Origin of the sequence: Ruania rhizosphaerae (genome assembly GCF_009805705.1) — a bacterium.
In the GTDB taxonomy this organism is placed as follows: Bacteria; Actinomycetota; Actinomycetes; order Actinomycetales; family Beutenbergiaceae; genus Ruania; species Ruania rhizosphaerae.
Genome location: NZ_VSMB01000011.1, coordinates 57,672 through 115,065, shown reverse-complemented (window position 1 = coordinate 115,065; position 57,394 = coordinate 57,672). Strand labels below are relative to the sequence as shown.

Here is a 57,394-nt window from a genome sequence, read left to right as displayed (position 1 = left end):
TCACTGAAGGTGTCCGGTCCGAACTGTCCGAACAGCTCGGCGGTGACCGCGCCGATGAGTGCGTGCCAAGCGAGGAAGGTGCGTCCGATGGTGGCATCGTCGCCGGTAAGGACCAGGTCGCGACGCATGGCGTCATAGTCTGAACTCGGACCCGGTGCTGTTGTGCCCGGCCATGGCGCCAGCCGACCGGCGCGATAGGCCTGCTCGACCAGATCTGCGAAGGTGAGGATGACGCGCGTCCCCGGGCCGGTGGTCTGCTCACCGGGGGCGTCGTAGCCCGGGACCGGGGTGCCGTAGAGCAGGGCGTACATCGCAGGTTCACTTTTCGCCCACTCCCGCATCGCGTTCCCGAGGGTGTAGAACCGGGTGCGGTCGTCCTGGTCCGCCACGTGCTCCAGGGCAGCATCGACGGTGTCCGCCAACTCCGTGTACCCCTCCACCAGGAGCAGGGTGAGCAACTCGTCCCGGCTGCGCACGTACCGGTACACGGCCGAGGAGACGACGCCGAGGTCGCGCGCGACCGCGCGTAGCGACAGGCTCGCGGCACCACCGGTAGCCAGGTGGGCGCGGGCGATCCGGATGATGTCGCGTTCGGTCTGGGCGCGGGCGCGCTCGCGGGGCGTGGGGCTCATCGGTCGATCGTGGCGCATCGAGAGAGCGCATGCAACCAAAGAGAGCGATGCTCTTGTTTTCGAGTTCCACGCCTGCCACCATTGAACGAGAGCGGTGCTCTCTCTTTGTCTCAGACCTCAGGAGTTGTCATGTCCACGATCCACATCGTCACCGGAGCCGGACCCGTCGGCTCCACCCTGGCTCTGCAACTCGCCGAGGCGGGCGAGCGGGTGCGGGTACTCACGCGTTCCGGCTCCGGGCCGGAGCACCCATTGGTGGAGCGTCGTCGCGTCGACGCGTCAGACCGCACCGCGCTCCGGGAGGCGTGCGAGGGGGCCGTGAGCATCTATCACTGCATTCATGGTTCCCGATATGAGGCGGCCACGTGGCGGGCTGAGCTGCCCGCCGCCGAGCAGGTGGTCATGGACGTCGCGGGCGAGGTCGGCGCCGTCGTGGTCTTCCCGGAGAGTCTGTACTCCTACGGCGTGGTCGAGGCTCCGATGACCGAGTCCGGATACGGGTGGGCGAGCGGAGGCAAGCTCGGCGTGCGCAGCGATCTGCTCGCTGCGCGCGGTGCTCACTCCACGCCCACCGTGAGTGTGGCGGCGTCGGACTTCTACGGCCCGCGGGTGCGTACCGCACATGCGGGGGAGCGCTTGGTGCCGACGGTGTTGGCCGGTAGGAGGCTCTGGCTCGTCGGGAGCCTCGACCAGCCGCACTCGTTCACCTACGTACCCGATCTGACGCGGGCCATGATCGCGGCGGCAGGCCGGGAAGAACTGTGGAACACCTTCCTGCTCGCCCCGACCGCGCCGCCGGTCACCCAGCGCGAGCTGGTGGCACAGGTGGCCCGGGCCGGTGAGGTTGCGGTGCCGCGCACGGGCGCGATCCCGGTCGGCCTGATGCGCGCACTCGGCATGGTCTCCTCCGAGATGCGTGAGTTGGCCGAAACCGGCTACATGTTCGACCGCCCGTTCGTTGTCGACTCATCCCGCAGTGAGGGGCTCCTTGGCCAGGAGCCGACACCGTTGGCCGAGGGGCTGAAGGAAACCGTGCGGTGGTGGAAGTGACGATCGCGTGGGCTTGCCGCCCGCGATAGGGCAGGCTAGGCGGTATGACCGATCGCCAGTCGCTGATGTTGCTCGACACCGCCTCGCTGTACTTCCGCGCCTTCTTCGGTGTCCCCGATTCGATCACCGCCCCGGACGGTACGCCGGTGAACGCGGTGCGCGGGCTGCTGGACTTCCTCACCCGGCTGATCGACCAGTATCAGCCCACACACGTCGCCTGCTGCTGGGACAACGACTGGCGCCCGCAGTGGCGGGTGGACCTGGTGCCCAGTTACAAGGAGCACCGGGTGGTCGAGGAGGTACGCGAGGGCAGCGACGTGGAGGAAGTTCCGGATCCGCTGGCGGTCCAGGTCCCGGTCATCGCCGAGACGCTCGCGGCGCTGGGCATCGCGGTGGTCGGAGCTGATGGCTACGAGGCGGACGACGTGATCGGCACGCTCGCCACCGACGCCGGAATGGCCGTGGACGTGGTGACCGGGGACCGGGACCTGTTCCAGTTGGTCAGCGACGGCAGTGATAGCGATCCTGGTGGTCCGAGCCACCCGGTGCGCGTCCTCTACACCGCCCGCGGGGTCGGGCGGCACGAGGTGCTCACCGATGCCGTCGTGCAGGAGAAGTACGGGGTCCCGGCCGCTCGCTATGCCGATTTCGCGACGCTGCGCGGGGACAGTTCTGACGGTCTGCCCGGCGTGAAGGGTGTCGGGGAGAAGACGGCTGCCTCCCTGTTGGCCAGCTACGGCGACATCGCCGGGGTGAGGGCCGCTGCGGCCGATCCCGGCACCCCGCTCGCTGCCGGGATGCGCGCGAAGATCAACGCCGCCGCGGACTACCTCGACGTCGCGCCACGGGTGGTGGCCGTCGCGCGTGACATCGAGGCCATCGACCGCAGTGGGCTCGACCTGCGCCGCCCGGGGAGCGTGCCCGAGCGTCCCGCGCCCGCCGATCCGGAGGCGTTGGCGGCCCTGGTCTCTCGCTGGGGTCTGGATTCATCGGTCGAGCGACTGCTCGCAGTACTGCGCGGCTGACCGGTTCGCCCGGCCGGGCGGGCCTGCTAGGTCGGTGGACGCCTGTTAGACGAGCGTGACGTCGATCCCAGCCCGCTGGAGTGAGGTCACCACGGACTGGTCGGCCCCGTCGTCGGTGATCACCGCATCGATCTGCGCTGCCGGGACGATGCGCGCGAACGCGCGGTGGCCCAGCTTGGAGGAGTCGGCAACCACCACCACCCGGGCCGAGCGCGCGGCGAGAGAGGCCGCGATCGAGGCTTCGCCGTCGTCATGAGCACACGCTCCCGCGTTGGCATCGAGACCGTTCACACCGAGGAACAGTGTGTCGATCTCGACCTGCCCGAGCAGGAGGTCAGCGAGCGGGCCGGTGAGCTCATAGCTTTGTGCCCGCACCACGCCTCCAGTCACCACGACGCGTAGGTGCGCGCGGACGGCGAGTTCGCCGGCGATGTTGACGGCGTTGGTCACCACGGTGACGGGCTGGCCACTGTCGCGCAGGCCGGTGTGCACCGCGAGTTCGCGGGCGACCTCGGTGGTGGTGGTGCCGCCATTGATCGCCACCACCTGACCAGGCTGGACGAGGTGTGCGGCGGCCGCGGCGATCCTCGCCTTCTGCGCACTGTGGCGCGCCGCCTTGTACCGCAACGGAAGATCCCCGGAGGAGGGTTGCATCCGCGCGCCGCCCCGGGTGCGCACCACGAGCTGCTGGGCGGCGAGGGAATCCAGGTAGCGCCGAGCCGTCGCGGGCGAGACACTGAGTTCGGAGACGACGTCTTCGACTTGCACGTGGTCGCGCGCCACCACCATGTCCAGCAGCGAGGCCAAACGGTCGTCGCGATTCATCGCCCCTCCTTGATGTTTTCTGATTGATGACAGGGTACTATGATCAGAAACTTTCAACCAGTGAAGGGGTTCTCCGTGTCAGACGCAGCACCGCAGTCGCAGACCAGCGTCGAGGTCGCCTCCCAGCCCGAGGTGTGGGAATGGGCGATCGCGCACACCCGTGACTCGGTCGGCCTGCCCGCCAAGGGCGAACGCGTCGCCGTGGTCGGATGCGGCACCTCCTGGTTCATGGCGCAGTCCTACGCCGCGTTGCGCGAGGCCGCCGGCCACGGGGTCACGGACGCCTTCACCGCATCGGAGTTTCCTGCCGGACGCTCCTATGACCGGCTCGTGACCATCTCCCGTTCGGGCACCACCACCGAGATCGTGCAGCTCCTGTCCGCCACGGCTACTCCCAGCGTGCTGCTCACGGCTGTGGGTGAGGGACCTGCCGCCGCCCATGCCGATCACGAGATCGTGCTCGACCGCGCGGATGAGTCCTCGGTCGTGCAGACCCGATTCGCGAGCACCGTGCTGCTGGTCCTGCGCGCCAGCCTGGGTGAGGACCTCGCGGCCGCAGTGGCTGACGCTCGCACGGCCCTGGCAGCCCCGATCGAAGCGGACTGGGTGGCGGCGGACCAGATCAGCTTCCTCGGCACCGGCTGGACCATTGGCCTGGCGCATGAGGCGGCGCTGAAACTGCGTGAATCCTCGCAGTCCTGGACAGAGTCCTATCCCGCGATGGAGTACCGGCACGGTCCGATCTCGATCGCCCAGCCCGGCCGGGTGGTGTGGGTGTTCGGTCAGCCACCCGCTGGGCTCACAGAGGACGTGCACGCCACGGGGGCCGACCTGGCCACCAGCGATCTCGACCCGCTTGCTCATCTCGTGCTGCTGCATCGTCTCGCCGTCGCCCGGGCCGAGGCGCGGAACCTGAACCCGGATACCCCACGGCACCTCTCGCGCGCCGTGATCCTCGACTGAGGCGATGAGTATGGCAGTGAGCCCCGCGACGGCGCTGGGCGTGGATATCGGCGGTACGACCATCAAACTGGGCCGGGTCGCCAGTGATGGAAGCCTGACTGATACTCGCACCGTACCGACGCCTCGCGATCCGCACGTGCTGGCCGAGGTGATCGCAACAGAGGTGGACCGCACCCCGGAGCCGGCGATCGGAGTCGTCAATCCGGGCATCATCGACGAGCGCACCGGTGTGGTCACCTTCGCGGCGAACCTGGGGTGGCGGGACCTGCCGCTCCAGGCGATCCTCGAGCACAGACTCGGGCGACGGGTGCTGCTCGGCCACGACGTCCGGGCCGGTGCCCTGGCCGAATCGCTGTGGGGCGCCGGCGCGGCCGGGGACATGCTGTTCATGCCGCTGGGCACCGGGATCGCCTCGGCACTCGTGCTCGACGGGGTCGTGCGGGGCACCGGCTGGGCCGGGGAGGTGGGGCAGGTGCTCATCCCCGACCCCGACCACCCAGGCGCCCGTGTCCCGTTCGAACAGATCGCCTCGGCCTCGGCGCTCGCCGCTCGCTACGCTGCCGCCACCGGATCGAGTGACGTCAGCGCGGGCGCCCGAGGCGTGCTGGAGCGGCTCGCCACCGGCGACCCTGTGGCCGCCGAGATCGTGCGTACCGCGATCGATGCCCTCGCCGACCTGCTTGCCGACACCGCCGGACTCCTCGGACCCGTCCCGATCGTCCTGGGAGGCGGACTGGCCGAGGCGGGGGACGCCGTCCTGGAACCTCTGCGTGCTGCGCTGGCGCAGCGCCTCCCCACCGAGCTGCGCGCACCGCTACGTGCTGCTGTGCTGGGGTCGTGGGCGGGATGCCTGGGCGCAGGTGCGTTGGCCCTTGAGCTGCGACAGGAGCGCCGATGATTCATACCGTCACCCCCAACCCAGCCTTGGACCTCACCTACCGGCTCACCCGCCTGCGAATCGGAGAGGTACACCGCACCGACGACGTCACTGAGACTCCCGGTGGCAAGGGGATCAATGTTGCCCGGGTGCTGGCCGCACTCGGCCACGACGTGGATTGCGGCGGCTTCCTCGGCGGCAGCACCGGTGAGCACCTGGAGCACCTGCTCAGCCACTCGCCCGTGCACCAGGACTGGACCCTGGTAGCGGGAGAGACGCGCCGCACCGTGACCATCGTGGACGAGGCCGGGGCGACCCTGATCAACGAACCAGGGCCCCCGGTAGCCCACCGGGACTGGGAACGGCTCTCACGCACCGTGCAGGCCCGCACCCGGGCGGGTGACGTCGTCGTGATCTCCGGCTCCACCCCGCCAGGCACCGGCGAGACGGACCTGCCCGACCTCGTACGGGCCCTCGTCGATGCGGGAACACGGGTGATCGCCGACACCTCCGGTCCGGCGCTGCTCGCCGTCGCGTCCGCTGGGCCGACAGTGCTCAAACCGAACCACCTCGAGTTGCAGGCCGCGACGGGTCTCGACGATCCTGTCGCCGGGGCGCGCGAGCTCTTGCGCCGCGGCGCCGGTGCCGTGCTCGTCTCCCGCGGCTCGGACGGTGTGCTGCTGGTGACCGCCGACGGTGCCTGGCAGGCGCGTCCCGAGCCGATCAATGGCGGTAACCCGACGGGTGCCGGTGATGCCGCCGTGGCTGCGCTTGCGGCGGCGGTCGCCTCCGGCGCCGAGGGGGCCGCACTGGCCGACCATCTGCCCGATGTTGTTGCCCTCTCGGCCGCCGCGGTGCTCATGCCGACGGCCGGTGCGGTCGACGCCGATGCCTACGCGCGCATGCGCACCTCGATCCGGACGGAGCCTCTCGATGCCGCTCGCTGACCTCACGACCGTTGCCGCCCCCCTCCGTGCAGCGCGCACCGGACTCGGTGCGTTCAACGTGGTCCACCTCGAACATGGCGCCGCCTTCGTGGCCGCTGCCGAACGCGCGGGCCACCCGGTGGTGCTGCAGGTCAGCCAGAATGCGGTGACGTTCCACGGGGCGCTGGCGCCGATCGGGATGGCGACCCTCGCGCTGGCCAGAGCAGCGTCGGTGGACGTGGTGGTGCACCTGGACCACGCTGACGATGTCGATCTGGTGCGTGAGGCGCTCGACCTGGGATTCACCTCGGTCATGTACGACGGGTCCAAGCTGCCGACCGAGCAGAACGTCGCCACGACGGCCGAGGTGGTGCGGCTTGCGCACGAGCGCGGGGTCAGCGTGGAGGCGGAACTGGGCGAGGTGGGCGGCAAGAACGGGGTGCACGACCCCTCCGCGCGCACCGATCCCGGCGAAGCCGCCTGGTTCGTGGCCGAAACCGGGGTGGACCTGCTGGCCGTGGCTGTCGGTTCCTCGCACGCGATGACCACGCGTGGCGCTGTGCTGGACACGGAGCTGATCGCGCGGATCGCGGCGGCGGTGGACGTGCCGCTGGTGCTGCACGGCTCGTCCGGGGTGAGTGACGAGGGGATGCGCGCGGCGATCGAGGCGGGCATGACCAAGATCAACGTCTCGACGCACCTGAACAAGATCTTCACCGGCGAGGTCCGCTCGGTGCTGGCGGAGAATCCCGACCTGGTCGACTCCCGGAAGTGGTTCCGCCCGGGGCTGGACGCGATCGGCGTCGAGGTGGAGCGACTGCTGCGGTGGTACGCGGACCAGTAGGCGCTGCACATCATTGCTTGCGATGCGATGGCGATGTGCCTCATACGTCGGAATCACACCGCAAGAGCCGATCAGTGCCAGTAAGTGCCGGGTGAGATCCCGCATCCCAGACTCGGTGCCGGGGCGGGGGTATCGATCCCTACACTTTTCCCATGCGCCCACCCCGTTCCGCCGCTCTGCTCGAGACCATGCGCTGCCGGGTGGTGGTCGCTGACGGCGCGATGGGCACGATGATCCAGGACGCGGGGCTCACCCTCGAGGACTTCCAGGGCCTGGAAGGCTGCAACGAGATCCTCAACGTCACCCGTCCCGAGGTGATCGAGTCCCTGCACGCGGAGTTCTTCGCCGTCGGGGTCGACTGCGTGGAGACCAACACCTTCGGCGCGAACGCCTCCAACCTGGGCGACTACGACATCATCGAGCGCATCGGCGAGCTCGCCGAGGCCGGGGCCGTGATCGCGCGGCGCAGCGCCGAGAAGCACTCCACGCCCGACCATCCGCGCTGGGTCCTCGGCTCCATGGGCCCGGGCACCAAGCTGCCCAGCCTCGGGCACGTCACCTATGCCTCCCTGAAGGCCTCCTTCGCGCAGCAAGCGGCGGGACTGATCCGTGGTGGTGCTGATGCGCTGCTGGTGGAGACCAGCCAGGACCTGCTGCAGACCAAGGCCGCGATCAACGCCTGCAAGCAGGCCCAGCGCGAGACCGGCCTCGAGGTGCCGATCTTCGCCCAGGTCACGGTCGAGACCACCGGCACGATGCTGATGGGATCCGAGATCGGAGCGGCCCTGACCACCCTGGCCGCCCTGGGCATCGACGCGATCGGCCTGAACTGCGCCACCGGTCCGGCGGAGATGAGCGAGCACCTGCGCCACCTGTCCAAGCACTCCCCGGTGCCGATCACCTGCATGCCCAACGCCGGATTGCCGGTGCTGGGCAAGCACGGCGCCGAGTACCCGCTCACCCCGGACGAGCTCGCCGCCGCCCACGAGCAGTTCGTCGGCGAGTTCGGGCTCAACCTCGTGGGTGGCTGCTGCGGGACGACACCTGAGCACCTGCGGGCGGTGGTGGAGAAGGTCCGGGGCAGGGCCGTCGTCACCCGGGAGCCCGAGCCCACCCACGGGGTGGCGAGCCTGTATGCCCACACCGACTTCGACCAGGACGCCGCCTTCCTGGCCATCGGCGAGCGTACCAACGCCAATGGCTCCAAGGCGTTCCGGGAGGCGATGCTCGCCGAGAACTGGGACGAGTGCGTCCAGATCGCCCGGGCGCAGACCCGCGACGGTGCGCACCTGCTGGATGTGTGCGTGGACTACGTGGGCCGTGACGGCGTGGCCGACATCCGCGACGTGGTCTCCCGGTTGGCGAGCGCCTCCACGCTGCCGCTGGTGATCGACTCCACCGAACCGGCCGTGATCGGTGCCGGGCTGGAACTGGTGGGCGGGCGGGCCGTGGTGAACTCGGTGAACTTCGAGGACGGTGACGGTCCGGACTCCCGGTACGCGAAGATCATGCCTCACGTGGTCGAGCACGGAGCCGCCGTCGTGGCCCTGACGATCGACGAGGAGGGGCAGGCGCGCACCGCCGCGAAGAAGGTGGAGATCGCCTCCCGCCTCATCGAGGACCTCACCGGCCGCTGGGGGATGGCGGTGGAGGACATCATCGTCGACACCCTGACCTTCCCGATCGCCACCGGGCAGGAGGAGACCCGGCGAGATGCGATCGAGACGATCGAGGCGATCAGGGAGCTCAAGCGCCGCTACCCGGCCGTGCACACCACCCTGGGAGTCTCGAACATCTCCTTCGGGCTCAACCCGGCCGCCCGGGTGGTGCTGAACTCGGTGTTCCTGCACGCCGCCGTCGAGGCCGGGCTGGACTCGGCGATCGTGCACGCCGCGAAGATCCTGCCGCTGGCGCAGATCCCCGACGAGCAGCGACAGGCCGCCGAGGATCTGGTGTGGGACCGGCGCACCTACGACGGTGACCAGCTCACCCATGACCCGCTCGCGCACCTGCTGGACGTCTTCTCCGGGGTGGACTCGGCAGCACTGAAGGACGCCCGCGCCGCCGAGCTGGCCGCGCTGCCCCTGGACGAACGCCTCGCCCGCCGCATCATCGACGGCGAGATGAAGGGCCTGCACGCGGATCTTGACGCCGCGCTGGAGCAGGGGTGGAAGGCGCTGGACATCGTCAACGACCAGCTGCTCGCCGGGATGAAGGTGGTCGGAGAGCGGTTCGGCGCGGGGGAGATGCAGCTGCCGTTCGTGCTGACCTCCGCCGAGACGATGAAGACCGCCGTGGCCCACCTCGAACCCCATATGGAGAAGGTCGAAGAGGGCGGGGGGAAGGGCACCATCGTGCTCGGTACCGTCCGTGGGGACGTGCACGATATCGGCAAGAACCTCGTGGACATCATCCTGACCAACAACGGCTTCACGGTGGTCAACATCGGCATCAAGCAGCCGGTGTCAGCATTCATCGAGGCCGCCGAGGAGCACCAGGCCGACGTGATCGGCATGAGCGGGCTACTGGTGAAGTCGACTGTGGTGATGAAGGAGAACCTGGAGGAGCTCAATACCCGGGGGCTCGCCGCAAAGTACCCGGTGCTGCTCGGGGGTGCGGCGCTGACGCGCGTCTACGTCGAGGACGATCTGGACGAGGTCTACGACGGGCAGGTGCGCTACGCCCGCGACGCCTTCGAAGGGCTGCGCCTGATGGAGCCCCTCGTGCGGGTCGCCCGGGGAGAGGCGGCGGACGCCGTCGGGCTCCCCGCTCTGAAGAAGCGCCGCCACGCGCAGGTGACCGTGGACGAAACCCCGGCCGAGGACCTGCCCGAGCGCTCGGACGTGGCGACCGACAACCGGGTGCCGGAGCCGCCGTTCTGGGGAACGCGCATCGTCAAGGGCATCGCGCTCGCCGAGTACTCTGCGTTCCTGGACGAACGGGCCACGTTCATGGGCCAGTGGGGCCTCAAGCCCGGCCGCGGGGAGGGCGGTTCCTCTTATGAGGAACTGGTCGAGACCGAGGGGCGTCCGCGGCTGCGGGAGTGGATGGCCAGGATTGCCACCGAGGACATGCTCACCCCATCGGTGGTGTACGGGTACTTTCCGGTGGTCGCCGAGGGGGACGATGTGGTGCTGCTGCACCACGAGGGTCCCGACGGCGGTAGTGGCGGCGAGCCGGGGACCGAACGGATGCGTTTCACCTTCCCCAGGCAGCGACGCGACCGGCACCTGTGCCTGGCCGACTTCGTGCGGCCGCGTGCGGCGGGTGAGACCGATGTGCTCGGGGTGCAGCTGGTCACCGTGGGTTCCGGCGTGGCCGAGCACACGGCGCAGCTGTTCGAGCAGAATGCCTACCGCGAGTACCTGGAGTTGCACGGACTTTCGGTCCAGTTGACCGAGGCGCTCGCGGAGTACTGGCACGCGCGGGTACGTGCCGAGCTCGGGTTCGCCGGGGAGGACCCGGCCGATCTGGAGGGCATGTTCAAGGTGGACTACCGGGGCGCGCGGTACTCCTTCGGCTACCCGGCCTGCCCGGACCTGGAGGACCGGGCGAAGATCATCGAGCTGCTCCGTCCGGAACGGATCGGGGTGACGCTGAGCGAAGAGCTGCAGTTGCACCCGGAGCAGTCCACCGATGCGGTGGTCTTCCACCATCCGGAGGCGAAGTACTTCTCAGTGTGAGCGTGAGAGGTTCCGCCAGGAGGGCGATGCTTGCTGTGCGGCGCCCGATACCGGTGGAACCTCTTACTCCTTCGCGAGCCCCGCCACGATCTCAGACCCCGGCAGTTCGGCGAGCACCTCACCGGGCAGCAAGATCTTCGAGCCGCGGATGCCGCTGCCGATGATCGCCGGGCTCGCCGTGGTGCGGGTGTCCAGCAGCACTCGGTACTGGCCGGGCAGTCCGATGGGCGTGATACCGCCGTACTCCATCCCGGCCTCGGCCACCGCCCGGTCGGTGGGCAGGAACGAGGCCTTGCGCACGTCCAGCAGCTTCTTGATGGTGGAGTTCACGTCCGCCCGGGTGGTGGCACGCACGATGGCCGCGGCGAGGCGCTCCTCGCCGTTGCGTTTACCGGCCACCAGCACGCAGTTGGCCGAGGCCTCCAGCGGCAGTTCGTAGGTGGCCGTCATGTCGGCGGTGTCTGCCCGGTCCGGATCGATCGGCGCCACCAGCACCTGCCCGACGGCGTCCGGCGAGTTCTGCGCCCAGGCCTCCAGTGCCTGGCGCACCGGCGCCGCCAGCAGGTGCGGGTGGTCCAGAGCAGGGGACCAGTCGAGGGTGCCGAACCGCATCAGCGCTGGTAGGTCGCGGTCAGCGTGCCACGGCCGAGGGTGTGGAACAGGGCCAGGAACGAGGCCTTGGTGGCGCTGTCCTCACTGGTGAGCTCGAGCGTGGGGACGTCGAGGGCGTGCACGGCGAAGACGTACCGGTGCGCGCGGTCGCCTGGGGGAGGCGCGGCTCCCTCGTAGGCGAAAGCTCCGCCGTCGGTGCGCAGGTGGAATGCGGCACCAGGCAGGCTGAGGTCACTCTCCCCGGCGCCCTGCTCCAGGGTGGAGACTGAGGAGTCCAGGTCGGTCACGGTCCAGTGCCAGTAACCGGCGGGTGTGGGGGCGTCGGGGTCGAAGCAGGTGACGAGCAGTCCCTCGGTGCCCTCGGGCAGGTCGCTCCAGATCAGGGTGGGGGACGTGTTCTGCCCGTCGGCTACGAACTGGGAGTCCATCGGTTCGCCCTCGCTGATGTCCGGGCTGGTCAGAGGGAACGAGGGGACGGTGGGCAGGATCTCGTAGGGGTGCGGGGCCACGGGGCGCTGCAGGTCCATGACACGTCCTTTCCGATCGACGGCGTCGGTCCCAACCTACGACGCTTCGCGCCTGCATGGGTTCTCTGCCGGGACATCGGCGGTGGTGTGTCGCGCACGATCTCTCCGGCCTGGGAGGTCTTGACAGGAACCGGCCGGCGACGTGTACTTGTTCGAACCGATGTTCGATGTCGGTGGTCGCTCCTACCGTGCAGCGCAGAAGAAGGGAGGGACTGATGAGCCTCACAGTGAGACCGGTGATGGAGCCCATGCCGTCCTCGCCTGCGCCGCCCGTGCAGTCGCGGCCACAGCTGGATCAGTCATCTGAAGTGGCGACACGACTGGAAGCAGCGCGGAGGGCGCTCGCCACCGCCGAGTCGGCGGTGGGGGTGCACGCCCGGCTGGGATCAGCCGAGAACGTCGTGCCGTTGACACCGCCGGCGGAAAGCGACCCGGGCGGTCGCGACAGCGACCAGCGAGTGGATCTGGAGCGAGCCGTCGACATCCCCGGTGGCCTTGCTCCACTTTTCCCGGTAGGCATGCGTCGGGGCAGTGCGGTGCAGGTTCTGGGCAGTACCTCGGTGCTGCTCTCCCTGGCGGCTGCGGCGGCCGGGGAGGGGGCATGGTGCGCGATGGTGGGGCTCCCAGACCTGGGCCTCGCGGCTGCGGCCGAGCTGGGGCTACCACTGGAGCGTACGGTCGTGGTCCCACGCCCGGGGCCGGATCTGGCTGCAGTGCTCGGTGCCCTGGTGGACGGGGTGGACGTGCTGGTGGTCGGTTCCACAACCGCATTGCTCGACCGGGAGCGTCGCACACTCGGCTCACGGGTCCGGGTACGGGAGGCGGTGCTGCTCACCGCTGGTCCCTGGTCGGGTGCCGACGTCGTACTCAAGGTGGATCCGGGTGGCTGGTACGGCATCGGACGCGGTAGCGGCATGCTGCACTCCGGTGAGGTGACCATCGCTGCACGGCACCGGCGGGGCGATGCGTCGCTGGTCGTTCGCGCGCGCCGCAGTGGGAACGGATGGGAGTCGGCGCAGGCCCCGGCACTGCGGGCGCTTGACATGCAACGACCGGGCGAACTGGTGCGAGCGGGGTGAGTGCAGTGAGTGCTGCAGTGTCAGAGCACGTCCCAGCTGGGCGGGAGGAGCCAGCGACCCGGCTGGCCGTCCTCTGGGTGCCGGACTGGCCGGTGGTCGCTGCCGTGGTGGAAGGGCTGGTGCAGGCCCACCAGCCCATCGCGGTGCACGATGCGCGGGGCGTTGTGGCGGCATCTGCTCGTGCCCGGGCGAGCGGGGTCCGCCGGGGGCAGCGCCGCAGGACTGCGCAGTCCTTGTGCCCCGATCTCGTGCTCGTCCCGATGGACGAAGGCCGGGACGTGTCTGCTTTCGAGGCGGTGGTTCAGGCAGTCGAAGGGGACGTGCCGCAGGTGCAGGTGATGCGTCCTGGGGTGGTGGTACTCGCAGCCCAGGGGCCTCGCCGTTATTTCGGTTCGGAGGAGGCGGTCGCGGACACTCTGATCGGGGCAGCAGCCAGCGCGGGGGTCGAGGCGCAGGTGGGGGTGGCGGACGGGCAACTCGCCGCGTTGATCGCCGCGCGTGAGTCAGTGCTGGTTCCTCCCGGTGCCTCGGCTGCCTTCCTCGCCGGTAGAGACGTGCGCGATCTCGTGCACGTGACCACCACCCGGCAGGCACGGGCGGAGATGACTGAGTTCACGGGTGTGCTGCGCCGACTGGGAATCACCACCCTGGGTGCGTTGGCGCAGATGCGCTCGGGGCAGGTCGCCGCCCGATTCGGTGCCTTGGGGTCTCAGGCTCGGCGACTGGCGGCCGGTCTGGACGGTCACCCCCCTTCTGGACGGCGGGGCGAGCCGGATCTGACCAGTGCGGCCGAACTCGACCCACCCGCGCAGCGGATGGACACGGCCGCCTTCGCGGCCAGGCGGCTCGCCGAAGATCTACATGCGCGGATGATGCGACGTGGGGTGCTCTGTGGTCGCCTACGGGTGCGGGCGCGAACGGAGGACGGGGCTGAGCTGGAACGCACCTGGCGGATCGAGGGGGTGCTGGCGGCCACCGAGCTGACCGACCGGGTGCGGTGGCAGCTTGACGGGTGGCTCAGCGGCCGCAGCGGTCGCCCGCCCAGTGCAGCACTGACTCGCCTGACCCTCACCGCGGAGGAAGTGTCTCCCGCAAACACGGTTGCCGAGGGCCTGTGGGGGAGAGTCGGTCGTGGGGAGCGGCAGGCAGGCCGGGCAGCACTACGGGTGCAGGGGATGCTCGGCGCCGATGGTGTGCTCGTTCCGGTTCCCGAAGGTGGTCGCTCTCCGCGGGACCGGGTGCGGCTGGTGGCCTGGGGTGACGACGTGACCCCGGTCCGGGACCCTGCCCAGCCGTGGCCGGGGCAGATCCCGCAGCCGCTGCCGGCCACGGTTCCCGCGGAGCCGGTACTGGTCAGGGTGCTGGACGAGGTGGGCGAGCCGGTGGGGGTCGATGATCGTGGTGCGCTCTCCGGGATGCCGGCCCGGGTGGAGATGGCACCTGTGCGCCAAGGGCGCCCTGCACGGCAGGCACCGTGTCCCAGCGAGAAGGCGATGCCGCGCCGTCTGGCGGTGTCCCGGTGGGCGGGTCCATGGCCGGTGCACGAGCGATGGTGGGCAGGCAGAGGTGCGCGGTACTACCTGCAGGTGGCGGGAGAGGAGGGGGTCGCGCTGCTGATCTCCGGGGACGGAGAGCAGTGGTGGGCTGAGGGGGTCTACGACTGATCGGTGCTGATGAGCCTGCCGTGGATCCAGAGACGTGCCGGGAGAGAGGTTCAGCGGTGTCGCTGGATCTGCTCACAGCAGATCTGCCCGCAGACGCATGGGCACCGCAGGGGCGGGTGAGGTGCGCATGGTGGTGCTCCACCACGAAACGGAGACTGCCATGACCGAGACACCACCGATGACCGAGCAGCTGGCCGAGGCGTTGATGCAGCAACGCGTGATTGTCATCTCCGAGGAGGTCGAGGATTCCCTCGCCGCCCGAGTGTGCAGCCAGCTCCTCCTGCTCTCCGCTCAGGATCCGACGGCGGACATCGCCCTGCTCATCCACTCACCCGGAGGGTCGGTGCCGGCCGGTCTGGCCATGTACGACACGATGCGGCTCATCCCCAACGATGTGATCACGCTCGGGATGGGGCTGGCCGCGAGTATGGGGCAGGTTCTTCTGTGCGCTGGCGCCCCGGGGAAGCGGTACGCCCTGCCGCATGCCCGCATCCTCATGCACCAGGGATCGGCCGGACTGCAGGGCACCGCTGTGGACATCGCCATCCAGGCCGAGAACCTTGAGCACACCAAGGCCACGATGCTGGCGCTCATCGCCGAGCACACGGGGCAACCGGTCGAACGGATCGAGGCCGACTCCGACCGGGACCGGTGGTTCACCGCCGAGCAGGCGCGCGAGTACGGCTTCGTGGATGAGATCGTCACGTCGATGGCTCAGGTGATTCCGGGGCGCCGGCGGGCGGGACTGGGGGCGCAGCGATGACCGGCCAGTACACGATCCCCAGCGTGATCGAACGCACCAGTAGCGGTGAACGCGCTGCCGATGTCTACTCCCGGCTGCTCGGAGACCGCATCGTCTTCCTCGGCACCGAGATCGACGACGGGGTGGCCAACACCGTGATCGCTCAGCTCATCCATCTCGAGTCGGCAGACCCGGGCGGTGAGATCAACCTCTACATCAACTCGCCGGGCGGCTCGGTGACGGCGATGCTCGCCATCTACGACACGATGCGGTTCGTCCGTGCCCCGATTGCGACGATCTGCGTGGGGCAGGCGGCCTCCAGTGCCGCCGTACTGCTCGCAGCAGGGGAACCCGGACGCCGGGGAGTGCTCCCGCACGCCCGGGTACTGCTGCACCCGCCGTCGATGGGTGGGCGCGGGGCACTCCCGGACCTGCAGATCCAGGCGGCCGAGATCGCCCGGCTACGTCACGCCGTCGACGAGGTGCTCTCGGCCCACACGGGCCAGCCGCTGGACGTGCTGCAGGCAGATACGTCCAGGGACAGGATCTTCACCAGCGATCAGGCGGTGGCCTACGGGTTGGCCGATGAGGTGGTGGCGAGCAGGAAGGAACTGTCAGCGGCGTGAGGAAGAAGCGACCAGGATGGCCTGGCGCGGGGCGGTCGTGGAGTCTCCTCAGACAACTGCAGCCAGCAGCTGAGGTGCCGCACCGCCGAGCGTGTGCGAAGCGCGTGTGGTGAGGGTGGCGAGATCGAGGCCGAGCGCTTCGGCGACGGCAGCGAGAATCTCCGAGGACGCTTCCTTGCGGCCGCGTTCCACCTCGGAGAGGTACTGCGGGGAGATCCCCGCCTGCCCGGCGATATCGGTGAGGTGTCGTTCCTGGTCGCGGCGCTCGCGGCGAAGCTCATGCCCCAGCGACTCCCGCCACAGCAGTGGACGTAGCGGCTTCGGCCGGGATCGACCGGGGGCCGGACGCTGGGCTCGTAGGTTGTCGGTGACCTGGGAGGTGCGCCGGGGGCCGGGGAACTGCAGGACTTCACCCATGACGTGATCGTAGGCTGCCGGTGCCTTGTGCGCTGCCGAGTTCGTCCGGGGCGAACGACCGGATGGATGGCGAACGACCGGGTAGATATGTCTGCCGGTCTACGCGTGCTGCGGTGTTCCCTCAGTGTGTGCGAGCCCAGCCTGGACGTCCGCGGTTGTCACCGAGTCCAGGGAGGGCAGGAGTCGGGCCGGTATTCCCGGGTCCGAGGTGTGGCCGGTGAGGAACCAGACGGCCAGGCCCGCGCGGTAGGCGCTGGTGGCACCGGCGGCGGAGTCCTCGAACGCGATGCTGCGGGCCGGGTCGATCCCCAAGCGAGTTGCTGCTGTGAGGTAAGGCTCCGGGTCGGGCTTGGGTGCGCTGACGTCGTCCGAGCTGACAGCCAGGCGGAGAGCACCGTGGGGAGCCGCCTCCAGCAGCAACTCGGCATTGGTGCTCGTGTTGTTGGTGACCAAGGCGCACGGCACTCCGGCCGCGGCCAGCTCCGTCAGCAGTTCCCGCGCCCCGGGCAGCCAGGGCATCTCCGCCCGCATCTGTGCCGAGACGTGGGTCACCGCCTGGTTGATGATCTCCTCGATGCTCCCGGAGACCCCGCGGTCGCGGAGAATCGTGGCCCAGCGCTCCATCGGGCGACCGATCGAAGCCTCGAAGTCCTCCTGGGACCAGACAGTGCCGGCGCTCGCTGCGAGGGACTCCTGAGCTGACTGCCAGTGCGGTTCGGTGTCGACGAGCGTGCCGTCCATGTCGAACAGGACGCCGGCGGGCAGGGGAGAGGTCACCTGCTCACGGTACTGGTGGCACGGCCGATGGACGAGCGACGTCGTGTCGATCCGGGTGGTGCAGTTGGTCACATTGCCGCTACCGGTGGCTGCAGCGCCCGATCCTGTGTCGCCGAGGTTGCGGTATGAGATTTCCATAGGAGGTCTGCCGTGCCGCGGTGACCTGCGGCAGTCTCGTGCGCATGATTTCTCGGGGGATGGTGCGGGTCGGGTGGTGTGCCGGGGTGTTGGCGGTGGCGGGGTTGGGGCCGGGCCCGCAGTCCGACCCAAGGCTGCACGTCACCTATACTGGAACGTATGTTCGAAGGGTATGCCGAGCTGCACGCCCACTCGGCGTTCAGCTTCCTCGACGGCGCCAGCCAGCCGGAGGAGCTGGTGATCGAGGCCGCCCGGCTCGGGCTGAGTGCGATCGCGCTCACCGATCACAACGGCTTGTACGGAGTGGTCCGTTTCTCCGAGGCCGCCCGCGCCGCGAAGCTGCCCGCGATGTACGGCGCGGAGCTGAGTCTGGACGCCCCGGTCCGCCCCACCGGGATGCCCGACCCGCCTGGAACCCACCTTCTCGTGCTCGCCCGCGGCGCCGAAGGGTACCGGCGGCTCTCGCGGTCCATCGCCACCGCTCACCTGGCCAGCGGCACGAAGGGGGAGGCGGTCTACCACCTGCCCGAGCTCGCCGACCTCGCCGCAGGCAACTGGCTGGTGCTCACCGGGTGCCGCAAGGGCGCCGTCCGCCGCGCCCTCGAACCCGAACCCGGCCGGTTCGACCTCGACGCCGCCCGCTCCGAGCTCGACCTCCTCACCGACTACTTCGGCGCCGAGAACGTGGCCATCGAGATCACCGACACCGGCGCCCCGCTCGACTCCGTCCGCAATGACGCACTCGCCGAACTCGCGGCTCGCACCCGGCTGCCGCTGGTGGCCACCGGCGGGGTGCACTGCGCCACCCCCGCGGACCAACGACTTGCCCACGTGCTGGCCGCCGTCCGTGCCCGGTCCAGCCTCGACGAACTCGACGGCTACCTCCCAGCCGCCGGCTCCCACCTGCGCAGCCCCGCCGAGATGTACGCCCGACACCACCGCCACCCCCAGGCCGTGGCCACGGCCGCCGCGCTGGCAGCCGAGTGCACCTTCGACCTTCGCCTGGTCGCCCCCCACCTGCCGCCATGCCCCGTGCCGGCTGGTCACACCGAAGCCACCTGGTTGCGTGAGCTCACCTACCGGGGCGCCCGGGAGCGCTACGGCCCACCCGAGACGGCCCGCGCGGCCTACGCCAAGCTCGCCTACGAGCTCGACATCATCACCACCCTGGACTTCCCCGGCTACTTCCTCATCATTCACGAGATCGTCGATTTCTGCCGCCGCGAGGGCACCCTCTGCCAGGGTCGCGGATCGGCCGCCAACTCCGCCGTCTGCTACGCCCTCGGCATCACCGCCGTGGACGCCGTGCAGCATCAGCTGCTGTTCGAACGCTTCCTCTCCCCGGGCCGCACCGGCCCGCCCGATATCGACCTCGACATCGAGTCAGGCCGCCGGGAGGAGGTCATCCAGCACGTCTACACCAGCTACGGGCGTACCCACGCCGCGCAGGTCGCGAACGTCATCTCCTACCGGCCCCGCTCCGCGGTCCGGGACGCCGCCCGCGCCTTCGGGTACGAGACCGGGCAGCAGGACGCCTGGTCGAAGTCCATCGAACACTGGGGCCCCCTGCGTGGCTCCCAGCGTGACAACGACCTCGAGACCATCCCAGCCCACGTCGTCGACACCGCCGAGCAGATGCTGCGTCTGCCCCGCCACCTCGGCATCCACTCCGGTGGCATGGTGCTGTGCGACCGGCCCGTGATCGACGTGTGCCCGGTCGAGTGGGCCACGATGCCCGGGCGCACCGTGCTGCAGTGGGACAAGGACGACTGCGCCGACGCCGGCCTGGTGAAGTTCGACCTGCTCGGCCTCGGCATGCTCACCGCGCTGCGGCTGGCGTTCACCACGATCCGCGAGATGGAAGGGATCGAGCTCGGCCTGCACTCGCTCCCGCAGGATGACACCGCGGTGTACGACCTGCTCTGCGCCGCCGACACCGTCGGCGTGTTCCAGGTGGAGTCCCGCGCCCAGATGGCCACCCTGCCGCGGCTGAAGCCCCGCACCTTCTACGACATCGTCGTCGAGGTGGCCCTCATCCGCCCTGGGCCCATCCAGGGCGATGCCGTGCATCCCTATATCGAACGCCGCAACGACCCTGGGCAGATCAGCTACCTGCACCCGCTGCTCAAACCAGCCTTGGAGAAGACCCTCGGCGTGCCGCTGTTCCAGGAACAGCTCATGCAGATTGCCGTCGACGTGGCCTCCTTCACCCCGGACGAAGCCGACCAGCTGCGCCGGGCGATGGGATCCAAACGCTCCGCGGAACGGATGGAAGCCCTGCACCAGCGGCTGCTGGGCGGCATGGCGGCCAACGGGGTGAGCCACGAGGTCGGTGAGCAGATCTTCGACAAGCTCAAGGCGTTCGCCGACTTCGGCTTCCCCGAGTCGCACGCGTTTTCCTTCGCCTACCTCGTCTACGCCAGTGCCTGGCTCAAGGTGCACCATCCGGAGGCCTTCTACGCCGGTCTGCTCGCCGCCCAGCCGATGGGGTTCTACTCCCCGCAGTCGCTGGTGGCCGATGCCCGCCGCCGCGGGGTGCGGGTGGAGCGGGCGAGCGTGGTCCGATCCCAGGCCCAGGCCAGTGTGGAGCGGGTCTCAACCCCTGACGGCGGAGCGTTAGCCCTGCGCCTCGGCCTCGCCCCGGTCCGGGGTGTGGGGGAGGAGACCGCCGAGCGGATCGTCACCGCCCGGGAGCGGGCACCGTTCGTCGATGTCGCCGATCTGGCCCGCCGGGTGCGGTTGAGTACCGCCCAGCTGGAAGCGCTCGCCACGTCCGGTGCCCTGGCAGACCTGGGGCACGAGCGTCGCCAGGGGTTGTGGGTGGCGGGGGCGCTCGCCGGGGAGAGCGGGAAGACCAGTCATGGGTGGATCGCCGAGCCCTTGCCGTTCACCTCGGTCGGGCTGGATGTGCCAGACCTGCCCGCGATGGACGAGGTGACCACAGCGGTGGCGGACGTGTGGGCCACGGGGGTCTCGCCGTCGTCGTTCCCCACGCAGTTCCGCCGCGACGACCTGGACGAGGCCGGGGTGCTGCGGGTCACTGACGTGCCCGGAGCCGGATCCGGTGTCCGGGTCCGGGCTGCCGGGGTGGTCACCCATCGGCAACGGCCAGGCACTGCCAAGGGGGTTACCTTCCTCTCCCTGGAGGACGAGACCGGACTGCTGAACGTGATCTGCTCGGCCGGGCTGTGGCAGCGCTACCGCAAGGTCGCCCTGGGCAGTGCCGCGCTGGTGGTGCGTGGGGTGGTCGAGCACGCCGACGGCGTCACGAACCTCATGGCCGACCGGATCGAGCCGCTCAGCCTGCGGGTGCCCAGCCGGTCACGGGACTTCCGGTAGCGGTGCCGAGTACAGCCAGTAACGCTCCTCGCGTCCCTGCAGCAGCACGGGCAGTGGTGTCTCCTGGGCCTGGCCGAAGACGCTCGTGAGAGCGTGGCGCAGTTCGATGGCACGGTTGGCAGCCCACACCACGACCACGCCACCCGGGCGCAGCACCCGGCGCACCTGGCCCAGGAAGCCCTCTCGGTACAGCGCGGCATTACGCTCGTACACGAGGTAGCCGGGACCGTTGTCGACATCGAGCAACGCCACATCCACCGTATGAGAAGGAATGTGCTCGACCACGTCCGCCAGGTCGGCCACAGCGACCTCGACCCGGTCGTCGGCCAGCAGCTGCGGGCCGTGCGGGACATACCCTTGCGCCATCCAGTCGACCACCGCCGGCTCCAGCTCCGCCACCTGTACGTGCTCGACCCGCGGATCCGTGAGCACCTCGGCCGTGGTGTATCCCAGGCCCAGCCCGCCCACCAACACCGAGGACGCCTGCGGAGCCTGGGCCAGTGCCGCATCGGCGAGCGCACGCTCGGTGGAGGTCTCGGCGGTGTCCATCACGAACACCCCGTTCACACGCAGCTCGAGCGTCCGCCCGCGGCGTAGCAGCGCGACCTCGCCTCGTGGGGAGTCCCGTGCGGCGACCAGCTCGCTGGCTGTCACGACCGGGGGAGGACGTCCGGTTCTTCGACGTCCTCCATCGGTGGGTCCACGGTACGCAGCCGGGCGTACACAGCCCAGATCACTGCGACGATCGGGATGACGATGATCGCTCCCAGGATCCCCGCCACCAGCGTGCCGGAGGTGACGGCCAGGGCCACCGCCACCGGGTGCAGGGAGACCTGCTTCCCCATCACCAGCGGCTGCAGCACGTGCCCTTCGAACTGCCCGATCAACGCGATCGCGATCCCGACGATCACCGCGTTCCAGAAGCCGTTCACGGCGAGCGCCACGATCATCGCCACGATCATCGCCGCCGGGGCACCGACCAGTGGAATGAACGCACCGATGAACACCAGCACAGCCAGCGGAGCGGCGAGCGGCACCCCGGCGATCAGCAGCACGATCAGGGCGAGTATCCCGTCGACCAGGGCGATGATGACGGTGCCGCGTGCGTAGCCGGAGAACGTGTACCAGCCGACTCCGCCGGCGATCAGCCACTTCTCGCGCAGCCGTGAGGGCAACTGGTTGATGAACCAGCGCCACATCTCGTTCCCGCGCGCCAGGAAGAACACGGTCGTGAAGGTGGCCAACGCCATGATGGCGAACGTCTCCACCACCGATCCCGCACCTTCAGCGGCCCGGTCGAGGAGCTCGGACTGATTCTCCTGGATCCACTGCAGCCCGGCGTCGGACCACTCCCGCAACTGCTCGGCGGTGATGGAGATCCCGAACGGCAGATTGGCGGCCAGGTTGAAGAGTTCGTCGATGCCGTCGGCGAACTGAGTGGACAGCCGCTCCCACTGCCCGGTCACCGACCGGACGACGTAGGTGACCATGCCACCGATCACCAGGACAGCCCCGAGCATCGACAGGGCGGTGGCGAGTCCGCGGGGCATCACCCTGTCCATGAGGTTCACGAACGGGCGCAGCACAGCCGAGAACACCAAGGCGATGAAGACGGCGATGAACACGAGCTGGATCTTCGCCGTCGCCCACACCAGCAGGGCCACCACGGCTACCACGACGAGCAGACGCCACGACCAGCCGCCGGCCTTGACCATCCAGCGCGGGACGCCGTCGCCGGTCGTCTCGGACCGCAGGTGCCGCTCGGGAAGCCGGTGCGGGTGCAGCCGGGCGCCCCGGGCGGGCGATCGGGTCAACTTCGGCAAGACCGGAGTCTTGACCGTTGCGACCCGGCGGGTGGTGATCTTCACCCTGTCAGTCTGCCTCAGCGTCGGCCGATCGTGCGATGGATCGGGTGCGAATCGCCGCGTGATGTCATGGGGCCAGGCGTCAGGGATGCAGGGGCCAGCCTGTGGCAAGTGCCGCCCAGAGGTGGACGTGTGCCAGCTCCTCCCGGGTGCGGGCCTGGCGCTGCGGCTCGCGCCAGGTGTCCCATTGCCACAGCACCGACTCCACGCTGCGGGCCAGGGCCCACTCGCAGATCCGCCGGGCAGGGATGCCCAGCGTGGCTTCAGCAAGCCGCACTCGTGCGGTGATCTCGCCGGCCGGGTCCCGATATTCGAAGGGCTGGTCGAGCTGGGTCAGCAGTGGCCACAGGTCGTAGGCGGGGTCGCCCACCATCGGCTTCGGGTCGATCGCCAGCCAGTAGCCGGTGCCGCCTCGTGGCGCATCCAGGAGCACATTGCCCGGATTGAGATCCCCGTGCAGCAGCACGCTCGGGCCAGGCATCGCGCCGCGGGTCCCGAACGCTTCTAGCAGTTCCAGACCGTGTTGCATCGGGTGGCGCGCATCGGGATAGAGGTGAGACCAGCGTGCCGCGCGCTCGGCGGCCACACGTGCCCACGCGGCGCTGACCTCCACCTGGTCCGGCACGGGGGTGTCGATCCGGGCGGTGTGCAGGTTCGCCAGCACGTCCAGCCCGGCGCGCAGCCGCACGGGGGCCGGACTCGGCTCGTTCAGCATCGGCGTGCCCGGGTGTGCCCGCCGCAGCAGCAGCGCCCAGTCGTCGGCGTCGTGATCGAGGAGTTCGACGGCGGCCAGGCCGTGCCACATCCGGAGCGCGGTCGCCTCATGACGGGCCTCGTCGTGCGGGAAAGTGATCTTCAGGACTACGGGGGTGCCGTCGCCCCGGGTGCCCGGAGCGGTCCAGGCTGCCGTCCCGAGTCCGAACGGCGCCCCGAGCTGCAGGCCCCATCGGCGCACCGCACGGTCCACGAGCGTGGGAAGCCGGTCCAACCAGGCCCGGCCAGCAGGAGTGGAGCCTGCCCCGGCGGTCAGGGAAGCGGGGAGGTGGATCGTCACCGGTCCACCGGGAGGGTGTTCACCTCGAGCAGTTCCCTCACGTGCGCTGCGTGCGCGACGGTCGCGGCGGCGTGGGAGAGGTCGTCGCCCGCGCCGTAACCCCAGCCGGCCACGATGCATGGCACGCCGTGCACGGCTGCACCCTCGACATCGTGTACACGATCACCGAGCAGAACGGCGCCGGAGGTGTCAGTGCCTGTCTCCCGCAACGTGGTGAGGGCCCGGTCGACCACCACGGCCTTGGTCGAGGAGGGTCCGTCGTCGAGGGCGCCACAGACGGCCGTGAAGTAGCCGGTCAGCTGGACGTGGTCGAGGATCTGGCGGGCATAGTGCTCGGGTTTCGACGTTGCCAACGCGATAGGGAGACCCGCACCGTGGAGTGAGACCACCAGGTCCCGCATCCCGTCGAAGACGGGAGCCGCGAGCATCGCACCGGCCGCGTAGCGGTGGCGGTAGAGCGTGACGGCCCGCTCGAGCTGTGTGGCAGGAACGCCGGCTACGTGCTGCAGGCCCCAGGGGAGCGGGGGACCGACCACGGACTGGAGCCTCGTGGGGGCAACGGCGGGTAGGCCGAGTTCGCTCAGCGTGTCCGCGACGGTCGCCACGATGCCTGGTGCAGAGTCGATGATCGTGCCGTCCAGGTCGAGCAGGACTGCGGTCACAGGAGAAGGCAACATCACGGCGCCAGCCTATCGAGGGCTAGGCTGACCCGATGGGGCCGGCAGTGGAACTCGTGGCGGACTGTTCAGCGTGCGTCGGACTGTGCTGTGTCGGGCTGGGGTTCCGCACCTCGGCGGAGTTCGCCTTCGACAAGGAGCCCGGGCAAGCATGCCAGCACCTGGCTGACGACTTCCGGTGCGGGATTCATGACCGGCTGCGCGGGCGGGGAATGGCGGGATGTACGACGTTCGACTGTTTCGGTGCGGGCCAGGCGACCACAGCACGTTTCGCTGAGGCGGCACGGGATGGCCGTCTCGACGGACCGGACTGGCGCACACCAGCCGTCGCGGGGGAGATGTTCACTGCCTTCGCCGTGCTGCGACGACTGCACGAGGCACTGTGGCACCTCGATCATGCTGCGGCCCGGGACGTCGACGATGAGATCAGGCAGGAGCTGGCGCGCGTCAGGGACAGCGTGGCTGCCGAGGCGGCGGGTGAGGCAGACGAACTGCTGCGGATCGACGTCGACGACTGCTGGCGGAACGTCGCCCCGGTGCTGGCGGCAGTGAGCGAGCAGGTCCGCACCGAGATCAGGGAGGACCCCGCAGATCTACGCGGGACCGACCACGCCGGTGCAGATCTGCGCCGGCGGGATCTGCGGGCCGCGAACCTGAGGGGTGCCGTCCTCGTCGGCAGCGATCTGCGTGGTGCCGATCTGCGTGCCGCTGACCTGGCCGGAGCCGACCTGAGGGGTGCCCGGCTCGACGAGGCCGACCTGCGCGGCGTGCTCTACTGCACCCAGGCCCAACTCGACGCCGCCCGCGGCAGCGCCCGCACACAGCTGCCGGAAGGTGTGCACACGCCCGGCCACTGGGCGTGAGGATGCCGGACCACCGTCGCTAGAGGGCCGGTCTGCGCGCAGTACGCCCAAGAACGCCGGGCGGAGGCGAACCTTGCCACCCGACTGCCTCAGACGCCGTCGGCGTACCCGTGCTGGCGCCACGCTTCATACGTGGCGATCGCCGCCGAGTTCGACAGGTTCAGAGAACGCACTCCCGGCCGCATCGGGATCCGCACCAGCGCCGTCATCCGGTCGTCGGTGAGCACATGGGCGGGCAGGCCGTCCGGCTCGGGGCCGAACAGCAGTGCGTCGCCGGGTTGGTAGGCGACGGCACCGAAGGAGGCCTCCGCGTGTCCGGTGAAGGCGTACACCCGGCCCGTGCCGTGGGTCTGCAGGTGCTCCAGCGCAGCATCCAGATCGGCGTGTACGTGCACCCGTGCCAGGTCGTGATAGTCGAGCCCGGCGCGGCGCAGCTTGGCATCCGAGAGGTCGAACCCGAGTGGCTCCACGAGGTGCAGCGTGGCGCCGGTGGCGGCGACCATCCGGATCGCGTTGCCCGTGTTCGGGGGGATCCGGGGTTCGTAGAAGACGATGTGGAACACAGCAGACACCGTAGCTGGGCGTGGTCCGCTCGGCTGAACCTGTGGATAACTGAAGCAGTGCCGGCGGTGTGTGACTACGTTCGGAGGGCATGACCAGCGCCGCACTGCTCACGCATCTGCAATCCCTCAGCGAGTACGATCTCGCCTACCTCCTGGTGAAGCGGAACATGCTGCTTCCAGGAACGATCGTCGTGGACTACGAACATCTGGCCGAGCGCCTGACCGACCCGGAGTGGATGTTCGACGTGCTGATCGACTCCACGCACTCCGAACTGGCAGTCCTCGAGTGCGTGGTCGCACTCGGCAGCGGGGCGACGATCGACCGCCTGCGATCGATGCTGGTCATGCCACCGGAGGAACCGCTCGAGCAGGTACTGGAAGAACTGGCCCTCGGTGCCTTCGTATGGGTCCGCGCCGATGGCACGATCGCCGCAGTCGACCACCTTGAACTGCTGGTGACGGATCCGCTGGGCCTGGGGGAACCCTGTACCCGGTTGAGTTCTCTGATGCCCTGGGATCAGTACCGCGACCTGGCGCACCGACTCGGCGTTCCTGATCCCGATCCGGCGCTGCTCGATGGCGCGGACACGCAGCCATTCATGGATGCGACGCGGGCGCAGAACCGGCAGGCGGGTGAGCGATTCGGCTCGCCGGCACGTCTCAAGGCGATGCTCGCCGCAGCACCCCCGGACGTCATCGCTGCACTACAGCGGCGTGCGAGAGCGGCGCTCGCCGGATGCCTGGGCCGGCCGGCAGCTGCGCGGCTGAGCCTGCCCGAGTGGTTCCGGACGCCCAAGCGAGCGCCGGACCCGTGGATCGTCCGCGATGCGGGATTCCACCGTGCTGCCCAATGGGCGGTCGAGCATGATCTTGGGATCCGCACCGAGGAGGGGGAAATGATCGTTCCTTCGGAGGTGCTGCTCGCCGTGGCCGACATGAGCGTCGAGGTGCCTCCAGCCCCACCCGAGCCAGACCTGATCGCGACGGACCGGGCGGTGGCCGAGCGTACTGGCCGGGTCCGGCGCGAGGCGATCGTGGCCGACGTGGACGCTGTTCTCTCCTGTGTGGTGTCCGCACCGCCGCGGCTGCTGCAGCAGGGCGGGATCGGGATCCGTGAGATGCGCAGAATCGGGAAGCAGACGGCTGTGCCGGTGCTGACGGTTCGTCTCGCGCTCGAGCTCGCGTTCGAGGCGGATCTGGTCGAGCTATCCGAACGCAGCTTGTGCCCGACCGAGGCACATCAGACGTGGTGGTGCGGCCTCTCGCCGCAGCGCAAGTCCGGCGTGCTCGCCGGAGCGTGGCTGAGGATGTTCGCTCTGCCGACCGTCGATCGGGACGAGTATGGACATGCTCCCGCGTTGTTCCCACACTGGCGAGAGCATGTGGCGGCGATCCGGTGGACCATGCTCGCGCATGTGCGCCACCTTCCCGATGGGATCGGGTTGGCCGATCCGGTCGGATTGCGCGACCACTTCATGTGGCGCTTTCCCTGGTATGCCGACGCGGTCGAGGACTGCCTGGTGCGAACCTGGCACGAGGCCGAGGCGCTCGGTGTCGTGGCCGACGGGAGGGTCAGCGAGTTCGGCGAGGGGCTGCTGGACGGTGCACATGCCGACGATGTCGATCGCGCGCAGGCGCGGCGGGCAGTGCAGCGGCTCGAACTCGCCCAGTTGGCTGTGCCACCGCAGGCATCAGATGTGATCGAGGGGGATGTGCTCGAGCCACGTCAGGCGGTCGAGCCCGAGGACCCGTTGGCGTGCGCGGGCAGACTCCGAGAGCGTGGGCTTCCTGCCGGGTACCCCGGCACGCGCCCGGGGGACGTCGTCCCGGACCGTCCCGTCGATCTCGACGCCGTGCGTGAGACGCTCCAGCAGCTCGATGCGCGGCAGGTCGGCATGCTGGTACGCGCGGTTCTCGACGGGGACATGGTGCGTATCCGGTACAGAACGACCGCTGGGGTGCTCACTGATCGGGACGTCCTGTGGGTCAGGATCCTCCCGCCCCACCTGTACGGCCTTTGTCAGACCAGGTGCGATGACACACGATTCAATCTCCGCGGGATCGTGGAGGTCCTCGGCGTCGAGCCCGGGCCGCTGCGGACCGCTGTGGCGGTCGATCACCGCGACGGCCACACCCAGGCGGGACGGTCCAGCGGGCCCTCCTGACCCTCGATCTGGGTCTCACCCAGTTCTTTGACCAGGTGCACATGCTCGACGCCGGTACCCAGTGCCTCCTGCAATGCTGCCGCATGGGTCACCACCACCAACTGCGTCTCCTGTGCCGCCCGCTGCATCAGATGCGCCAGCGGCACCAGCAGCTCCGGGTGCAGGCTCGTCTCCGGCTCGTTGAGCACCAGCAGCTGAGGCGGGCGCGGTGAGAGCAGCGCCGCGGCGAGCATCAGATAACGCAGTGTGCCGTCGGAGAGTTCGGGCGCCTGCAGCGCTCGCAGCATCCCGGGCTGGTGCAGCTGTACGGAGAACCGGCCCCCTGTCACCTCGATCTCGAGCCGGCTACCGCCGAACGCCTCGGCGACCGCGCGCTGGAGCAGGTCTGCGCGGCCGACCTCCTCGATCGTGGCCAACGCGCTGGGTAGATCGGACCCGTCCGCAGCCAGCGCCGGGGTTCGGGTTCCGACGGCGGCCGCTCGTGCAGGTGCACCGGCATCGGTGCGCAGATGGTCGTAGAAACGCCACCCCCGCAATGACTCTCGCAGCGTCACCAGTTCCGGTGCCCGAGTGGGGTCAGCCAGCGACGTCACACACGAGTCGGCAGGCGTGAGGGCGTGGGTGAGCTCATCCCAGCCGTCATCGCCTCGCGCCTTGACCAGCGGCCCGTGGCGGCGCACCAGCTGCGACCCCGGCCGGGCCAGCGGTCCGGCCCAGACGGTCTCAGCCTTGATCTCCGGGTCCAGTGCGAATCGCGAACCGGTATCCGGGCGGGGCAGGCCCAGGTCCATCGCGTAGCTGAGCTCCTCGGAGGCGAAGCCCACCTGCAGCCGCACCGGACCGGTGCGGCGGGTGCCCTGCACCGGTACGTCGCCGCGTCGCATCGCGCCACTGAGATGCTCCGGACCTGCCCACATGGTCGATCCCAACCCGCCCTCGGCGGCGAGGGCGCCGATGGCGGTCCCGCGAGCAGTGTCGGCCAGCAGGCGCAGCGCCCGGTACAGACTCGACTTGCCGCTCCCATTGGCACCGGTCACCACGGTCAGCTGCCCGAGCGGCACCACCACGTCCCGCAGCGAACGGTATCCCTGGACGGCGAGCGTGGTCAGCATGAGGCCACGTTATGCGCTGACGGTGACACGGGAGACACTGTCAGTGCAGCAGTTCCCGGACCGTGTCGATGGTGTCGGCCTCGGTGACCGGCTTGTCCTGGCGGTATCGCTTCACCCGGGCGAACCGCAGTGCCACACCGCCTGGGTAGCGGGTTGAGCGCTGCACCCCGTCGACGGCGATCTCGACCACCACGTCCGGGCGGATGCGCACGAGTGCCTCGTCCCGCTCGGTGGCGATCGCCGGGAAGTGCTCCGTCTGCCACCGCAGCAGGGCGTCGGTGAGCCCCTTGAAGGTCTTGCCCACCATCACCAGCCCGTCCGGCTCCCCGAACCGCCCGGCGGGGTCGCGTGCGGCCAGGTGCAGGTTCGAGAGCCATCCGGTGCGTCGCCCGTACCCCCATTCGGCGGCCAGCACCACCAGATCGAGTGTGTGCACGGGCTTGACCTTCAGCCAGTTCGCCCCTCGCCGTCCGGCGGCATAGGCACCATTCAGAGCCTTGACCACGACGCCCTCGTGGCCGGCGGCCAGGGCCTCGTGCATCACTCGCTCGGCAGTCTCCGGTTCATCGGTGACGGTGCCCGGCACCACGAGCTCTCCCGCCACTCGGGTGAGCTCCGCGAGGCGGTGCTGCAATGGCTCATCGATGAGGTCCCGTCCGTCCACGTGCAGCAGATCGAAGAACCAGGGCCGCAGCACCACCTCCCCGGCCTCGCTGCCGAAGCGGGCCATCGAGTCCTGGAACGCCCGGGGTAGTCCGTCTTCAGTGAGCGCGAGAGTCTCCCCGTCGAGGATCAGTTCCTGCGCAGGCAGGGCGCGCACCATCTCGACGATCTCCGGTACCCGGCCGGTGATCTCGGCGAGGCTGCGGGTGAACACCTGCACCCGGTCACCCTGTCGGTGCACCTGGATGCGGGCGCCGTCCAGCTTCGCCTGCACACTGCACCGGCCCAGCGTCTCGATCGCCTCCCCGGCAGCGGTCGCGGTGGCGGCGAGCATCGGCAGCACCGGGGTCCCCACCCGAAGACCTACCTTCGTCAGGTCGTCGCCGGTGCGGGCCAGCCGCGCCGTCTCACCCAGGTCCCCGGTCAGCATCGCGGCCCGGCGCACCCTCTCCAGGGGCAGGCCCCAGGCCTTGGCGACGGCGTCCGTCAGTACTCCCTCCAACGCACCCGTCCGCATGTCACCGAGCATCACCCTGGCGAGGAAGTCCTGCTCCGTGGCGGTGGCACGCCCAAGCAGTGCGTGCAGCAGTTCGGTGCGGCGCATCTGAGAGCCGGTTCCGGTCGTGGCCGCGAGCTCGGTCAGCGTCTCGTCCACGTCCAGCACGGTCAGCGATGCCACGCCGGCGGGTTCGGGTCGCACGGTCTGCAGGCGGCGCCACCCGATGCCGATGCGCCCCTGGCGCACCCTGCCCAGCAGCATCCCGACGGCGGGGCTCACCTCCTCGGCGTCGAGTCGCCCGAGCAGATCGGCCAGAGTTGAGATCTTGGTCGTGCGCGAGCGGGTCGCCGTGAGCGCAGCGCTGGTGGCGTCCAGGTCGGCAATCAGGGTGGTACCTGCGGACATGGTGTCAGTGTGGCACCGAGGTGCGACATCGAATCCGGGGAATGGGGGTGCTCATCCTGGGGGAGTGCCGCACGATGGCGAGTCAGTGCGTCCGCAGTATCGTGCGAGTCCGCTCCAGCACGAGGTTGAGCGTCCGTTCTGCCGCGGCGAGTTCGTCCGAGTCGAGGCCGGCCCATACCGGTCCTGTGAGTTCTGCGATGCGGCGGCCGACCTCGTCGACGGTTTCACGACCGGTATCAGTCAGTCGATCTCCGGCAATGAGTCCGCGGTCGGTCAGGGTGGACACCTGGGCCGCGGCGTCGGGGAAGTGTGCCTGACCGGTGATGTACTCGGTGAGGCTTCCGCCCCCGTCGAACTGAGCCGTGAGTTTGAGGCTCACCCACTGTGCCTCCGAGAGGTGGTGGCGTGCGAGGAGCGTGCCCAGCACGGCGTTGAGTGCCTTCTCGGTTTGCCCGATGAGCTGTGGTCCGAATGGAATCATGGCGTCTCCCAATCTGTTGGTCGCACCAACGATAATCGATGATTGGTTCCACCAACGACTTGTTACGATCGTTCCATGGTGAAGGCCCTTCGGACTCGTGCGACATGGCTGGTCAGCAGAGCGCAGGTGCGCGCCTACTCGTTGCTCAAGGAGATGTTCGGTGCAGTGGGTGTTCGCCCTTACCACTACCGGATTCTTGCGGCATTGGATGAGTCCGGCCCGGTGAGTCAGGCTGAGCTCGGGCGAGCCACGGGTAGTGATCGAAGTGACATCTCCGTTGCGATCGAGGCCCTGTGCAGCAGCGGGTTGACCGCCCGTCAGGCAGATCCGGCCGACCGGCGCCGGAATGTGATCTCGTTGACCGATCGTGGGCGTTCGGAACTACACCGCCTCGACGCGGTGCTCGATGAGGCACAAGAGCGATTCCTCGCGCCACTCACGCGGGCCGAACAGGTAGTTTTCCTCCAGCTGATCGCTCGGCTGAGCGACGACGAGCCCCAGGAAGACTGAGCCGGCCGCAGACCCGAGATGCTGCTCAGCCCGAGCAGCCGGTCCCTTCTCAGTCAGCGTGGTTGGGCACGCACGGTGATGAGTTCGAAGCCGCGAAGGTCGAACTCGCGCTGGTTCTCCGCGACCTCGCGATCGGTATCGAGTGGGCGCTCGAGCACGTCGACAAGGCGGATTGATGCCGAATCCACCACGATCCGGGCACGCGTGGGTCGACCCATCGACTCGTAGGCGCGGACGATCACGTCCCCGGACCCGTCTTCAGCCAGCTTGACTGTGTGCAGTACCACGCCATCGCCGAACACTTGCGCGACCGGAGGCACGGACAACCGCCCACCCGTGACCGTCCGTATGGGTGTGTCCAGGTCGTACGCCTCCTCGACCGCACCGGCGACATCGGGCGTGATCACCAGGCGTGAGCGGAAGGTGTGCTCACCCTGGTCGCTCTCCGGGTCCGGATAGAGCGGCCCACGGACCAGCGTCTGACGCACCTGAGTCCGATAGCCCGGCGACGACTCATCGCCCGGGAACCGGGTGACGTCGTGGCCATAGGTGGAATCGTTCACCACAGCTGCCCCGACGACACCGTCGCTGACGTGCACCCAGCGATGAGCAACCACCTCGAATCGTGCTTCGTCCCACGACGTGTTCACGTGGGTCGGGCGGTGGACGTGACCGAACTGCGTCTCGGCGCTGGAGGTGGGTGCATCGATGCGGAACGGGTGCGCCAGTTTCAGCAGTCGTTGCTGTTCGTGCCACTGCACGGTGGTCGTGATGTCGACGACCGGCCGGTCAGGCGCCAGCGTGACACTCTGATTCACCCGGGAGGACCCGAACTCGCGTGAGATGAGCACCTGCGCCGACCCGTCGTCGGCGATCGAGACATCGACTGGACCCGAGGCCGGGATCTCCAGGTCGCGGTAGTGCGCATCCACGTCCCACGCGTCCCAGTCCGTAGGGATGTCCTGATAGAGCGCCAGCGCGTTGCCGGGGTGTTCCGCGCTGAACAGCTGCCGGTCGGAGTCGCGGTCGTGCAGTGTGACAAAAGTCCCGTCCGCCGCGATGTGCAACGTCAGGTGCGGGCTGCGCAGGACGTGGTGGTCGCCGACCCGATCGAGAGCAACGTCTGCGCGCTGTGGTGCGAGTTCGCCGGCGCTGAAGGGCAGCAGGTCACGGCGGGAAAACGGTGACCCATTGACGGCGATCGGCCGGTCCCCGGGACCGGTAAGTACCGCGAGCGCGGATTCGATGATCTGCTCGAGCACCGCAGCGTCCTCGGCATGCATGCGTTCGGCGTCGTCATGCACCCAGGAGATCGAGCTGCCGGGGAGGATGTCGTGGAACTGCAGCAGCAGGGTACGTTCCCAGATTCGCCTGAGCTCATCGGCCGGATACGGCGCACCCGTCCGGACTGCCGCGGTGGCGGCCCACAGCTCCGCTTCCCGCAGGAGCGATTCCGCACGCCGGTTGCCGCGCTTGGTCCGGACCTGGGCGGAGTAGGTTCCACGATGGAGTTCGAGGTACATCTCCCCGGTCCAGGTGGCGGGCGCCTGCGCCTGCGCCTCGGCCTGCGCGAAGAACTCCGCCGGCGCCCCGAACTGCACCCGGGGCAGCCCCTCGACATCAGCGGCACGGCGCCCGGCCGCGAGCATCTCCCGCGTCGGTCCGCCCCCACCGTCGCCGTAGCCGAAAGGCACGAGCCCGCCGGAGAACTGGCCATGATCAGCGAAGTTCTGCTGGGCGTAGGCGAGCTCGGCGGGGGAGAGGTCGCAGTTGTAGGTGTCGACTGGTGTGAAGTGGGTCAGGATGCGGGAGCCGTCGATGCCCTCCCAGGTGAAGGTGTGATGCGGCATCCGGTTGATCCGGTTCCAGGACATCTTCTGCCCGAAGAACCATCGCGCACCCGCTGATCGCGCGATCTGCGGCAGCGCGCCGGTGTAGCCGAAGCTGTCCGGCAGCCACACCTCCGGGCACTCGATGCCGAACTCGCGCATGAAGAAGCCCTGACCGGCCACGAACTGGCGCACCAGGGACTCACCGCTGGGCATGTTCGTGTCGGACTCCACCCACATCCCGCCCACCGGCACGAACTGGCCTCGCGCGACGGCCTCGCGGATCCGTTCGTACAAGTCGGGGTAATGCTCCTTCATCCAGGCGAACTGCTGGGCGGAGGAGCAGGCGAACACGAAGTCCGGATTGTCCTCCATCAGGGTGACCACGTTGGAGAAGGTGCGTGCGCACTTGCGGATCGTCTCGCGCAGCGGCCAGAGCCAGGCCGAGTCGATGTGCGCGTGACCGACGGCGGTCAGCGTCATGGCGCTGGCGTGCGCCGGCACGGTCAGCACGCCGGTGAGCCGCTCGCGTGCTGCGGCGGCGGTTCCGGCGACGTCGGTGGGGTCGAGTACGGCGAGCATCCGCTCGATCGCGGCCAGGATCAGGTCGCGACGGCGCACGTCGGTGCCGTCGTGGGTCGCGATCCCGCGCAGTAGGTCTACGTCATGGGCGAGGGCGACGACCTCCGCCTCGGGCACCACGAGGTGCGCACCGGCGAATCGGTAGATCTCCTCCTCACCGGCGCTCTCCCAGCTGCCCAGGTGGGCGAGCGGGATCAGGTTCGTGCCGTGGGCGTTGTTCAATGTGGGGTTGGCGGCCGCCTCGACCCAGTACTCGACGGCCGCGCCCGGGCCCACCTGGAGCGGTAGGCGGTGATTCAGTGGGGAGAGTGCTCGGACCACTGATCCCTCCGTGGTGTACACCAGCCCCTCGGCCTGAAATCCGGACTGCGCCGTGGTGAAGCCGAGGTCGATCTCGAGCTCGGCGGCGGCTGCGGTACGCGCGTCCCACTCACTGGGGACGGCGCCGCTGATGTGCATCCAGACGGTGTCCCAAGCCCGCCCCCACGCCTCGCCGACAGCGAGTGGAGCACCTCCATGGTGGGTGCCCTCGGCGAAGGAGACAGGTTCACCACCGACCCGTCGAGCAGACACCGCGAGCGGACTACGCTGGCGCACCCGTGCGGGCCGGATCACCTCGCGGACCACGCGGTCCAGGCGCCGGACAGTCTGGGTGGCGGCATCCTGCTGGCGAATCTCGGTCATCTGTCTCGTCCCTTCGGACCGCGTCGGCGCGGCATCGGTTCTCCGATCGGCAATTAGTCAAGCATATGGAATTACGTACACCGTGTCACGGCGGGACGTCGGGGCGTACGGAGGCAACGCGAACCCATCGCTCGTGCGGTTAGTCGCAGGGGGCCTCAGCGGGGCAGGAACAGCTGTGTCGGTGCGTTGAACGTGCTGGACCACATCGCCAGTGACGCTGCACCCACAGCACCCACGTGGTCACCGATCGAGGTGCCACGGACGGTGACCTGGTGCACCGCCCGACCGATGAACATCCGCGTCACGACGTCCGGCACGATCCGTAGGATCGTGGGCGCGAACGGCTCCCACTGGGGTCCGCCGAAGACGATCGTGTCCAGGTCGAGCAGGTTCGCGAGTTGACCGGTGATCCGGCCCAGGCCGCGTGCGGCGCGCTCGACGATCTCCACTGCGTCGGTCTGGCCGGAGTCGGCGAGGCGGCACAGTTCGGTCAGCGCGGCGCCCAGGGCGCGAGCGTCGCCGATGTCGACCGCGGGCAGAACGCCACGCACCGTCGCCTCGCCGACGAGGTTGCGCGGCAGGATGGTGCTCTCCAGGCACCCCCGTCCGCCGCAGAAGCAGATCGGACCGTTCGGATCGGCGTTCATGTGGCCAATGTTGCCGCTGGAACCTCGCATCACCTCGCCGTCGAGCACCAGGCCGGCCGCGATTCCGGTGCCGATGTAGACGAACGCCATGTTGCGCGTGCCGTCCTCTGCATTCCACATCTCCCCGACGGCGACCGCCGTCGAGTCCTTGTCGATCGTGACGGGAAGGTCGAGTCGCCGTTCCAAGTCCGTCTTCAGTGGCACCCGTTCCCAGCCCGCCAGATAGGGCGCGCCGACCACGGCGCCGGTGCGGATATCGATCGGGCCGGGGGTTCCCACGCCCAGTCCGGCCAGTCGGTCGACCGGAATCGCGGTGTCGGCGATGAGCGAGCGGATCATCCTCTCGATCGCGTCGAGCACCGATGTCGGGTCCGGCGAGGCCGGTGTCGGGATGCGGACCGTACCGACCACTTCACCGGCGAGGTTGAGCACGACCGACGTCAGCCACGCCGGGTCGATGTGCAGGCCGAGTGCGTACAGGCCGCCTGGTTCCACCTCGAAGATCGTGCGCGGGGCCCCGGCGCCGGCGTAGATGCGGCCCGACTCCTTGATCAGCCCGGCGTCACCGAGGCGGCGACAGATGTTCGACATGGTCTGTGCCGTCAGGCCTGTGTGCTGGACCAGTTCAACCCTGCTGATCCCGGCCGAGCGGCGGATCAGGTCCAGGACCAGCATCTTGTTGTAGTCGGCCACCCGGGGCAGGTTCGTGCCGCGGCGGCCAGGTGCTGTGGGCGCAGCATCGTCCTCGGAGGGCGTCGGCGTCCGGCTCGGCATGGGGTGATGCTACGCAGGCCATGCCGCGTTGACAAACTCAAATTGGTGGAATTAACTGTGGCTCACATGCATCAACGGAGAGGCAGTCACGTGAAGACATCCCGGTACATCGCCGCCGCAGCAGTCGGCGCGCTTGCAGCGACCCTCGCCGCGTGTGGTGGGGAAGGGGCGGAGCCGGACGACGGAGTCGTCCGGCTGACCTTCCGGCAGTTCGATCCTGCCGATCAGATCCAGGGACTGGTGCAAGCCGTCGATACCTGGAACGCGGACAACCCGGACATCCAGGTCGAACTGGAGACGGTGACCCCGAACAACCCACAGCAGTTCGCTCGCGAGGCCAACTCCGGATCGGGACCGGACCTGATCCACATCGCCCTCGCTGACGCGGCCTTCCTCGCGGACCCGAACATCCTGCTCCCGCTGGACGAGCTGATGACCGAGCAGCCGCTGGAGGATGCTGACAGTCTGCTCGCCACGGACATGACCATCCTGGAGGAGACGACGTGGGCCATCCCGTGGACGGCCGACACCATGGCGATGGTCTACCGGGAGGACGTGCTCGCCGATGCAGGAGTGAGCGGGACTCCGAGTGACTGGCCCGAGATGCTCGACGTGGCGGGCCAGATCACCGACTCCTCGGGTGGTGAGGTGAGCGGTTTCTGCTTCGCTGCCGGCGCACAGCAGCAGGCGGCCCAGTGGTTCGCGATCAACTACTACATGTGGAACAACGACTTCCAGCTGATCGAGAACAACGGAGGCGACTGGTCCGTCGGTGCCACCCAGGATCAGCTGGCCGGCGCCATCGACTACTTCAACTCCTTCTTCACCGAGGGCATCACCCCGACGTCGATGCAGGCGATCACCGACTACGCAGATCCGTCCGTGGCGGCGGGCCTGGGAGATGGCACCTGCGCGATGACCTTCATGCCGCCGGCGGCCTTCCGGGCGGTGCAGGAGCAGGTCGACGCCGAGCTCCTCACCGCGCCCATGCCGGGTGGCCTGGATGATGGCTCGACCCACCTCGGTGGACGTGCACTGGGCATCAACGCCAACACCGAGCATCAGGACGAGGCGTGGCAGGTCGTGCAGTACCTGCTCAGCGCGGAGACGTTCGAGACCTACGACCAGTACCCGGCGTCGGCGAGCACGATCACCCAGCTCGACGTCGATCCGGCCGAACAGGGATTCGTCGACCAACTTCCGCATTCGGTGCCGTTCGTCCGCTACATCGGTGCCCCGATCACCATCGCGTCCCTGCAGGAGCTGGTGAACCAGCAGTTCTCGGCGGTCTACTCCGGCCAGTCGGACTCCGCCACTGCAGCGCAGGCGATCATCGACGCTATCGAGCGCGAGCTGCAGGGCTGAGGCGGTGACGATGACGACGCGCCGGACCTCCCTGCAGGCGTACCTGTTGAGCGCTCCGGCGCTCGTCATCGTCGCCTTGCTGTTCCTCTTCCCCTCGATCTACAACGTCATCCTCTCGCTGCAGGAGATCTCCCCTTTCCAGGGGCCGGGTGACGGAGAGTGGATCGGGCTGGGCAACTTCGAGTACGTCTTCGGCAACCCGGAGTTCTGGGCGATCGCTCGCAACACGGTCTTCTGGCTCACCGCCTTGACCGTGCTGCTGCGCATCGTCTTCGGACTCGCCCTTGCCGTCGCACTGCACTCGCCGGTACTGCGCCGGTGGAAGGTCCGCGGGCTGGCGCGCACCCTCGTGCTCATCCCGTGGATGGTGCCGCAGGTGGTCGCGATCGCCTCATGGCGCTGGCTCCTGGACGGCAGTTCCGGTGTGCTCAACCAGGTGCTCGTCGGATCCGGGCTCACCGAGTCCGGAGTGGCGTTCCTCGCGCAGACGAGCACCGTGTGGTGGAGCATCGTGGCGATCATCGTCTGGCGTGAGCTGCCCTTCGTGGTGATGGTGTTGCTTGCTGGTCTGCAGTCGATCCCCGACGAGCAGTACGAGGCCGCGTCGCTCGACGGCGCGGGCCGGATCCGCGCCTTCCGCAGCATCACGGTGCCGAATCTGCGTCCGGTGCTGACGGTCGTCGTACTGGTGACCGTGATCCAGACCTTCAACAACTTCGTCTACGTCTGGCTCACCACCGGTGGCGGACCGGGAACCTATACGGCGGTGCTCGCGACTGAGCTGTACTCGATGGCGTTCTTTGCGAACAAGCTGGGCGCCGGTGCGGCCATCGGTCTGGTGATGACGATGATCATGGCGGTGTTCGCCGTCCTCTACATGCGCGCGACCCGAACGGAGGACCAGTGATGAGCGCCGTGACCCAGCAGGAGGCTGCACCTGCGCCCAGCCGGCTCCGTGCTCGACGCCGGGATAGCTCAGCGCGCCGCGCGAGCGACCTGGTGCTACTCGTGCCGCTCGCCGTGGTGCTGCTGGCCATCATCTTCCCGGTGCTGTGGATGGTCTACAGCGCCCTCCGTCCGGTGCAGGACATCGCCGCGGGCGTGAGTTGGTCGACCCTCCTGGACAACATCAGCCTGGATGCCTTCGTGCGGCTGTTCGAGGCCACGAACTTCGAGCAGTACATCGTGAACTCGCTCCTGGTGTGCCTCGTCGGCACCTTCTGCACCGTGATCGTCGCCAGCCTGGCCGGCTTCGCCCTCTCGCGCTACTCCTTCCGGGGCAGGGGAGCGATGTTCCTGCTGCTCGTGGCGACCCAGCTGCTCCCGTTCGTCGTGCTGATCACCCCGGTGTACCTGTTCTTCTCGCAGCTCGGTCTGCTCAACAGTTTCCCGGGCATCGTGCTGGTGTACGTCGCTATGACCCTGCCACTCGCCGTGCTCCTGATGAGCGGGTTCTTCAACGGCGTACCGCGCACCCTGGACGAGGCGGCGCGCATGGACGGCGCCTCCACTCTGACCGTGATCGCGCGAGTGATCGCCCCCTTGGTCTGGCCGGGAATCGTGACCGTCTCGGTGACGGCCTTCATCGCGATGTGGGAGGAGTTCCTCTTCGCCCAGGTCTTTCTCACCGACGATTCGCTGAAGACAGCGCAGGTCGGCCTCGCGGGCCTGTTCGGTGAGTACGGCACCGACTGGGGCGTGGTGATGGCGGCGTCCACCATTGCGGCGGCACCGACGATCATTCTGTTCTCTTTCCTGCAGCGCCGGCTGGTCGCCGGTGTCGCTGCTGGCGCTATCAAGGGGTGAGGTATGCAAACCGACAACACGTTCAGCACTGACCAGATGGACCGAACTGGTGACCGGGGTCGACCGGACCGCCCCAATATCGTCATCCTCTACGCCGACGACCTCGGCTGGGGTGACCTCGGGTGTTTCGGCGCCGAGTTCGAGACCCCGGCCCTGGACGCCCTGTGCGCCTCGGGGGTCAAACTCTCCCAGTGGTACTCCAATTCCCCGGTGTGCTCCCCCTCGCGGGCTTCATTGCTCACGGGAAAGTACCCAGAGCATGCCGGTGTGCCGGCGATCCTCGGAGGAACCCGACGGACCCCCGGACTACCGCAGCAGGACACCCTCGCCAGTGAGTTGCGCCGTCGGGGGTATCGGACCGGACTGTTCGGCAAGTGGCACCTGGGCGCCTCGGATGAGTACAGCCCGAGCCAGTACGGTTTCGAGGAGACCTTCGGCATCCGCGCCGGGTGCGTGGACTACTACTCGCACATCTTCTACTGGGGCGACCACAACCCGATCCACGACCTATGGGACGACGACGAGGAGGTCTGGCTGAACGGCGAGTACCTCACGACGGTAATCGGGGACCGGGCCGCGGACTTCATCGGCCGGCACGCCGACGACCCGTTCTTCTGTTTCGTCCCGTTCAACGCCCCGCACTACCCGATGCATGCTCCGGCCGAGTACATGGACCGGTTCGCCCACCTGCCCGAGGGACGCCAGGAGATGGCGGCGATGGTGGGTGCCATGGACGACGCGGTCGGAACGATCCTGGCGGCGCTGACCGAGCACGGGCTGGCGGAGAACACGCTGGTGTTCTTCTCCTCCGACAACGGCCCTTCCGCGGAGAGCCGGAACTGGCTGGACGGGGAGGAGATCTCCTACGACGGCGGCTGGGCCGGCGGTCTGCGCGGCACCAAGGGATCGGTCTTCGAGGGCGGGGTGCGCGAGCCCAGCATCATCTCCTGGCCTGCGCGGCTGCCCGCTGGCACCGAGTTCGATTCGGTCGGAATGATGATGGACGTGCTCCCCACCGTGCTGCACGCCGTGGACGGCACTCCCACCGAGGCGGAGTCGATCGATGGCGTCTCCCTCCTGGAGGCCCTGACGGCGGCCGGTGCGCCAGGTGCTGGTGGCCTGGATCGTTCGGTGTACTGGACCTATGAGGGTCAGTGGGCCGTGCGGCGTGGCGACCTCAAGCTCGTGCACGGGGCCCGTGAGGGAATGGACCCGCCGGCGGCGGTCGTGGAGGCGCTCTACGACCTGGCGACCGACCCGGCCGAGACCACCGACGTCTCGGCGGAGCGAAGCGATCAGCTGGCTGCCCTCACCGAGGAGCTGAGCATCTTCCAGGCGAAGAACCGTGCGTGGGCGGACGCCGAGACACCCGTTCGCTGACCGCCCGATCGTCCGGCTCAGCCGCGGGCGGCGAGCACCCGCTCCACGCCGTTGCGGATCAGGTCCACCCGCTGCTCGAGCGGGGCCTCCCGAGGGCGGCACCCGACCTTGAGACCGCACCACACGTGCGGGCCCGCCTCGGTGAGAGTGGCGGCAGCGCGGGCATCGGTGAGCAGCGAGCCGCCGGCGCCCGTGCCGGTGTGGTCCGGAGAGAACGAGGGGTGCGCGTCGGCCCAGGCCGGCCCGTAGTCGGTGGCCACATCAGCCACGCCGGAGAAGACCACACCGGCCAGCACACCGGCGTCGCGGATCGCGCGGACCTGCTCAGGCACCAGGTCCGGATCGCCGAGCTCGATGGCTGAACGGCCCCAGTTCACCACCATGCCGGTGCCTGTGTCGCCATCGGCGATCGCCTGCAGTTCCTCCGCCACGGAGAGGAAACCCTTGGCGGTCGGGCGCCCGGACCTGCGTTCGTCACAATGCTCGATCAGGATCTGCGCGCCGCCGAAGTCCCAGGCCGCGATCTCCCGCAAGGATTCGGTCAGTGCGGCGGTGGTGCCGCGGGCGGACGTGGAGGCTGGGGCGCTGTGCAACTCGACCCCGATGACCACCTGACGGCCGAGCACATCGTGCAGGCGCGCGACGTCGTCACGAATGGCCGCCACATCGGCCACCGCTCGAGCCCGCCCGCCCGGGTCCGCCGAGGCCAACCCGTAGGCGGGATCCTCGGTGAGTCGGTGCATGACCCCACCGATCTGGCTGATCACCATCTCCCATCCGGCCGGGAGGTGAGTGGCATACCAGTCCCGGTTGTGAGCGTGCAGCGACGTGATCCACGGGACCTCCAGACCCCGCACGCCAGGGATCTCGGCGATCTGGTCCAGGTACGCCCGTTCGAGCTGGGGATCCCAGGACCGCGATGTGGGGGAGGAGGCGTACGCGCCGACGTACACGCCAGGTTGCGGTGACGGTGCGGGCATCGACCTGCCGATCTGTGGACGTGGAGTCGTGCCAGGCTATCCACCCGACCACCGCCGTCCGGCAGCTACGCTCAACACGTGGACACTGTGCGGTGGGGAATCATCGGCGTCGGGGACGTCACCGAGACCAAGAGCGGGCCAGGTTTCCGGCACGCGCAGCGGTCCGAGCTGGTCGCGGTGATGCGCCGGGACGGTGCGAAGGCGGCCGACTACGCGCGCCGGCACGAGGTTCCACGCTGGTACGACGACGCCGAGGACCTGCTCGGGGACCCGGAGGTCGACGCCGTCTATATCGCCACGCCGCCGGACTCCCATCGTGACTATGCGGTCCGCGCACTCGCGGCCGGCAAACCGGTCTACGTGGAGAAGCCGATGGCGCGCACCACGCGTGAGTGCGAGGAGATGCTCGCCGCCGCTGAGCGTGCCGGTTTGCCGCTGTTCGTGGCCTACTACCGGCGGTCGATGCCGCGCTTCGTCACGGTGAAGGAACTGCTCGACGGCGGTGCCATCGGCCAGGTGCACGCGTTCCGGGTGGAGAACTTCCGCCCGGCGCCGGCCGGGGGAGAACCGGTGCCCTGGCGGCTGCGCCCGGAGATCTCCGGGGGCGGCCACTTCGTCGATCTTGCCTCGCACACGCTGGACCTGCTCGACCACCTGCTCGGGCCTGTGACGCAGGTGCACGGGCACGCCCTGAACATCTCCGGTTCCTCCCAGGCCGAAGACACGGTCAGCGGGACCTTCCGGGTGGGCTCCGCCGTCGTGGGCACGGGGCTGTGGTGCTACGCGGCGGGTGAAGACCGTGACCTGGTGGAGATCATCGGCACCGACGGAACCTTGACGTTCTCCAGCTTCGGCCAAGAACCGTTGCTGCTGCGGAACGATGCCGGTGTGCGCGACATCGAGGCGCCGTACCCGGCCACTGTGCAGCAGCCGCTGATCCAGGCGGTCGTGGACGAGCTCACGGGTGTGGGAGTCTCGCCCAGCACCGGAACGAGTGCCATCCGTACCGCGCGGGTGGTCGATGCGCTCCTTGCCGAGTATCGGACCGAGTACGGCCTCACGTTCGCCTAGGACTCACAGGTAGCGGGCGAGTCGCTCCATCGTGCCGAGGAGCGCCTGCGTGGTGCCGTGCAGGATGTTGTAGACGATGTGGTCCAGGCCGATGTGCAGCAGGCATGCGCGGCGCCTGTCAGGGTCCGCCAGTGGTGCGATCCCGACGGCGTGCCACCGGCTCTCCAGCTCCCGCACCAGCAGCGGCAAGTCCAGGTTGCGGTGCCAGGGTGCCCAGAACTCTAGCCACGCCAGGTCGTAGAGGTGATCGCCGAAACGGTAGCAGCCCCAGTCGAAGATCCCCGTGATCCGGCCGTTCTCCACGTGCACGTTCCGGTTGATCCAATCAGCATGCACCAGGGAGACCGGTACGGTGGCCGGGCATGTCTCGTGCAGCCGGTCCAGACCGTGATCGAAGAGGTGTATGGCTGCAGGCATGGCGTGCTCGCGCCAGCCTTGCTGCCACGGGTAGGAGCCGACCTGGAGCAGATGGTCGCGCCAGTCCTGAACGCGGTGACCGGCGGGTGCGGGCCTGCGACGGAGCGACTCCAGGACGTCGGCCAGCTGGGGGACCAGGACTGACCACTGGGAACGAGAGACGCGCTCGAGCGCAGTCCCGGGCACGCGGGTGGAGATCGCGTACGTCGTGCCGGTGAGGGGGCCGCTGTCGATCGTGCCATGCGCGAGCACATCGGGAATGGGCACGCCGTCCGGACGCAGGCGGGCGATGAAGGCATCCGCCTCGTAGTCCTCGGTGGACCCCCCGAGCCGCAGGATCAGGGCGTCCTGACCGCTGTCGAACGCGAACGCCGTCGACCAGGCGCCGCCCTCGAGCGGCTGGACCGATGATGTCGGGAACCCCCGGAGCTCCAGCAGCGCTCGGACCAGGGCGAGATCGGGGCTCACGAGGCGAGCGTAGCGGTGGCAGGAGGCAAGCCTGAGGGTGTTCACCGGGCGCACAGCGGTGGTGGTGCCGATACTGGGCGTATGAGCACCGAGCAGCAGTCGGAAAGTGGGCGCCATGAGTCCGCCGAGCAACGTGCCGACCGGAACTGGGATGAGCTCATGCAGGAGCTCCGCGTCACTCAGACGGGCACCCAGATCCTCACCGGGTTCCTGCTCACTCTTCCGTTCCAGCAGCGCTTCACCGAGCTGCGTAGCGATCAGGTGATTGTCTACCTGTGCCTGGTCGTTCTCGGGATGGCGACGACGGCGCTGGCCGTAGCACCGGTGAGCATCCACCGGATGCTCTTCCAGCGACGACGCAAACCGCAGATCGTGCGGTTGGGGAACCGGCTCGCGAAAGTCGCGCTGGCGACGCTCGCGGCACTCGTTGTGGGGATCGCTCTGTTCGTCTTCGACGTTGTGCTCGGACGCACCGCCGGTGTGATCGCCGCAGCGGCCGCACTCGTGCTGGCCGGTGTGCTGTGGGCCCTGTTGCCGCTGTGGCTGCGCGGGCGGCCAACGGCATGAGCCCCGTGCACGGCCGGCCCAGGCCCCGGGGGAGACGACCAGGACCGCCCGTGCACGGGTGAAGTGGACGACCCTCGTCGTCCGGTCCGGCTACTCAGGTGCTCGCACGTTCCAGCTCGTGAGCGAGGCTTGCGAGTTCCGCTCCGCCGGACATCAGCGCTGTCAGCTCCGCGATGCTGATGTCAGCCTTCTCATGCAGACCGAGACTCTTGCCCCTGTTCAGGATCAGGAAGCGGTCACCGACGGGATAAGCGTGGTGGGGGTTGTGAGTGATGAAGATGACGCCGAGTCCGGCGTCGCGGGCCTGAGCGATGTAGCGCAGGACGACGCCGGCCTGCTTGACCCCGAGGGCGGACGTCGGCTCGTCGAGGATCACGAGCTTGGCTCCGAAGTAGACGGACCGCGCGATCGCGACCGACTGTCGTTCACCTCCCGAGAGGGTCCCGATCGGCTGGTCCACATCACGCAGGTCGATCCCCATTTTCTTCAGCTCGTCCTTGGCGATCCGTTTCATCGCGGCGACGTCGAGGCGCCGGAACGGTCCCCAGCCACGGGTGATCTCCGAACCCAGGAAGAAGTTCCGCCACACCGACATCAGCGGCACGACGGCAAGATCCTGGTAGACGGTCGCGATCCCGGCGTCGAGGGCATCTCTGGGGCTCGCGAACCTGCGGTTGTGGCCGTAGACGGCCAGCGTGCCCTCGGTCTGCTGGTGCGCTCCTGCGATGATCTTGATGAACGTCGACTTCCCGGCGCCGTTGTCGCCCAGCACGCACAGGACCTCGCCGGCGTGGATATGGGCGTCGACGTCCTGCAGCGCAATACTCGATCCGTAGTGTTTGGCAATCTGCGTCATCGCCAGGATCGGCACGCCGGGGTCGAGTTCGGTGGCCTGCGCGGTGTCCTCACTCATGACCTGACTCCTGCCTGTCGGCGAACGTAGAGGTTGACCAGGACGGCCAGCAGCAGCATCGCCCCGAGGAACGCCTTCAACCAATTGTTGTCCCACTGCGCGAAGACGATTCCCTGGAGTGCCATGCCGTAAATCAGGGCACCGATCGCTGCGCCGATGGCCGAGCCGTAGCCACCCGTGAGCAGGCAACCGCCGACGACGGCGCAGATGATGTAGATGAACTCCTGCCCGATACCGGTGGTCGCCTGGACCGTGCCGACGTCGAACAGCGAGAGCATCCCCACCAGCCAACCGGCACCGGCCGTTCCCATGAACAGGAAGATCTTGGTGCGAACCACCGGGACGCCGACCTGGCGGGCTGAGTGAGACTGCCCCCCGACGGCGAACACCCAGTTGCCCGCGCGAGTGCGCAGCAGCACCCAGGTGGCCACGGCAGTCAGCGCGATCCACCACAGAACCGACGCGCGCAGACTGAAGTCGCCGAACCGGATGACCGATCCGAAGATGACCTTCACTTGCTCGAAACCGGGCACATCGGACATGCCTTGGATCGCCACTGTTCCGGTGATCAGCTTCGTGACCGCGAGGTTGATGCCCTGCAGAATGAAGAAGGTCGACAGGGTCACGATAAAGCTCGGGAGCCCGGTCTTCATCGTGATCCACCCGTTCCATGCGCCGATTCCGAGCGAGGCGGCCAGCGCGATGGTCACCGCCAGCCATACGTTGATCTCGTAGTGCGTGGCCATCACTCCGACCATCAGGCCGGAGGTGCCGGTCATGGCGCCCGTCGAGAGGTCGAACTCACCACCGATCATCAGCATCGACACGGCGACCGCCATGATCCCGTACAGAGAGGCCGAGTAGAGCCACGTCGAGACTCCGGCCGGTGTCAGGAACGCCTGGGTGAGGCTGGAGAAGAGGATGAAGATCGCCAGCGCCGCGACTGCGGCGCCGATCTCCGGCCGTTGGAGCAGCACGACGAGCGGGTTTGTTCTCACCACCCGCTCGTCGGCGGCTGTCAGGGTTGCGGCGCTCATTTAGCGGGTCCCATTCTCGGCGAACTCGGCCACCTGAGCGGCGTTCTCCTGGGTGATGAATCCGGGACCGGAGTAGATGGGGTGGCCGCCACCGACGACGTCGCCGTTGCGGGCCTGCAGGGTGAGCAGGCTCACCGGGACGTAGCCCTGCGCATAGGGCTGCTGGTCGACGGCGAAGATGATGCCGCCGTCCTGGACGAGTTCGAGTACATCCTCGCTGACGTCGAAGGTGGCCAGCTGCGCGGTCGATCCGGAGGACTCGATGGCCTGAGCGGCAGCCACGGCGATGCCCGGGTTCAGGGTCAGAACACCGTCGATGCTGTCATCGGAGAGCAGCTGGGACTCGATGGTGTTCTGGGCGTCGGCGACGTTGGCGACGTCGACCTGCACGTTGGAGACCGTGCCCCCCATGGTGTCGGCTGCACCGGCACACCGATCCTCCAGCCCGGTGTTCCCGGCTTCGTGGACGATGCACACCAGGTTGGTGACCCCGGCCTCGCCCAGTTGCTCGCCGGCACCCTGGCCGGCGATGAACTCGCTCTGACCGACGTGAGTCTGGGCACCGAACTCCTGGGACTGCTCCAAACCGGAGTTGATGGTGATGACCGGGACCCCCGCGGCCACAGCTTCCTCCACAGCGCCGCGAACGCCATCCGGGTTCGACATGGACACGATGAGGCCATCGATGTCGGAGGCCACTGCGGCCTGGATCAGTTGCGACTGCTCCACGGGGTCGCCGTCGCCCTGATAGGTCACAGTGACTCCGAGGTCGTCACCAGCCTGCTCGGCACCACTCTTGACCACGTCCCAGAATGCGTCGCCCGGGGTTCCGTGAGTGACGACCGCGATCGTCTCGCCTCCCGAGCTACCAGAACCGCTGTCGCCAGTGCCTCCGGCTGTGGTGGGCTCCTCCGACGCCGTCGAGCAGCCAGCCAGGGCCAGGGGTGCAGCGATGAGGGCCGCCAGGCCCGCCTTCACCATCTTCTTCGTCATGGCTTCCTCCTTTGGAATCCACATGGGGCGTTGGGTCGCCCCTGTTGGGTGGTTGTACTTCATGGTGGTGATTGTCGTCGGGGACCGTCCCTACCAGCGGTCCCGCTGTTTCACAGATTCAGTTCAGCCATATCGACGGTGCGCCCCTCGCGTCGGGATGTCTGTGCCGCCTCGGCGATCAGTTGCGCGGAGAGGGCGTCGCGCGGCGTACACGGGTTCGTGACCTCGCCGCGGACGACGCGCACGAATTCTTCGAGCTCGGTGGCATAGGCAGCCGCAAACCGGTGCTGGAAGTCCGAGTATGGCGCACCGCCGGGGAAGGGGACACGTGCCTCAGCACTCCGCAGGGGTGACTGCTCGTCCAGTCCTACAAGCAGGGTAGCTACCGTGCCAGCCAGCTCCATCCTGACGTCGTATCCGGCCCCGTTGTACCGCGATCCGGACAGCGTCACGAGGGTGCCGTCGGTCATGGTGAGCAGAGCGGCCGACTCGTCTACGTCGTGCGCTTCGCGGAAGTAGTCCGCTCCGCGATTGGCTCCGACAGCGTGGACCGTGGCAACCTCGGACCCGGTAACCCACCGCAGGACATCGAAGTCGTGGACGTGGCAGTCCCGAAAGATGCCTCCGCTGCTGGCGATGTACTCCGCTGACGGGGGAGCCGGGTCGCACGTCATGAGGTGAACCCGGCGCAGCTCTCCGAGGTCACCTCGGCGCACTGCTTGCCGCGCAGCCCGATAGCCGGCGTCGAATCGACGCTGGAATCCGATCTGCACCGGAACGTCGCTGCCTTCGCAGTCCTCGACGAGCGCACGTGAGCCGGCGACGTCCTGGGCGAGGGGCTTCTCGCAGAAGACGGGTATCCCGGCTGAGATCCCGGCGCGGACCAGGTCCGGGTGCGCTGGTGTGGGTGCCGTGATGACGATGCCGTCGGGCCGGCTCGCCAGGGCTTCGTCGATCGACATCGAGGACGCCCCGACCGCTGCCGCCGCCGATACGGACCGTTCTCTGTCGGGGTCTGCGACGATCAGCTCGTCGATGCCGGGCACGGCGGCCAAGGTCGAGAGGTGGGCGATACCGATCCGCCCCGCTCCGAGTACTGCGATGCGCATGTGAACCTCCTGCCGGTCTCGGATGCGTCAGCTGAGATTGTGCTGCTCGTCACTTGGCCCGGGTCGGATGTGGGTCGCGGGCGGACGGTGGAGGTTCGTAGCCATGGACGCTCCTTCGCGTTTGTTAGGACATATGGACCGTAGCGTGGTGGTGGACATCACACAAGCGGATTGGGCAACGAGTTTTCGTTGCCTCCTAGGTGATTGCTCCTGGTCGCTTGTTCGAACAAAGTCTCAAGCTGCCGACTGGTGGTGGGATCGGTCATAGCGACGGCCCGCACGCCGGTCACGGTGCCTTCACCATGCCAGTCATGCTGTCGGCCCGGCTGTGGTGACGGATACGGGCACTGCATTGAGAGCGCTGGGACGCACCTCTGGCTTCGCCGGAGCAGGTCGATTCCCGCGGTACCGTTTCCGGGTGGTTGGTGGGCACAGGGATCATGAGTCGGTCATAGCGGGGGATCCGCGGACCCCGCCTGCGCAGTTGGCCGATATCGCGGCCCGGCGCTGGGATCTCCACCCGGTGATCGCCGCCAACCCGCGCACCTACCCTGCGCTGCGCGACTGGATCGCTTCGGTGAATCCAGGCAGCATGCGGCCGCAGCCAGGGCACGCTGCCCCCTCTGCGGGACCGCAGCCCGCCGGACCGTACCCGCAGCGGCCCGCCGGACCGTACCCACAGCCGCGGCGCCGTGGCTCCGCGTGGGGGCTCGCGGCCGGAGGCTGCCTCACCGCTCTCGTCCTCGTGGTCGCACTCTTCTCGTGCTCCGGCGCGCTTCTGGCATCGGACGATCCAGATCCCACCGGCGCGGGAAGCGACCCGTCCGCGTCCCGGTCCCCGTCCGCGTTCCAGTCCTCGTCCCCGTCCGCTCCCGCAGGCCCCAGCCGGGACCCGGAGGTGGACGAGCACATGGCGATCTATGAGTCGGAGCGGGAGCAGTACTACGAGCTTCTCGCCCAGGTCGACGGTAATCCCGTCGCATCGTTGGTCACTCGCCCCGAGTTGTTCGAAGCTCTCGAGGAACGAGCGGCGTCAGCTGACTACCCTTCCGCTGCTGCGAGCGTGGCGCGGGACGCGCGGCAGTACCGGGAGGATCTGCAGCACGTTGTCGCAGCGGCCGAAGATCGTCGTGTCAATAGTTCAGGCACCCTCAGTGAGGACATCGTCGACAGTGCCGGAAACGGCTTCATCGATATCCGCTGGGACGCTGCGTCCGCGTGCGAGGACGTTGACGCTCCCGCTGATCAGGAGAACTGGATCACGCTCGGATGCGTCCTCGACGAGGATGTGCTCACCGTCCATGTGCTGCCTGACAGCGAATACTTCAGCGAGCGGCATCTGCGGATGGTCCTCGTGCATGAACTGGCCCACGTCTACCAGAATGCGGATGCCGCGAGGTTCGAGGACGGGTCCAGCGAGTACGAACGGCTCCTGGACGAGGGGCTGTTCCAGGGCAGCTTCGAATCGATGGCCGACTGCTATTCGCTCGCCCATCACAACGAATGGACACTCGAGCTACCGGAAGGCGGGAACGGCTACGAGATCGGCTACGGGTACGTGTGCGACGAGTCGGAGCGCGAGGCGATCCGCACGTGGGCGGCAGATCTCAACGCTCCGGTGCCCTGATCGGGTGCCCCGGAGGATGTGGCGGTGGAGGTTGTGATCGTCCTGGATCAGCGCGCTGCCGCTGTGGAAGCGGCGGGGGACCGACCGACGGCGGGTCAGGGGGCGCCGTGGGATAACGTGTCGGTGTGGTTGGTGGTCAGGGGGATCATGAGTGGCTCATTGCGAGGGATCCGAGGACTCCTCCTGAACACTTAGCCACCATCGCGGCCCGGCGCTGGGATCTCCATGCGGTGATCGCGGCCAACCCGCGCGCCTATCCCGCGCTGCGCCACTGGATGACCTCGGTGAATCCAGGTGGCATGCGTGGGCAGGGCAGCGTCCGCCCGCAGCCAGGGCCCGCTGCAGCGCCCGTTCGTGGCCCGCAGCCGGTCGGCCCGCCTCCGCAGCGAGTGGGTCCCTGGCCGCGGCCAGGACCGTACCCACAGCCTGCTGGCCCGCACCCGCCTCGCCAAGGCCGCGGGTGGGGTCTCGCGGCCGGTGGCTGCCTGTCCGCCGTCGTTCTCCTGATCACCCTCTTCTCGTGCTCCGGCGCGCTTCTGGCATCGGATCATTCGGATCCTGGAGACCCCCCGGGTCTTGCAACGCCGACCGGCGCCGATCCGTCGGCACCCGCAGGTGGCAGTGGGAATGCGGAGTTGGACGAGCAGATGGCGATCTTTGAGTCGGAGCGCCAGCAGTACTACGATCTTGCCGCCCAGCTCGACGGTAATCCCGTCGCACCGCTGGTGACCGAGCTCGTCTGGTTCGAACGACTCGAGGAACGGGCGCAAGACGCAGTGGACGGGAACAACGCGTTCTCAGCGCAGTCAGCCGCTCAGGAAGCGCAGCGGCGCCGGGAGGACCTGCAGCAGCTAATTGCCGAGGCCGAAGATCGAAGCGTGAACAGTTCCGGTTCCCTCAGTGAGGAGCTCGTTGACGGTGCCGGCGACGGATTCATCGATGTCCGCTGGGACGCTGCGTCCGTGTGCGGAGCCTCTGACAGGGACGGGTGGAGGACGACCGGTTGCGTGCTCCGGGGGGATTCGCTGACCATCCATCTGCTCGCTGAGAGCGAGTACTCCAGCGAGTGGGAGCTGCGGATGATGGTCGTGCACGAGCTTGCCCACGTCTACCAGCGAGCAGATGCCGCGAGATTCATGGACGGGTCCCGCGATTACGAACGGCTGCTGGACCAGGGGCTGTTCCAGGGCAGCAGCGAGAAGATGGCCGACTGCTACGCGCTCACCTACCATGACGAATGGACGCTCGAGACCGAGGACTACTGGATCGGCTACGGGTATGTGTGCGACGAATCCGAGCGCGAGGCGATACGTGCGTGGGCCGCGGACCTCAACGCACCGATGCCCTGATCGGTGCTGCGTTCAGGAATGTGATCTTCACGCGGAGGCGACGATGAACAGATGGCGATGCGCCTTCCGCGATCCTGCATCGCCGCAGGTCACATGGTGTCCGAGGGGGGACTTGAACCCCCACGCCCTATACGGGCACTAGCACCTCAAGCTAGCGCGTCTGCCATTTCCGCCACCCGGACAAGGGTGAGGCGAACACTCCCGCAGGGGCGTTCGCGACGCCGGTAAACATACCATGACGGGCTTGCCGATCTGTAACCCGGTCACTGGTGTAGTGCAGTGTCTTCGATCACGAGGCCGAGCGCGCCAGACACGCCGGGCGCGGGCCGCGAGCCTGGTGGCCCGAGGCCCGCGCCCTGTGAATCAGGGGCTGCGACTCACCCGGATGGCAGTGACTGCCGGTCTGGTCAGCACCGCCCGTCGACGATGCAACGCAGCTGTCCCTTCATCTTCGGCGGCACGTCCCGCAGCTGCTCCCGGAACTCGCTCGGTGGGTTGCCATCACCGTCCCGGTCGATGGTGAACACCGCGGTATCGGCGCTCTCCATGTGATCGGGGTTCTCCGGGTCGCCGAGGGCGTTCACCACGGTCAGGCCGATGATGTAGTCCCCGTCCGGCACCGACCACTCGGTGTTGTGGCGCCCGGCCCGGTAGACCGAGGCCAGCACCCCGTCCCAGGTGTACGGCGTGAACGCCTCCGCACCACCCGAACGTCCCACATGCTCTGTGGCCAGGAACGTCGCCGTCGGACCGATCGCCGCGCCGCGCTCACCATCGACGGCCGCGTAGACCGTCATCTCCAGCGACTGGGCCGGGTGCTCCAGGTGCACCAGGAACGTCGGCACATCGCCGTCGGCCATCGAGTAGGTGGCGCCGTCCGGCATCAGATCCCACTCGCCGTTCATCGTGCAGTCCGCTCCGATCAGGCGGTCACACGCGGTGAGCTGGCCGAGCACCGGCAACCCGTACCCGATGTCGGTGAGCAGCGGCACCCCCTGATAGTCACCGGCGTACCCGACGTAGGGCACCCGGATCGGTTCGCCGTCCTCGGGCATCAGGGTCAGGTACCCGCCGTACTGCGCCTGCTCCAGATCGGCGCTCGGAGCGATCGTGACATCGACGGACACGCTTGACCCCGCGGGCACCGTGATCTGCGAAGGGGCATCTACGCTGCTGACGCCGTACAGGAACGTCGGGTCGTCCGGATCCCCGCCCGTGGCGATCGCATCCTCAGCCGAGACCGTGTACGTCACGTCAGTCCCGCCGTCGTTGTGCAGCGTCACCGTGCGCGAGACCGGGCCGTGCTCGCTCTCGCCGAGCTCGATCGCGCCGGGGGAGACCCGTGTGGTGGACAGGATCGCCGCATCGATGTCGAGCATCCCGGCCCCTTGGCGGAACACCGGCTCCAGCAGCCCGAAGTCGGTGTTGAGCGACCACAGCGTGGGATCGGCCGAGTTCTGCAGCACATCCTTGATCTCACCCGGGTCGAGGTCGTCTCGCGCCTGCAGCAGGAGTGCGATCGCGCCCGCCACATGCGGCGATGCCATCGACGTGCCCGACTTCGATCCGTACCCACCCTGCTCGAGCGGCATCGTCGACCAGATCTGCCCACCCGGTGCGCCCAGATCGGGCTTGAGCTGCAGGTCTGCCGTCATGCCGTAGGAGCTGAAGTCGGAGATGAGCCCACCGGTCGGGTTCGGTGCGGAAATCGTCTCATCGCTCCACACCAGCTCGGTGGCCGTCCCTTCTTCGACGGCGGCCACCAGGGTCAGCCCGTCGTCCAGGGAGAGGGACGGGACCGGGATGGTGATCGGGGTCTCGCCTTCCACGGTGGGGGAGACGAGACCCGGCGCGTTGTTGTAGAGCACCATCGCGGCAGCACCAGCATCCTGGGCGTTGACGGCCTTGATGTGGAACGAGCAGTCACCGCGCTGCACGATCACCGCCTGACCCGAGTAGTCGCCGGCCAGTGGTTCGCACGCGAGCGGGAGGTCCGCGATCGCCAGGGGGAGCTCGCCCGAGGTGGGCGCGTCGGCGGCACTGGCAGCCGAGATGTACGGGTAGACGGCGCCGTCCGGCTGGGTACCGAACGAGTTCGCCATGAACTCGACGTTGTCGTAGGACGCCACGCCGATGACGTCGTCGCCTACGCCGGGCGCTCCGGCTGCCCACAGCCCGAGATCACCCTCGTTGCCGATCGAGGCGACCACGACCACTCCGGCGTCCACCAGCGCAGCGCTGGCCACCGCTGTCGGGTACTCCGGCCAGGAGGCAAAGGCGGCCCCGATGGACATGTTGACCACGTCCATCCCGTCTTCCAGTGCCCGCTCCATCGCCTCGATCATGATGTCGGACGTGGTGGAGCCGTCGCAGCCGAACACCCGGTAGGCACCGAAGGTGACACCGGGCGCCACACCGCGTACCCCGCCGTCCGCCGGGTCACCGTCCGCTCCCACGATCCCGGCCACGTGCGTGCCATGGCTCTGGCAGTCGTCCGGGTCCGGGTCCGGCGCCGGCACCGGCTGGAAGTCCACGCTGCTGTCGTCGGCGTTGTAGTCATCGCCCACGAAGTCGTATCCGACCGGCACTCGCTCGGTGGGGAAGGTGGTCTCCGATCCCGAGCCACCCAGGTCCGGGTGGTGGTAGTCCACGCCCGTGTCGATGATCCCGACGGCGATCCCCTCACCGTCGTAGCCGAGCTCGCTCTGGGCGATGTCCGCTCCGGTCATGGTGATGGCGCTGACCATCTCCGGCACCACATCCGACGTCGGTGTCGGCGGCAGCTCCAGTGGAAGCACCGGGAAGACCGCCTGAACGCCGTCGGCGCCGGCGAGCAGGGCGGCGTCGGCATCCGACATCGTCACCGACAGGCCCGTCCATAGAGAACCGAGCTCGCTGCGGACGCTCAGGTCGACACCGAGCTCCTGCGCCTCAGCGATCACCTCACGTGCATGCCGGGAGTTCACCGACGGGCTGCCACCGCGACTGGTCGGCGTGCCTTCGGTTTCGACGAGCCAGGCTCCGGTCGGCGACGACTCGGCCTGCAGTCCGGCCGGTTCCGCTGCGACGCCGTGGTCGGATGCTGTACCGAGATCGGTGATCTCGTCCGCGGATGCGGCGCTCAACGGGATGATGGCGGTCAGCGCGAGGGCGGCAGCGCTGCCCATCGCAACGGCCCCCCGTCGGGTCCGGTCCGCACCGGATCGATCGGATCGACGCATGAAGGGTCTCCTCATCGTGTTCGACGTCCGTCCCGTGATGGGGACGTCCGTCGAACATAGCCGTCTGATCTCGATCTGTGAACCGAATCACATCGAAATCTGGGTCCGGGCACACGACCGGTGGCGACCAGCTGCTGCTCGAAGGGAAGCTGGAGGAAGGGAACTGCAGGACCCTGAGTCGATCGAGCCGATCGGAAGGCGATGCCGAGGTGCTGGGGCAGGCGGTGCAGACATGAAAGCGGCCCCGACGCGTCGAGCGCAATCGGGGCCGCCGCGCGACCGGCCGTTCAGAGGGGGGCCGTTCGGCGGTCGCGGCTGACCGGAACTTCTACGCCTCCGAGGGGGACGGGGACTGATTCCGGCTTGCGCACGACTATACGACATCATCCGAGCGTGCGCGACCATGATTGAGGCGCGATTCGTGTCGGCGCGATCAGGTATGAATGAGGCATGGCCACCCCCGTTCTCACGCCCGACAACCCGTTTGCCGCGCCGTGGTCCTTGCCCTACGGACTCCCCGATTTCGCAGCTGTTCGTACCGAACATCTGCGTCCAGCGCTCGAGGCGGGAATGGCGCAGCAGCGTCAGGAGTGGGACCGGATCGCCACCCGGCCGGAGCCCGCGACCGTCGAGAACACCCTGGACGCACTGGAGTCCTCAGGCGCGTTGCTCACGCGGGTCGAGCACGTCTTCCACACCCTCGTCAGCTCCGTCGGCACCGATGAGCTCCGCGACATCGAAGCCGAGTACGCCCCGCGGCTGGCCGAGCACGCCGACGCGCTCTGGCTCGACGATCGCCTCCATGACCGGCTCCGTGAGCTGGCCGGCGCCACGCACGACGGCGAGACCGCCTGGGTGCTGAACCGGTACCTCACCAGGTATGAACGTTCCGGCATCGGGCTCGACCCGGCCGGGCGTCAGCGGCTCCGGCATCTCAATGGCCAGATCACCGCGCTGCAGACCCAGTTCGCCCAGCGCGTGGTCAGCGGTCTCGAGGCGGCGGCCGTTCCCGTCGCCGATGCCGAGCTGTCCGGACTGGCCGAGAGCACCGTCTCCGTTCTTCAGCAGTCGGCAGCCGACCGTGGCCAGGGCGGTGCGCTGGTCACCCTCGGTCTGCCCACCGCGCAGCCGATCGTCGGTCAGGCTCCCGACCGCGGCCTGCGCCAGCGGGTGCACACTGCCTCCGTCTCCCGTGGCACCGGGCCGGATACAGCCTCTGACACCCGCCAGATCGTGCTGGACCTCGCCCGCGTCCGCGCCGAACGGGCTGCGTTGCTCGGATTCGCTCACCACGCCGACTACGTCGCCCAGGGCGCCACGGCCAAGACGGCGGACGCCGTCACCGGTTTGCTCGGCCAGCTGGCTGGGCCGGCCGTCCGCAACGCCCGGCAGGAGGCGGACGAACTCGAGCAGGCGTTGCAGCACGACGAGCCCGGCGCGAGCCTGCACGCCTGGGATTGGGCGTTCTACGCCGACCGCGTGCGCCAGGACCGGTACTCCTTCGACGAGGATGTGCTGCGTCCGTATCTCGAGCTGGACCGGGTGATCCACGACGGCGTCTTCTACGCCGCGGAGCAGTTGTACGGCATCACCCTCACTCGCCGTGAGGCTCTGCAGGGGTATGCCGACAGGGTGCGCGTCTACGAGGTGTTCGAGGCCGATGGAACCGGCCTGGGCCTGTTCGTGGCCGACTACGACGCGCGGGAGGGCAAGCGCGGCGGGGCGTGGATGCACAATCTCGTCGACGGCTCCGGACTGCTCGATCGCCGCCCCGTGGTCGTCAACAACCTCAACATCAACCGGCCCGCGGCAGGTGAGCCGACGCTGCTCACGTGGGATGAGGTGATCACCGCCTTCCACGAGTTCGGTCACGCACTGCACGGCCTGTTCGCCGCCTCCCGCTACCCGTCTGTCTCGGGCACCGCGGTGCCGCGGGATTTCGTGGAGTTTCCCTCCCAGGTGAACGAGATGTGGGCATGGCACCCGCAGGTACTGGCCCGGTTCGCGCGGCACCACGCCACCGGCGAGCCGATGCCGGCCGAACTCCTGAACCGTCTGCGGCAGTCCCAGTCGTACGGGGAGGGCTTTGCGACCACCGAGTATCTCGCTGCCGCACTGCTCGACCAGGCCTGGCACCACCTCAGCCCTGACGAGGTGCCCACCCGTGTGAGCGAGGTGGAAGCCTTCGAGGCGCGCGCCCTTGACGGGTACGGCTTGGCCGATCCGCTCGTCCCGCCGCGGTACCGGACCACCTACTTCAACCACACCTTCGGCGGCGGCTATGACGCCGGCTACTACTCCTATATCTGGAGCGAGGTGCTGGACGCCGATACTGTGGACTGGTTCCGCCAGGAGGCCAGCGAGAATGAGGACGGCGGGCTGAACCGGGCTGCCGGGCAACGCTTCCGCGACGCCCTCCTCTCTCGTGGCCACAGCCAGGATCCGCTCGACTCCTATCGCGACCTGCGAGGCCGCGACCCGATCATCGACCCGTTGCTGCGACGCCGAGGACTGCACTCATGAGCACCCAGACCCCTACGCCCACCGCTGCTGAGCTGGATGCGGTCCGCATCTGCCGCGAGCTGATCCGGATCGACTCCTCCAACTACGGGGACGGCTCCGGGCCCGGAGAGCGCGAAGCCGCCGAGTACGTGATGGGCCTGCTTACCGAGGTCGGCTACGAGCCCGAGTACTTCGAGTCCGCCGACCGGCGCGCCAACGTGGTGCTGCGCATTCCCGGAGCGGACTCCTTCCGACCGGCCCTGGTGGTACACGGCCATCTCGATGTGGTGCCGGCACAGGCCCGCGACTGGAAGATGGACCCCTTCGGCGGCGACGAGATGGACGGCATGATCTGGGGCCGGGGCGCCGTGGACATGAAGGACATGGACGCGATGATCCTCGCGGTGGTGCGCGACATGAAGCGCAACGGCTGGCAGCCGCCTCGCGATCTGATCGTCGCCTTCTTCGCC

The 57,394-nt window shown here is 68.5% G+C and carries 49 protein-coding genes, 1 tRNA gene and 1 pseudogene (2 of these 51 only partly in view); 27 read left to right on the top strand and 24 right to left on the bottom strand.

Features of this window, described 5'->3' with window-relative positions; all coding sequences use genetic code 11:
* Nucleotides 1-632, bottom strand: partial view of a TetR/AcrR family transcriptional regulator gene (locus tag FV560_RS15110; RefSeq protein WP_159622382.1) — the 5' portion only. The gene continues 115 nt to the left of window position 1, outside the view; the window shows 632 of its 747 coding nt (coding positions 1-632); it begins with the start codon at nt 630-632; its stop codon lies off the left edge, out of view.
* 129 nt (nt 633-761) lie between these two features.
* Here FV560_RS15110 and FV560_RS15105 point away from each other — a divergent pair, with 129 nt between their 5' ends.
* Nucleotides 762-1,682 (top strand): NAD-dependent epimerase/dehydratase family protein, encoded by a 921-nt coding sequence (locus FV560_RS15105; protein WP_159622381.1) that lies wholly within the window; start codon nt 762-764, stop codon nt 1,680-1,682.
* 44 nt (nt 1,683-1,726) lie between these two features.
* On the top strand, nt 1,727-2,707 hold the full coding sequence (locus FV560_RS15100) for a 5'-3' exonuclease (RefSeq protein WP_200837722.1): 981 nt from the start codon (nt 1,727-1,729) through the stop codon (nt 2,705-2,707).
* A gap of 45 nt (nt 2,708-2,752) precedes the next feature.
* On the opposite strand, the gene FV560_RS15095 is transcribed toward FV560_RS15100, so the two are convergent.
* Complete coding sequence (locus tag FV560_RS15095) at nt 2,753-3,532, bottom strand: DeoR/GlpR family DNA-binding transcription regulator (RefSeq protein ID WP_159622380.1); 780 nt, start codon at nt 3,530-3,532, stop codon at nt 2,753-2,755.
* Between the two features lie 75 nt (nt 3,533-3,607).
* Between FV560_RS15095 and FV560_RS15090 the strand changes: the two genes are divergently transcribed.
* The 5 genes from FV560_RS15090 to metH all read left to right on the top strand — a co-directional run bounded on the left by FV560_RS15090 (nt 3,608) and on the right by metH (nt 10,825).
* The gene (locus FV560_RS15090) at nt 3,608-4,495 is read left to right on the top strand and encodes an SIS domain-containing protein (protein WP_235020152.1); all 888 of its coding nucleotides are present in this window, start codon (nt 3,608-3,610) and stop codon (nt 4,493-4,495) included.
* A gap of 4 nt (nt 4,496-4,499) precedes the next feature.
* Nucleotides 4,500-5,393 (top strand): ROK family protein, encoded by an 894-nt coding sequence (locus FV560_RS15085; protein ID WP_159622378.1) that lies wholly within the window; start codon nt 4,500-4,502, stop codon nt 5,391-5,393.
* A complete protein-coding gene (locus FV560_RS15080) occupies nt 5,390-6,319 on the top strand; it encodes a 1-phosphofructokinase family hexose kinase (protein WP_159622377.1) in 930 nt (309 codons plus the stop codon). The genes FV560_RS15085 and FV560_RS15080 overlap by 4 nt, the downstream gene beginning before the upstream one ends.
* Nucleotides 6,306-7,142 (top strand): class II fructose-bisphosphate aldolase, encoded by an 837-nt coding sequence (locus tag FV560_RS15075; RefSeq protein WP_159622376.1) that lies wholly within the window; start codon nt 6,306-6,308, stop codon nt 7,140-7,142. The genes FV560_RS15080 and FV560_RS15075 overlap by 14 nt, the downstream gene beginning before the upstream one ends.
* Nucleotides 7,143-7,294: 152 nt before the next feature.
* On the top strand, nt 7,295-10,825 hold the full coding sequence (metH, locus tag FV560_RS15070) for a methionine synthase (RefSeq protein ID WP_159622375.1): 3,531 nt from the start codon (nt 7,295-7,297) through the stop codon (nt 10,823-10,825).
* A gap of 63 nt (nt 10,826-10,888) precedes the next feature.
* Here metH and FV560_RS15065 read toward each other — a convergent pair whose 3' ends face one another.
* Both FV560_RS15065 and FV560_RS15060 read right to left on the bottom strand, forming a co-directional pair.
* A complete protein-coding gene (locus tag FV560_RS15065; protein WP_159622374.1) occupies nt 10,889-11,437 on the bottom strand; it encodes a YbaK/EbsC family protein in 549 nt (182 codons plus the stop codon).
* Nucleotides 11,437-11,964 (bottom strand): YbhB/YbcL family Raf kinase inhibitor-like protein, encoded by a 528-nt coding sequence (locus tag FV560_RS15060; RefSeq protein WP_159622373.1) that lies wholly within the window; start codon nt 11,962-11,964, stop codon nt 11,437-11,439. The genes FV560_RS15065 and FV560_RS15060 overlap by 1 nt, the downstream gene beginning before the upstream one ends.
* Before the next feature lie 215 nt (nt 11,965-12,179).
* On the opposite strand from FV560_RS15060, the gene FV560_RS15055 reads away from it, so the two are divergent.
* The 4 genes from FV560_RS15055 (at nt 12,180) to FV560_RS15040 (ending at nt 16,075) form a co-directional block, all read left to right on the top strand.
* Nucleotides 12,180-13,043 (top strand): hypothetical protein, encoded by an 864-nt coding sequence (locus FV560_RS15055; RefSeq protein ID WP_159622372.1) that lies wholly within the window; start codon nt 12,180-12,182, stop codon nt 13,041-13,043.
* A 5-nt stretch (nt 13,044-13,048) separates the two neighbouring features.
* Nucleotides 13,049-14,707: a DNA polymerase Y family protein gene (locus FV560_RS15050; protein ID WP_235020151.1), complete on the top strand. Its 1,659-nt coding sequence runs from the start codon at nt 13,049-13,051 to the stop codon at nt 14,705-14,707.
* A 160-nt stretch (nt 14,708-14,867) separates the two neighbouring features.
* A complete protein-coding gene (locus FV560_RS15045; RefSeq protein ID WP_159622371.1) occupies nt 14,868-15,470 on the top strand; it encodes a ClpP family protease in 603 nt (200 codons plus the stop codon).
* On the top strand, nt 15,467-16,075 hold the full coding sequence (locus tag FV560_RS15040) for a ClpP family protease (protein ID WP_159622370.1): 609 nt from the start codon (nt 15,467-15,469) through the stop codon (nt 16,073-16,075). Before FV560_RS15045 ends, FV560_RS15040 begins: the two co-directional genes overlap by 4 nt.
* A gap of 48 nt (nt 16,076-16,123) precedes the next feature.
* On the opposite strand, the gene FV560_RS15035 is transcribed toward FV560_RS15040, so the two are convergent.
* Nucleotides 16,124-16,492 (bottom strand): helix-turn-helix domain-containing protein, encoded by a 369-nt coding sequence (locus FV560_RS15035; RefSeq protein ID WP_159622369.1) that lies wholly within the window; start codon nt 16,490-16,492, stop codon nt 16,124-16,126.
* A gap of 99 nt (nt 16,493-16,591) precedes the next feature.
* On the bottom strand, nt 16,592-17,269 hold the full coding sequence (locus tag FV560_RS15030; RefSeq protein WP_159622368.1) for an HAD family hydrolase: 678 nt from the start codon (nt 17,267-17,269) through the stop codon (nt 16,592-16,594).
* Nucleotides 17,270-17,566: 297 nt separating this feature from the next.
* Between FV560_RS15030 and FV560_RS15025 the strand changes: the two genes are divergently transcribed.
* Nucleotides 17,567-20,746 (top strand): error-prone DNA polymerase, encoded by a 3,180-nt coding sequence (locus FV560_RS15025; RefSeq protein WP_159622367.1) that lies wholly within the window; start codon nt 17,567-17,569, stop codon nt 20,744-20,746.
* Here FV560_RS15025 and FV560_RS15020 read toward each other — a convergent pair.
* The 4 genes from FV560_RS15020 to FV560_RS15005 form a co-directional block, all read right to left on the bottom strand.
* A complete protein-coding gene (locus tag FV560_RS15020; protein WP_200837720.1) occupies nt 20,729-21,400 on the bottom strand; it encodes a spermidine synthase in 672 nt (223 codons plus the stop codon). The genes FV560_RS15025 and FV560_RS15020 overlap by 18 nt on opposite strands.
* Nucleotides 21,397-22,614: an AI-2E family transporter gene (locus FV560_RS15015; RefSeq protein ID WP_235020150.1), complete on the bottom strand. Its 1,218-nt coding sequence runs from the start codon at nt 22,612-22,614 to the stop codon at nt 21,397-21,399. Before FV560_RS15015 ends, FV560_RS15020 begins: the two co-directional genes overlap by 4 nt.
* Nucleotides 22,615-22,693: 79 nt before the next feature.
* Nucleotides 22,694-23,665 carry an aminoglycoside phosphotransferase family protein gene (locus FV560_RS15010; protein ID WP_159622366.1) on the bottom strand — a complete coding sequence of 324 codons (972 nt, stop codon included), beginning with the start codon at nt 23,663-23,665 and terminating at the stop codon, nt 22,694-22,696.
* On the bottom strand, nt 23,662-24,327 hold the full coding sequence (locus FV560_RS15005) for an HAD hydrolase-like protein (RefSeq protein ID WP_159622365.1): 666 nt from the start codon (nt 24,325-24,327) through the stop codon (nt 23,662-23,664). Before FV560_RS15005 ends, FV560_RS15010 begins: the two co-directional genes overlap by 4 nt.
* Before the next feature lie 50 nt (nt 24,328-24,377).
* On the opposite strand from FV560_RS15005, the gene FV560_RS15000 reads away from it, so the two are divergent.
* Nucleotides 24,378-25,205, top strand: a complete 828-nt coding sequence (locus FV560_RS15000) for a pentapeptide repeat-containing protein (RefSeq protein WP_159622364.1) — start codon at nt 24,378-24,380, stop codon at nt 25,203-25,205.
* An 89-nt stretch (nt 25,206-25,294) separates the two neighbouring features.
* On the opposite strand, the gene FV560_RS14995 is transcribed toward FV560_RS15000, so the two are convergent.
* Nucleotides 25,295-25,768 carry a tRNA (cytidine(34)-2'-O)-methyltransferase gene (locus FV560_RS14995; RefSeq protein WP_159622363.1) on the bottom strand — a complete coding sequence of 158 codons (474 nt, stop codon included), beginning with the start codon at nt 25,766-25,768 and terminating at the stop codon, nt 25,295-25,297.
* Between the two features lie 89 nt (nt 25,769-25,857).
* On the opposite strand from FV560_RS14995, the gene FV560_RS14990 reads away from it, so the two are divergent.
* Complete coding sequence (locus FV560_RS14990; RefSeq protein ID WP_159622362.1) at nt 25,858-27,933, top strand: hypothetical protein; 2,076 nt, start codon at nt 25,858-25,860, stop codon at nt 27,931-27,933.
* Here the strand turns inward: FV560_RS14990 and FV560_RS14985 are convergent.
* The 3 genes from FV560_RS14985 to FV560_RS14975 form a co-directional block, all read right to left on the bottom strand.
* Nucleotides 27,885-29,045 carry an AAA family ATPase gene (locus FV560_RS14985; RefSeq protein ID WP_159622361.1) on the bottom strand — a complete coding sequence of 387 codons (1,161 nt, stop codon included), beginning with the start codon at nt 29,043-29,045 and terminating at the stop codon, nt 27,885-27,887. The two genes, FV560_RS14990 and FV560_RS14985, sit on opposite strands and share 49 nt — an antisense overlap.
* Before the next feature lie 40 nt (nt 29,046-29,085).
* Nucleotides 29,086-30,612 carry an ATP-dependent DNA ligase gene (locus FV560_RS14980; RefSeq protein WP_159622360.1) on the bottom strand — a complete coding sequence of 509 codons (1,527 nt, stop codon included), beginning with the start codon at nt 30,610-30,612 and terminating at the stop codon, nt 29,086-29,088.
* A gap of 82 nt (nt 30,613-30,694) precedes the next feature.
* Nucleotides 30,695-31,093, bottom strand: a complete 399-nt coding sequence (locus tag FV560_RS14975; RefSeq protein ID WP_159622359.1) for a hypothetical protein — start codon at nt 31,091-31,093, stop codon at nt 30,695-30,697.
* Between the two features lie 75 nt (nt 31,094-31,168).
* Here FV560_RS14975 and FV560_RS14970 point away from each other — a divergent pair, with 75 nt between their 5' ends.
* The gene (locus FV560_RS14970) at nt 31,169-31,603 is read left to right on the top strand and encodes a MarR family winged helix-turn-helix transcriptional regulator (protein WP_159622358.1); all 435 of its coding nucleotides are present in this window, start codon (nt 31,169-31,171) and stop codon (nt 31,601-31,603) included.
* 53 nt (nt 31,604-31,656) lie between these two features.
* On the opposite strand, the gene FV560_RS14965 is transcribed toward FV560_RS14970, so the two are convergent.
* Nucleotides 31,657-34,698 (bottom strand): alpha-mannosidase, encoded by a 3,042-nt coding sequence (locus FV560_RS14965; RefSeq protein ID WP_159622357.1) that lies wholly within the window; start codon nt 34,696-34,698, stop codon nt 31,657-31,659.
* Between the two features lie 155 nt (nt 34,699-34,853).
* A complete protein-coding gene (locus FV560_RS14960) occupies nt 34,854-36,119 on the bottom strand; it encodes an ROK family transcriptional regulator (RefSeq protein WP_159622356.1) in 1,266 nt (421 codons plus the stop codon).
* Nucleotides 36,120-36,209: 90 nt separating this feature from the next.
* Here FV560_RS14960 and FV560_RS14955 point away from each other — a divergent pair, with 90 nt between their 5' ends.
* Genes FV560_RS14955 through FV560_RS14940 form a run of 4 tightly spaced genes read left to right on the top strand, consistent with a single transcriptional unit; the run spans nt 36,210 to nt 40,670 of the window.
* Nucleotides 36,210-37,484: an ABC transporter substrate-binding protein gene (locus FV560_RS14955; protein WP_159622355.1), complete on the top strand. Its 1,275-nt coding sequence runs from the start codon at nt 36,210-36,212 to the stop codon at nt 37,482-37,484.
* Nucleotides 37,485-37,494: 10 nt separating this feature from the next.
* Nucleotides 37,495-38,391 carry a carbohydrate ABC transporter permease gene (locus FV560_RS14950; RefSeq protein WP_159622354.1) on the top strand — a complete coding sequence of 299 codons (897 nt, stop codon included), beginning with the start codon at nt 37,495-37,497 and terminating at the stop codon, nt 38,389-38,391.
* Nucleotides 38,391-39,290 (top strand): carbohydrate ABC transporter permease, encoded by a 900-nt coding sequence (locus FV560_RS14945; protein ID WP_159622353.1) that lies wholly within the window; start codon nt 38,391-38,393, stop codon nt 39,288-39,290. Before FV560_RS14950 ends, FV560_RS14945 begins: the two co-directional genes overlap by 1 nt.
* 3 nt (nt 39,291-39,293) lie before the next feature.
* Nucleotides 39,294-40,670, top strand: coding sequence for a sulfatase-like hydrolase/transferase (locus FV560_RS14940; protein ID WP_159622352.1), 1,377 nt, complete (start codon nt 39,294-39,296; stop codon nt 40,668-40,670).
* Between the two features lie 17 nt (nt 40,671-40,687).
* Here the strand turns inward: FV560_RS14940 and FV560_RS14935 are convergent, their stop codons facing one another.
* The gene (locus FV560_RS14935; RefSeq protein ID WP_159622351.1) at nt 40,688-41,650 is read right to left on the bottom strand and encodes a DUF4862 family protein; all 963 of its coding nucleotides are present in this window, start codon (nt 41,648-41,650) and stop codon (nt 40,688-40,690) included.
* Nucleotides 41,651-41,728: 78 nt separating this feature from the next.
* Between FV560_RS14935 and FV560_RS14930 the strand changes: the two genes are divergently transcribed.
* Entirely contained in the window at nt 41,729-42,721 is a 993-nt protein-coding gene (locus FV560_RS14930) for a Gfo/Idh/MocA family protein (RefSeq protein ID WP_159622350.1), read from the top strand.
* A 3-nt stretch (nt 42,722-42,724) separates the two neighbouring features.
* Here the strand turns inward: FV560_RS14930 and FV560_RS14925 are convergent, their stop codons facing one another.
* On the bottom strand, nt 42,725-43,606 hold the full coding sequence (locus tag FV560_RS14925; RefSeq protein WP_159622349.1) for a phosphotransferase family protein: 882 nt from the start codon (nt 43,604-43,606) through the stop codon (nt 42,725-42,727).
* 81 nt (nt 43,607-43,687) lie between these two features.
* On the opposite strand from FV560_RS14925, the gene FV560_RS14920 reads away from it, so the two are divergent.
* The gene (locus tag FV560_RS14920) at nt 43,688-44,173 is read left to right on the top strand and encodes a DUF6328 family protein (protein WP_159622348.1); all 486 of its coding nucleotides are present in this window, start codon (nt 43,688-43,690) and stop codon (nt 44,171-44,173) included.
* Between the two features lie 94 nt (nt 44,174-44,267).
* Here the strand turns inward: FV560_RS14920 and FV560_RS14915 are convergent, their stop codons facing one another.
* The 4 genes from FV560_RS14915 to FV560_RS14900 form a co-directional block, all read right to left on the bottom strand.
* On the bottom strand, nt 44,268-45,029 hold the full coding sequence (locus FV560_RS14915; protein WP_420853378.1) for an ATP-binding cassette domain-containing protein: 762 nt from the start codon (nt 45,027-45,029) through the stop codon (nt 44,268-44,270).
* Between the two features lie 53 nt (nt 45,030-45,082).
* Nucleotides 45,083-46,123 (bottom strand): ABC transporter permease, encoded by a 1,041-nt coding sequence (locus tag FV560_RS14910; protein ID WP_159622346.1) that lies wholly within the window; start codon nt 46,121-46,123, stop codon nt 45,083-45,085.
* Nucleotides 46,124-47,116, bottom strand: coding sequence for a sugar ABC transporter substrate-binding protein (locus FV560_RS14905; RefSeq protein WP_159622345.1), 993 nt, complete (start codon nt 47,114-47,116; stop codon nt 46,124-46,126).
* A 110-nt stretch (nt 47,117-47,226) separates the two neighbouring features.
* A complete protein-coding gene (locus FV560_RS14900) occupies nt 47,227-48,225 on the bottom strand; it encodes a Gfo/Idh/MocA family protein (RefSeq protein WP_159622344.1) in 999 nt (332 codons plus the stop codon).
* Between the two features lie 328 nt (nt 48,226-48,553).
* On the opposite strand from FV560_RS14900, the gene FV560_RS14895 reads away from it, so the two are divergent.
* From FV560_RS14895 to FV560_RS14885, 4 genes and pseudogenes are all read left to right on the top strand, one after another.
* On the top strand, nt 48,554-49,852 hold the full coding sequence (locus tag FV560_RS14895) for a variant leucine-rich repeat-containing protein (RefSeq protein WP_476748642.1): 1,299 nt from the start codon (nt 48,554-48,556) through the stop codon (nt 49,850-49,852).
* Nucleotides 49,853-49,977: 125 nt separating this feature from the next.
* Nucleotides 49,978-50,130, top strand: a pseudogene (locus FV560_RS20725) (variant leucine-rich repeat-containing protein); the annotation flags it as partial.
* A gap of 25 nt (nt 50,131-50,155) precedes the next feature.
* The gene (locus FV560_RS14890; RefSeq protein WP_159622342.1) at nt 50,156-50,359 is read left to right on the top strand and encodes a hypothetical protein; all 204 of its coding nucleotides are present in this window, start codon (nt 50,156-50,158) and stop codon (nt 50,357-50,359) included.
* A 140-nt stretch (nt 50,360-50,499) separates the two neighbouring features.
* Nucleotides 50,500-51,201 carry a hypothetical protein gene (locus FV560_RS14885; protein ID WP_159622341.1) on the top strand — a complete coding sequence of 234 codons (702 nt, stop codon included), beginning with the start codon at nt 50,500-50,502 and terminating at the stop codon, nt 51,199-51,201.
* Nucleotides 51,202-51,295: 94 nt separating this feature from the next.
* Here the strand turns inward: FV560_RS14885 and FV560_RS14880 are convergent.
* Nucleotides 51,296-51,383: transfer RNA gene (locus FV560_RS14880), tRNA-Leu, on the bottom strand.
* 225 nt (nt 51,384-51,608) lie between these two features.
* Complete coding sequence (locus FV560_RS20565; protein WP_159622340.1) at nt 51,609-54,422, bottom strand: S8 family serine peptidase; 2,814 nt, start codon at nt 54,420-54,422, stop codon at nt 51,609-51,611.
* A 450-nt stretch (nt 54,423-54,872) separates the two neighbouring features.
* Between FV560_RS20565 and FV560_RS14870 the strand changes: the two genes are divergently transcribed.
* Together FV560_RS14870 and FV560_RS14865 are read left to right on the top strand one after the other, a co-directional pair.
* Nucleotides 54,873-56,945, top strand: coding sequence for a M3 family metallopeptidase (locus FV560_RS14870; RefSeq protein ID WP_159622339.1), 2,073 nt, complete (start codon nt 54,873-54,875; stop codon nt 56,943-56,945).
* Nucleotides 56,942-57,394, top strand: partial view of a M20/M25/M40 family metallo-hydrolase gene (locus tag FV560_RS14865; protein WP_159622338.1) — the beginning only. Its footprint extends 876 nt past the window's final position; the window shows 453 of its 1,329 coding nt (coding positions 1-453); the start codon lies at nt 56,942-56,944; its stop codon lies beyond the right edge, outside the window. The genes FV560_RS14870 and FV560_RS14865 overlap by 4 nt, the downstream gene beginning before the upstream one ends.

Bases quoted from the DNA above. Each gene is read 5' to 3' on its own strand.
- FV560_RS15105 (WP_159622381.1), top strand. From the start codon at position 762: ATGTCCACGATCCACATCGTCACCGGAGCCGGACCCGTCGGCTCCACC.
- FV560_RS15100 (WP_200837722.1), top strand. From the start codon at position 1,727: ATGACCGATCGCCAGTCGCTGATGTTGCTCGACACCGCCTCGCTGTAC.
- FV560_RS15095 (WP_159622380.1), bottom strand. From the start codon at position 3,532: ATGAATCGCGACGACCGTTTGGCCTCGCTGCTGGACATGGTGGTGGCG.
- FV560_RS15085 (WP_159622378.1), top strand. From the start codon at position 4,500: ATGAGTATGGCAGTGAGCCCCGCGACGGCGCTGGGCGTGGATATCGGC.
- FV560_RS15080 (WP_159622377.1), top strand. From the start codon at position 5,390: ATGATTCATACCGTCACCCCCAACCCAGCCTTGGACCTCACCTACCGG.
- FV560_RS15075 (WP_159622376.1), top strand. From the start codon at position 6,306: ATGCCGCTCGCTGACCTCACGACCGTTGCCGCCCCCCTCCGTGCAGCG.
- metH (WP_159622375.1), top strand. From the start codon at position 7,295: ATGCGCCCACCCCGTTCCGCCGCTCTGCTCGAGACCATGCGCTGCCGG.
- FV560_RS15065 (WP_159622374.1), bottom strand. From the start codon at position 11,437: ATGCGGTTCGGCACCCTCGACTGGTCCCCTGCTCTGGACCACCCGCAC.
- FV560_RS15060 (WP_159622373.1), bottom strand. From the start codon at position 11,964: ATGGACCTGCAGCGCCCCGTGGCCCCGCACCCCTACGAGATCCTGCCC.
- FV560_RS15055 (WP_159622372.1), top strand. From the start codon at position 12,180: ATGAGCCTCACAGTGAGACCGGTGATGGAGCCCATGCCGTCCTCGCCT.
- FV560_RS15045 (WP_159622371.1), top strand. From the start codon at position 14,868: ATGACCGAGACACCACCGATGACCGAGCAGCTGGCCGAGGCGTTGATG.
- FV560_RS15040 (WP_159622370.1), top strand. From the start codon at position 15,467: ATGACCGGCCAGTACACGATCCCCAGCGTGATCGAACGCACCAGTAGC.
- FV560_RS15035 (WP_159622369.1), bottom strand. From the start codon at position 16,492: ATGGGTGAAGTCCTGCAGTTCCCCGGCCCCCGGCGCACCTCCCAGGTC.
- FV560_RS15025 (WP_159622367.1), top strand. From the start codon at position 17,567: ATGTTCGAAGGGTATGCCGAGCTGCACGCCCACTCGGCGTTCAGCTTC.
- FV560_RS15000 (WP_159622364.1), top strand. From the start codon at position 24,378: ATGGGGCCGGCAGTGGAACTCGTGGCGGACTGTTCAGCGTGCGTCGGA.
- FV560_RS14990 (WP_159622362.1), top strand. From the start codon at position 25,858: ATGACCAGCGCCGCACTGCTCACGCATCTGCAATCCCTCAGCGAGTAC.
- FV560_RS14985 (WP_159622361.1), bottom strand. From the start codon at position 29,045: ATGCTGACCACGCTCGCCGTCCAGGGATACCGTTCGCTGCGGGACGTG.
- FV560_RS14980 (WP_159622360.1), bottom strand. From the start codon at position 30,612: ATGTCCGCAGGTACCACCCTGATTGCCGACCTGGACGCCACCAGCGCT.
- FV560_RS14975 (WP_159622359.1), bottom strand. From the start codon at position 31,093: ATGATTCCATTCGGACCACAGCTCATCGGGCAAACCGAGAAGGCACTC.
- FV560_RS14970 (WP_159622358.1), top strand. From the start codon at position 31,169: ATGGTGAAGGCCCTTCGGACTCGTGCGACATGGCTGGTCAGCAGAGCG.
- FV560_RS14965 (WP_159622357.1), bottom strand. From the start codon at position 34,698: ATGACCGAGATTCGCCAGCAGGATGCCGCCACCCAGACTGTCCGGCGC.
- FV560_RS14960 (WP_159622356.1), bottom strand. From the start codon at position 36,119: ATGCCGAGCCGGACGCCGACGCCCTCCGAGGACGATGCTGCGCCCACA.
- FV560_RS14950 (WP_159622354.1), top strand. From the start codon at position 37,495: ATGACGACGCGCCGGACCTCCCTGCAGGCGTACCTGTTGAGCGCTCCG.
- FV560_RS14945 (WP_159622353.1), top strand. From the start codon at position 38,391: ATGAGCGCCGTGACCCAGCAGGAGGCTGCACCTGCGCCCAGCCGGCTC.
- FV560_RS14940 (WP_159622352.1), top strand. From the start codon at position 39,294: ATGCAAACCGACAACACGTTCAGCACTGACCAGATGGACCGAACTGGT.
- FV560_RS14935 (WP_159622351.1), bottom strand. From the start codon at position 41,650: ATGCCCGCACCGTCACCGCAACCTGGCGTGTACGTCGGCGCGTACGCC.
- FV560_RS14920 (WP_159622348.1), top strand. From the start codon at position 43,688: ATGAGCACCGAGCAGCAGTCGGAAAGTGGGCGCCATGAGTCCGCCGAG.
- FV560_RS14915 (WP_420853378.1), bottom strand. From the start codon at position 45,029: ATGACGCAGATTGCCAAACACTACGGATCGAGTATTGCGCTGCAGGAC.
- FV560_RS14910 (WP_159622346.1), bottom strand. From the start codon at position 46,123: ATGAGCGCCGCAACCCTGACAGCCGCCGACGAGCGGGTGGTGAGAACA.
- FV560_RS14905 (WP_159622345.1), bottom strand. From the start codon at position 47,116: ATGACGAAGAAGATGGTGAAGGCGGGCCTGGCGGCCCTCATCGCTGCA.
- FV560_RS14900 (WP_159622344.1), bottom strand. From the start codon at position 48,225: ATGCGCATCGCAGTACTCGGAGCGGGGCGGATCGGTATCGCCCACCTC.
- FV560_RS14885 (WP_159622341.1), top strand. From the start codon at position 50,500: ATGGCGATCTTTGAGTCGGAGCGCCAGCAGTACTACGATCTTGCCGCC.
- FV560_RS20565 (WP_159622340.1), bottom strand. From the start codon at position 54,422: ATGCGTCGATCCGATCGATCCGGTGCGGACCGGACCCGACGGGGGGCC.
- FV560_RS14870 (WP_159622339.1), top strand. From the start codon at position 54,873: ATGGCCACCCCCGTTCTCACGCCCGACAACCCGTTTGCCGCGCCGTGG.